Genomic DNA, 45,616 nt, shown 5'->3' on the forward strand with positions numbered 1-45,616 from the left:
ATTTGACGTCAACAGCTGGTATCAAAAAATCACCTTAACTTTCATCAATGAGAGCGGTAATGCGGTCGATATGAACCATGCCGCAATATCATTCACGGCTTCCGGGCACATCGATCCATGGGGAAATAGCGGCGGTACGCTCAAAGGGAACCTGCCGCTTACGCTGAATGAGAGTTCGTATGGCACGCTGGAAACTAACAACATCATCATTAATAACAGCGATGCATTACTTCTTCAGCCGGGCGAACGCGGGACGCTCTCTTTCAGCCTCGCGGCGACGCAGGTGCCGGTAAAAATGTCCGCCATCACCTTGACGCTGGCGTCATCGTCATCCGAAGACGCAGAGTCTGAAATCCCATCCGATCAGGAGACGCCAGCGATACCCGCCGCAGACGAACAACCCGCCGAACCCGATGTGCCGGAAAAGGACAATGACCTTCAGGAACGCGGCCTTACGCTTAACGTTAGCGAGTTGAATACCGCGAGTTGGTATCAACGCGTCACCTTTACGCTGACCAACCTCTACGCCCAGGCGGTAGATCTCAATCAGCTTCAACTGAATTTTACGGCCAGCGCGCACCCCGATCCCTACAGTCCGTTTCAGGGAACAATGCTGGGGAATCAGGCCGTGACGCTGGCCAGCGATGGGGGATGGCCCATCGAGAAGAATACCATCACCATTAATCATGACGGCGCGCTGATGCTGGCGGCAGGGGATATCGCCGAATTACAGTGCTATCTGGCCGCCACGCAGACGCCAGTTGCCATCAGCGATTTGAACGCGACGTTGGCCCATGACCCTGCCCGCCAGGGAAAAATTTGCGTTCATTTTCCTGCCATGACGCAGACCGTGGCGCTCAAACCGGTGATTGAGCTGCTGTTTCCTGCCGGCGAAACCCGGCGCTTTGTCGGTGAGTGGGGCGAGGTTCTGACAATAGGCGATCTTAGCGCAGGAACGTATCGGCTTACCGTACCGGTACTGGCGAATGATGAGATGCAAATCGCGCCAGTCGAGTCCTCTTTTACCGTTACGCTGCAATCCGGCGATGCCGCCGCGCAGGTCCAGGTATCCTGTCTGCCGATTGTCCGTTATGCCAGCGCGCGTCTGATGATTGACGCCCCTGCGCTTGGTAATGCGAAATTGACCGTTGAAATCGCTGATACTACGCAAGCGGATGAGCGTACTATCACGCTTATCGCCAACCAACCGCAGTTAATCACCCGGCTACTGGCGGGGCATCATTATACGGTCAATCTGCAGCCTGCGATGATTAATAACCGCTTTATATCGGCACCCATACAGCTTACGGGGTTTATCCCTGCTGCGGCGCAGATTGCCGAGGTTGCTGTCGCTTACCAACAGTCGGCGCTCGACACGGCGAGTTTCGTGACGGTGGATGCCACTATACTGGGCCTGCCCGATGGCGTCGCGCCGCAGCGTTATCTGTTCAGCAGCGGTAAATATCAGTACTCATTAATGCTGGAGAGCGGCAGCGATCGGCAGACGTTGGCATTACGCTTTGCACCCGGGCTGTATGATGTTCAGACGGACGACATTTTCATCGACAGCGTGCCGTGGCGTTGTGAACAGGCCGGGCCGCTACGGTTGTTGCAAAAGGTTAACCATGTGGCGCTGGAGTTTCTGCCCGGCGTGACGCTACAGGTAAAAGGTTGGCCTGATTACCTTGCTCATGGCGGCGTGACGGTTAACGCGCCAGAGACGGTTTCTCTTTATCGCGATATACCGTTTAGCGCGTTGTTTAAATACGATGGTTTTGACGGCGGCGGCGATCCGGTTCCGGCCGCGGAGGTTGACGTGAACGGGGATGGTTTTCTGGATTACGCGACGTTACCGATCCATAAAACCGTTGCGCTGGTGCGCCAGATAGAAAAAGAAGCCGGGCGTAGCGTCATGCCGGTAATGGTCATTTATACCGCGAATGCCAGCGGCGGTAGCGCGCTGGCGGATTTACAGGATGCGCAAAAGCTACGTAACCATTTTGGTAACTTTATTACCCAGTGTCTGGCGGCGCAGTCATACAAAGATGAGACGCATCCTGTCCCGGCCACCTTTGTGCTTAACCCGGATTTTCTCGGGGCACTACAGCAAGGACCGTATGGCTATACCGTAGTACGGCAAAAAAACAGTGTGCCGGTGAATGCCCAACTGGCGGCGGCGATACAAGCATTACCGGCGATGGCTGGCTTTATCGCGCCTTCGTTGCCGACGTTTAGCGACGATCTCTACGGCTATATTCAGGCGGTGAACTATCTTGTTCGTCAGTTTGCCCCGGATGTGGCTTTTGGCTGGCAGACGAATGTCTGGGCGACAGGAACGGCGGACTGGGTGCTGCGCGATACCGCTGATCCGGTAGCTGAAGGGCAGGCGATCGCCGGATTTATTCATGAACTGGGCGTTTATAGTGGAGAATATGCGCCGGACTTTATTGCGTTTGATAAATTTGAGCGTGACTGTTTCAGTCCTGATGCGCTTGCCCACTATGGCTGGAATGCGACATGCTGGCTTAATTACCTGGCGATGGTCAAACAGGTGACGAAAGCGCTGCTGACGCCCGCCATGCTGTGGCAAATCCCAGGCGGCCATATGCCTTCAGTAGAAGAGGGCGTCAGTAAAATCAGCGCTGCGCACTTTGCATCCGGCGGAACCTTTTTTATGGGTGACGCCCGCATTGGCAGCGATCCTGACACGCTCTCTTTGCAGCTACTCAATACGGCCTTAAATAGCGCGACTTACGGCGTCCCGACCGTCGGCGACTTTTTACGTAAAGATAAAGGGTATGACTGGGGCCAAATGCAGGCGCTGAACCTACCGGACTTTAACGTCTTTTCGATCTTATGGGGCGGTGGTTCTACTATCAGTATTACGACAATCCATTCTAACGGTGAAGACGGCGGCTGGCTGGCGGATAAAATGGTAGAGTATTATGCTGCCCCTCGCTATTTCAGATAATATCACTGCTTATTTGCATTAATCTGGACTATTAGTTTGAGATTCGAAGGCGCGTTCTTTCGAATCTCTTTTCCTGCGCCCCCTGACCTCTCATTCTTTATGCGTAATTTGTTATTAATTTTCTGTAATCATTTTGTATTAAGAATTGTCTTAATCTTAAAAATATTGCGTATTAGTGCGTTGTGAATACAGAAATACTGCATAGCGATGTTATTTATTATTAATTTAAGTACTTTTTGAGAGGTTATACTGTGACGCTACATTGAGTAGACAACCGTTAATGAAAAAAATGATGAACGACGCTTTTGCTAAAGATAATAATGAGAATTCATTACACTCTTTTCTTTTTTCTCAGCAGGCTAAACCTCACGCGGCAATTGATGCCTTATTTTCGGCCTTGTTGCCATTTGGTCAACCGTTTACGCTGGGTATCGGCGATGAGTTTTATTTACAGGCAAACGATGAACACTACATTGTATTACTGGAGTCAGGCGTTGTTTCTTTCTGTCATGATGACAAACGACTCCATATATCTTCATCGTTTGCGCCATCGGTCGTGGGTATGGTTGACAGCTATGGCGCTACCTATAACGTCCCCGCGCGACCGGAACACTTTTTGCTCGCAGAAACGGTTTGTACCGGTAGATTTGTTCGCCTGCCGGATTTTATAAAAATCGCCGATGAATGCGATTTGTGGCACGACGTGGCCCGTTGTCTGGCTTACCGTCTGATGGTGATGAGCGCGCGCGATCGTGAATTAGTCGGCGTCGATTCTTATCTGAAAGTTCGGGCGCTGCTGACTGAAATCTGGGCTTATCCACAGGCCTACCGGGAAAGCATTATCGTGTTGAATTTTATTCAACGGCGTACCGGGATATCGCGCAGTCGGACCATGAAGATTCTGTCTGAACTAAAAAAAGGCGGGTATATCCATATTGATAATGGGCGGCTGACGGCGCTCGGAAAACTGCCAGTGGCGTATTAATGCACTATCCGCAACGATATATTTACATATCTCGACTGAATTTGCCTGGTATCGTTAATAGAATGTTTTACTGAAGGTTGTTATGAAAGCTATTTTTAAAAAGTCAATATGGCTAAAGGAGATAGGCCGAACGACTGGTGTAAAGTTAATATAAAACAAGAAGTTATGCCTGGTCCTATAAAACCAAATGTCGATGATTGCAACTTGCCGTTGGCTTGCTAATAATTAATAACATCGTTATCTCATTATAACGTAAAGATTAACTCACGACGTTGAGTGGCTGTTTTATTGCCTCTGACATTTATATCAGAACAAGAAGACACTTTTTTTCGCATAAGAAAAAGTCGTGATATTGCTGTGAAGAAATATCAGCAGCCGTTTCGTTAAAAAATCTGATTACCCTCATTTTTATATTTAAAAGGAGCTTGAATGAAAAAGCCTGTACTAGCATTAATGGTCTCTGCCATTGCCTTTGGCGGAATGTTGTCCACCGCGCAAGCGGATACTACAACCGTCACTGGCGGTACGGTAAATTTTGTCGGACAGGTCGTTGACGCCGCCTGTTCTGTTTCCGCTGACTCTGTCGATCAGACCGTGACATTAGGCCAGGTTCGCGCCAGTAAATTAACCGAGGCCGGTATGGTGGCGAATCAAAAAGAAGATTTCACCATCAAACTGGAAGACTGCGATACTCAGACCAGCCAGAATGCGGCGGTGATTTTTAATGGCCAACAGGACGCAAACCAGCCGGGGTCGCTGGCGAATACCGCTGGGGCAGGTTCGGCGACGAATGTGGCATTACAACTTTATGGACCAGATGGCCAGGCGCTGAATATCGGTGAATCGTCCAGTACTGTTACCTTGAACGATGGCGAAAACGTTATTCCGCTTAGCGTGGATTATATCGCTACCGGTACGGCGACTGCCGGTAATGTTACCGCGACGGCGACATTTAGCATGGTTTATTCCTGATTCCTTATCGGGATTTTTTTCTCGTCTGTTGGGAGGCGAGAAAGGGGCGTTACGCGCGTCACTGCGCGTAACAAACCGACGGCATCAGGATATTACGCAGATGAAAAAAAACGTACCGATTTTCCTTCGATTATTGCTACTGCTGTCGGCGGCCGGCCTGTCGTTTGCCGCGCAGGCGGGAGGCATTGCGCTGGGCGCGACCAGAGTGATTTATCCGCAGGGAAGTAAGCAAACCTCCTTGCCGATTATTAATTCTTCTGCCAGCAATGTTTTTTTAATTCAGTCATGGGTCGCCAATGCCGATGGTTCACGCTCGACGGATTTTATCATTACGCCGCCTCTCTTTGTGATCCAGCCTAAAAAAGAAAATATATTACGTATTATGTATGTCGGGCCGTCATTACCGACCGATCGCGAAAGCGTATTTTATTTAAACAGTAAAGCGATACCCTCTGTCGATAAAAATAAATTGACCGGCAACTCCCTGCAAATTGCGACGCAAAGCGTGATTAAGCTATTTATTCGGCCGAAAAATCTGGCGGAGGCGCCAGCTCATGCCCCGTCGACGCTTCGCTGCCGTAACGAGCGCGGCCAGCTAACGATTACTAACCCTTCGCCGTACTACGTTTCGATGGTTGAACTGTACAGCGCGGGGAAAAAACTGCCGAATACTATGGTACCGCCGAAAGGCGCGATCACTCTCCCGGCGACGCCCGGCCAGGTATCTTTGCGCACGGTAAACGATTTTGGCGCAACGACGCCAGCACGCGTTTGTCCAGCTTCATGATGTTATGCGTAATCAGCTTTTCATGACGCGATATTACTCCAGCGTAACTAAACCCGTATTAACCCCGCTGGCGTTGGCTATCGCACTGGCACCTGCGCCGGGGTGGGCGGAAAACTATTTCAACCCGGCATTTCTGTCTGACGACCCGTCTGCGGTGGCCGACCTATCGACCTTTTCCCGTAATGCCCAGGCGGCGGGGATGTATCGCGTTGACGTTTACCTGAACAATACGTTTCTCGCGACCAGAGACATTGCCTTCCAGGCGGTGAAAACGACGGGAAAAAGCGCGCCCACCGATGACAGCGGATTACGCGCCTGCCTGACGCCTGAAATGCTTAAAAATATGGGGGTAAACACCGGGGCGTTTCCACTGTTGGCGAAGGCGGCGGCGGGAAGTTGCCCGGATCTCGCCAGTGCGATACCGGCCGCCCGGACCCGCTTTGATTTTGCGCAGCAACGTCTCGACATTAGCATCCCGCAGGCGGCGATGGTTGCCAGCGCCAGAGGCTATATCCCACCGCAATACTGGGATGAAGGTATTAACGCGTTGCTATTGAATTACACCTTTACCGGCGCGAATAGTCAGGATCGGAGCCCAGGCGGCAGTGCGGAGAACAGCTATTTTCTTGGATTGAATAGCGGCCTTAATCTGGGGGCCTGGCGGTTACGCGACTACTCCACATGGAACGCGAATAGCGGCGATCAGAATAGCGACAGCGACTGGCAGCACATCAGTACTTATCTGGAACGTGATGTGGTCTTTTTGCAGGGAGAACTGACGGCAGGCGATAGTTATACCCCCTCCGCATTATTCGACAGCCTTCCTTTTCGCGGGCTACAACTGGCGTCTGACGACAATATGTTGCCAGACAGCATGAAGGGCTTCGCGCCGACCATTCACGGCATTGCCAGAAGCAACGCGCAAGTGACCATTCGGCAAAACGGCTACATCATTAATCAGCGCTATGTGCCGCCCGGGGCATTTACTATTAATGATCTCTATCCTACCGCCGCCAGCGGCGATTTGACTGTGGAAGTCAAAGAGTCCGACGGTTCTATTAATCGTTATAACGTGCCCTATTCCGCCGTGCCGATTCTACAACGAGAAGGGCGGCTGAAGTATGCGGCGACGGTGGCGGAGTATCGCAGCGAGAGTAGTCAAAAAGAGAAGGTGAAATTCAGTCAGGCGACCTTGATATGGGGGTTACCGCATGGTTTTACGCTGTATGGCGGAACACAACTTTCCAGTCATTATCACGCGCTGGCGATCGGCAGCGGCGCAAATCTGGGCGACTGGGGCGCGGTGTCGCTGGATGTCACCCAGGCTACCAGTACGCTGGCGGATAATAACACCTACCAGGGGCAATCGCTGCGTTTCCTGTATGCCAAATCGCTTGCACAGTCAGGAACCAATTTACAGCTTATGGGCTATCGCTATTCAACCTCGGGCTTTTACACGTTGGATGATACCACGTGGAAACGGATGAGCGGCTATGACGATGACAGTCGGACTGACAGCGATAAAAGCAGGCCGGAATGGGCGGATTATTACAATCTTTATTATACCAGGAGGGGCAAAGTACAACTCGATATTAACCAACAGCTAGGCGGGTTGGGATCGCTTTTTATTACCGGCAGTCAGCAAAGTTATTGGCACACTGATGAAAAGGATTCTTTGTTGCAGGTGGGATACAGCGATACGCTGGCGGGTATTGCATGGAGCGTTTCTTACAACAATAACAAATCCGCAGGCGATGCGGAGCGCGATCAAATTTTCGCGCTGAATATCTCGGTGCCGCTAAGTCAATGGCTGCAACACGATGATGAGGTCACGCGCCATCACAATGTTTACGCTACCTTTAGCACCAGTACGGACAAACAGCATAACGTTACGCAGAATGCGGGCCTTAGCGGCACACTGCTGGACGAAAACAATCTTAGTTACAACATACAGCAAGGTTATCAGAATCACGGTATTGGCGAAAGCGGCGCCGCCAGTCTGGAATACGATGGCGCGAAAGGCAACGCCAACATTGGCTATAACGTTAGCGATAACGGCGATTACCAGCAGGTGAATTATGGCCTGAGCGGCGGCCTGGTGGCGCACGCGCATGGAGTGACACTAAGCCAGCCGCTGGGCAATACCAATATTTTGATTGCCGCGCCGGGCGCAGCCAACGTCGGCGTTGTCGACCAGCCGGGTATTCATACGGACGCGCGTGGCTATGCGGTGGTGCCGTATGCGACAACATATCGCCAAAACCGTATGGCGCTGGACGTTAACGCCATGGCTGATGATGTCGATATTGATGACACGGTGACTCGCGTTGTGCCGACCGAAGGCGCGCTGGTTCTGGCCCGCTTTAAAGCGCGAGTCGGCGCGCGTGCCCTGGTAACGCTGAATCATAACGGTAAGCCTGTACCCTTTGGCGCAACGGTGACGGTGAATGATCGCCATGCGGAGGCGATTGTTGACGAAGCCGGGGAGGTCTATCTTTCCAGGTTGTCAGCGCAAGGCGTTCTGCACGTTCGCTGGGGGAACCTGCCGGATCAACAGTGCGTCGCGTCCTATCATCTCTCTTCCTCCCGTCAGATTCTGAGTCGACAACATGCGGAGTGTCATTAAATGAAAATACCTCTTTTATTTGCTCTGCTGGCGGGAAGTGTCGTATCGCAGTACGCCTTCGCAGACGTGTGTAAAAACGTTAACGGTGTACCTTCCAGTATTAATTACGATTTAACGACCACTCTGACGGCAGAACAAAACCAGGTGGGAAAGACGGTTCAACTGGAAAAAAGCCAGGAAGTTAATGTACAGGCGGTGTGTCCCGCCGGCGCGTCGACCTATAGCCAGACTTATCGCTCCTATGTGTCGCCATATCCGGTCGTAGAAACGAGCGGTAACTGGAAATATTTAAAGCTGGACCCGGACTACCTTGAAGGCGGAATGCGAATTGAGGATTCTTCGGCGGGCGATATCTATCCGCCAATGAACAATGTCCTGATGGGATATGATGAAAATGTGAAAGCGGGTCAACCGTTTTACGTTCGTGACTCAAATCTGGAGTTTCAGCTCAAAATTGTTAAACCGTTCGTCGGCACGGTGAATATTAGTCCTAAGACTATGTTCAATGTTTATGTCATGACCGCCGCAGGCGATCCGCTGACAGATGTCGTGTACAGCATTCTTTATAGTGGAACGGTGACCGTTCCGCAAAGCTGCGAAATCAACGCCGGACAAACGATTCTGGTGAATTTCGGCGCATTATACAGCGGCAATTTCAACCATGCAGGCCAAAAGCCGGAGGGGGTACGAGCGAAAAAATTCAGCGTACCGGTAAAGTGCAGCGGTCTGGATTCGCAGGTCAATTTAACAATGCGTCTTATCGCTACGCCGGATAGCCACGTTCCCCAGGCTATCGCTTCGGATAATGCCGATGTCGGCGTAGTGGTCGAAACCGATGAAGGAAACGCGCTTATCCCCAATGATGTACAGAGCGTCGCGCCTTTTATCACCGATAGCGCCGGACGCGCTAACATCACATTGCAAGCCTACCCGGTGAGTACAACAGGCGAAACGCCAGCGGAAGGGGCGTTTACCGCGCTGGCCAGTCTGCGAGTGGACTTTGACTAAATGAACAGATCACACTGCGCTCTTTTTGCCATGGGACTAATGCTGTGTCCGCAAATCAATGCCAGCGCTGACGACCTCGCTTATAACCTCGAATTTACCGGCACTATTGTGGCGCAAACCTGCGACATAGATATTTCCAGCCTCAGTCAAAGTATTGATTTAGGCCAGTTTGCGGTTGGCGATTTTCCTTCGACGGGAACAACGACAAAATTTAAGCCCTTTAATATCAACCTCAAAAATTGTTCCCGAGGAATTGCCGGGGCGAAGATCTGGTTTACCGGCGAACCCGATCCGGACAATCCCGCGCTACTGGCGATCACCGATACCGGAATGGGAAGCGGAAACATGTTAGCAAGCGGGGTTGGGGTGGAAATTCTGAATGATGATCAGGATACCATCAGTATCAATAATGCCGACTCGGTGGTCTATCCGTTGAAAGCCGGACGCAACACGCTGTCTTTTTATATTCGCTATAAATCGACCCGGCCGACGGTCACGTCCGGGAACGCGACGGCGGTCATGTATTTCGATATGCAGTATGAATGAGGAGCCATCGTAATTATGCGTAACGATATCCTGTACGGCATCGGGATGCTGCTGGCGGCATCCGGCGTCCAGGCGCACGATGGCCGGGTCTATGTTTCCGGAACCATCACGGACAATACGTGTTCGCTCTCTCCTGGCTCGGAAAATATTAACGTGGCGATGGGCGCGGTTTCTCAACGGCAGTTTTATCGCGCAGGCGACGGTTCCGCATGGCAACCTTTTGCTATCGATTTACAAAACTGCGGCAGCACTGCCAGCGGCGTAACGGTCAGTTTTAGCGGTGCGGCGGACAGCCGTAATACGGATTTATTGGCGCTTACCGCAGGGGAAAGCGACGCTTCAGGCATTGGGATTGCGCTTTATGATCAAAATAAAACTTTAATCCCACTGGGGCAAGAGAGTGATGTGGTGACGCTCAGTCCGGGTCAGGCGTCGGCGCATCTGCAATTTTACGCGCGTTATCTTGCCGATGGCGGCGCGGTAACGCCCGGGGACGCCAATGCCTCCGCAACCTTCATTCTTGCCTATGAATAAGTTCTTTTTACGCTGCGCGATATATTGGTGCTTGCTTCCCATATCATGGGCGCAGGCTGGCGTGGTAATTGGCGGTACTCGCTTTATCTATCATGCGGGCGCCCCGGCATTAAGCGTACCGGTAAGTAACCATTCAGAAGCGTCCTGGTTAATTGATACGCATATTGTACCTGGAGGCCGCTGGCCAGGAACCAAAAACGAAGGGAATATCACGCCCTTCGTGGTCACGCCGCCATTATTTATGCTTTCAGCGCGCCAGGAAAATTCAATGCGGGTGGTTTATACCGGCGGACCGCTACCCGCCGACAGGGAAAGTCTGTTTACCTTGAGTATCGCCGCTATTCCCTCCGGTAAACCGGAAGCGAACCGTGTACAAATGGCGTTTCGTTCGGCTTTAAAATTGCTCTATCGCCCTGAGGGACTCGCCGGCAATCCGCAGCAGGCCTACCGGCATCTGATCTGGTCGCTTACCCCCGATGGCGCGACGGTACGCAATCCTACACCCTATTACGTTACGCTCTTTTTATTACGTGCTAACGAGCGCGCCCAGGACAACGCCGGGGTCGTGGCTCCCTTTGCAACGCGTCAAACGGATTGGTGCCGGCACACGGTTCGCTGCACTGTGCGCTGGCAAAGTATTAATGACTATGGGCGGGTAATGCCAGCGCAAACCGTGGATCTGACGCGTATTCATTAACCTATTTTTCAGGCGTCTCCCGATAGCGGGAGGCTTTCCGATCTTATCGAACGAGACTTTTATTATGTATTATCACGCGTTAAAACTTTCCCGACTGGCGATGTTGGCGTTGGCAGGCGTTGCCGTATCCGCCTCGGCAATCGCCGCCGATTCTGCCCCGACGTCGCAAATTGGTCCGACGGCGGAAGCCTACATCGTCAGTCATCCGGATAAAGTGGGAGAGGTCGTGGCAACGTATTTGGCCGAACATCCGGAATTTTTGGTCGCCGCCAGCGAGACGTTGCATCAGCGTCAGCAGATTGCGCAACAGCAGGCGTATGTTCAACTGGCATTACAGTATCGTGCTGAGTTGCTCAGTAGCAGCAGTCCTTCCGTTGGGCCCAGCGAGGCAAAAGCGGCGGTGGTGATGTTCTTTGATTACCAGTGCTCGTGGTGCAGCAAAATGGCGCCTGTGGTCGAAAACCTGATTAAGGCGAACCCGGATACCCGGTTTATTTTCAAAGAGTTTCCTATTTTTTCCTCCCGCTGGCCGGTATCCGGACTGGCGGCCAGAGTCGGCGAACAGGTATGGCTTACACAGGGCGGGGCGAAATATCTCGACTGGCATAATGCGCTTTATGCCACAGGGAAGGTGGAAGGCGCGTTAACGGAACACGATGTCTACACCCTGGCGCAACATTATCTAACGTCGACGCAGCTGGCCGCCGTAAAAGAAGCGCAAAGCAGCGGTGCAGTACATGATGCGCTCCTCACTAACCAGGCACTGGCGCAGCATATGGACTTTAGCGGCACGCCTGCTTTTGTCGTCATGCCTCAGACGCAAAACGGTGATGTAAAACGGGTGACCGTGATCCCGGGAAGCACGACTCAGGATATGTTGCAAATGGCGATTCAGAAAGCGAAGGGGTGATATTCGCTCAGAGGAGAACGCACAGGAGTGAAAGTAAAATGAAGTCTATGCGTTGCGTCATACCGGTGATTTTACTTTCCTTTATCGTTCATGAAGGGACAGCGAAACCGACCGCTCAGATTCATTTTATGGGATCGGTTGTTGAGGCAGGCTGCTGGAATGACGTGGGAACCTTAGAAATTCAATGCCATAATAAAGAGGGAATTGAACGTTATATTATTGTCGAGAATATTATCACGCCGATATCGTCTCCTCATGCAACGGTAAAACGAGATTATTTGGATGAAGATAAGCAATTAACAGTGCTACGCATTGTCTATGACTGAACCGCGTAGCAGACCGCAGATGGTGTCCCGTCAGTGTCGTGTGAGGATATTATGAAAAATGTTCTCACCTTCCCGGGACACGGTCTACAGACTTTATCTTCAGATAAACGGCGCTAAAAAGAAAAGCACGATCAATAAAAAAAGAGTGGGAATACCAATGGATATAATTTTATTACATCGGTGAGTATGATATTGAATAGCTTGTGGCGGTATGTCAGCAGCGTCAATGATAAATCTTTCATCGATTTTTATCCCCTGCCTGGGGAGCGTAACGAACAGTTCGAAAAGCCCGATTTGTTGTAAATCTCGTCGCAGCAGATAAAGAAGTTGCGTCAAATTAGCATCGCTAACAAATTGACTTCGCTCTCCCCAAACTGCGTGTGAAATCATCTCCCGCGTAATCAGTTTCTTGTAGGCATTTTCAAAAAGATAGCTTAAACAACGCGCACGCATTAGCGTCACCTTTAGCACTTTTTTATCATGTAATGATATTATTTCTCTTAACGACTCATTATAAATAAATTCGTTATTAATAGTATATTGTCTCATGAATTCACTCCGTTTTGATATTCATAAGGTACGTTTCACACTGTCAGTGTGTTCACTGGCGGTAAAGTACTCCTTACATCAGTACGGATAAGCGTAGAGAACCGCAAAGAAATAAGAGAATCATTTATGATTAAACGGGATAATATAATGCTTTTTTACTTTTTTATAAAGTGTGCCAGATATTTTTGATGTTTTTTATAAAATAGCATCATGTGTTTTTATTTTACACAGGCTGAAATGATATCAATAAAATTATAATTTAATAACAAACAGATAGAGGAAATGATTTACTTATTGAAATAAGTGTGGTGCAAGGTTAATCTGCGCCTTAAATGATGGTGCCAGATTATACCAGCCAGGATAACCTATATGCGGCCAATAAAAAATGCTAAAAAAATTGACTACAATCTGATCAAAGTGTTCGATACGGTTATTACTGAAGGAAATGCAACCAGGGCGGCGAGGAAACTGGATGTCACGCCTGCGGCGATCTCTCAGGCTCTTCTTCGTTTACAAAATCTTTATGGCGAAGAGTTATTTATCAGAACCCGCAAAGGATTAGTTCCGTCCAGCAAAGGTAAATCGCTTCACCAGGTATTTCGCCAGGCAATTGAATCTATAGAAAGCACACTGTGCGATAAAACAGATGCTCAGGAGAGTAATGAACTCATTGTTCTGGGAAGTGATATCACTGAAAATTACTATTTTCCAGCATTGCTGGATACTGTGTTGATGAATCGATATATTATTAAACACTATGCGATTAAAAAAACAGGGGAATACTCACCAGCCTCCATGCTGACGCATGGCTATGCGGATGTCATCATGGGAATTCTGGAAATTAAGAATGAGATGATCGAAAGTTATCTTATTGATAATTTATCTGATTTTGTTTGTGTTTGTGGTGAAAAAAGTCCATTGGTTGGGCTTGAAAAAATTTCTTTATATAATTTTTATGCTGCCAGACATGCTGTCTATCATTCAGATATGTTCTCTTCTTTCACCGCTGATAGCATTGATTTATTCAAGAGCAGTACGCCTTATGCGGGGCGCAGGGAAATAGGTTATTATAGTGATTCACTATTTGGAGTTATCGGTGTTGTTGAAAAAAGCGATATGGTTGCGATTTTGCCAGGAAAGATTGCTACTTATTTTAGAGATGTGCGGCGTTATAATATAAAAATACTACGTATGCCTGATGAAATGATTTTTCGTACGTTACCCGTTTATGCTTATCTGGCTACAAACAGCACCCATTATAAAAATGTCAAAAAACTGATATCAACATTTCAGTCGACCTTTCTTTTTAGCCAGGAAAAGCAGCCTGACGCTTTGGTTGAAGGAAGCACATCCTTATGCGATTTGTCGGCTTAATATCAAATTATCGTATTAAATAAATAACCATTATGACCATGGTCAGTAAAGCGAAAAATAATGCCATATATTTATACTCTTCTTTTTTTAAAGAAGAGGGGAGGCAGCTTTTGTTTTCATTGCTGATAATAATGTTAGCATCTACTTTAATACCCGTTCGAGGCACCGTGGAAAAAAACTGGCTCAGGCCAAAGCCTTTAAGGTCGCGCCGCAGTAGATATAATATCTGGGTCAGGTTGGCGTCGCTGATAAATTGACTTCTTTCCCCCCAAAGTTCATTAGTGAGTTGTTTTTTATAAATAATCTCTTGTTGTGCATGATTCAGCATATATTCCAGACATTTTATGCGCATTGCGGCAATTTTTATCATCTTTCCCGTTTTTATGTTTTTTAGCTCATTGGTCTTATCATTGTAAGTGTGCGTGCTGTTAATTAAATAAATAGTCATGATGTTATTTAATGGGTTTAATTGGGGTAGCGATAATAATATGCATATTAAATTTGTGGATCAACTGGTGTGATTGTAATAGCGTCTTTTTTCCAGAGAAAATCGTATCGTGTCACAAAAATGATGGTTTTTTAGAAAAACTAAAATTTTATTTTTAGTCGCTCTAAAAATAAAATGATAGTAGTGTTAATTTTTATCAGTAGATTGATATGCTTTGATTGATTTATTGTTGACATAAAATAATTTGAATTATGGCGCAAGGCCTATGCCAACCATAAAAAAGGTATAGGCTATTGGTCACAATGCATTAATGCTACATAATTGTTATGCTTTTATAGTAGCGCCAGGGAAATAAAATCTTCGGACGATAAAGAATAGTTTTAGTCTGGGGGTTATTTTATGGATGTTTTATTTTAAATTATTAAACCGATTTCTCTTGTTGACGTAGGGTTATTTGCTAAGCAACGGGCTGGCATGTTGTAGCTGCTCGTTGCCTATATCCCAATTAATCAGGAGAAACGTATGAATAAGAAAAGTTCGTCAATGGTTAACATGCCCGCACCGCGTGAGCCGATTAACCAGAAAATCGATACCAATAACGCACTGGTTTTAAACCATAACGCCATATATGAACAACGATTAGCGGAGATCACGCAATCTAATACCTGTGACAAGGCCATTGTCACCGTAAATCCCTACGGGACCGCCCCGTTGAGTCTCTATCTGGGGGTTTGGATGGATGAAGCTGCCGCGCTTGAGATCAATGTTGTTGATAGCGAAGCGACGACAGAGGCAGTGCGTTATCAATATGATGTACATCCGGGCGCTAACCTTATTCCTGTGTGTGGGATGGTATCCGCGGTGAATAATCAGATTACCCTACGCCTTGCCTCGCAAATTGTCGGGCAATATACAGTAATGACAGACGCATTACCGCCCACGGATTCGGCTAACGTGAGCCTCGGCTTCCCCATTATTAGCGTCTCCTGTCCTGCGCAGCAGGCCTCGCTGATGGAGGAAGGGCTTTATTTCTCTACTTATTTTGATCGGTATAATCTGGCTTTTGATCATAACGGGATTGTCCGGTGGTATGTCAGCCAGGATATCCCATCTTATAATTTTGTCAGAATGGATAACGGCCATTTCCTGGCGACGTCACAGGGAATAAACCATTGTCTGAATATGTATGAATTTGACATTATGGGACGGGTTTATACGGTTTATCTTCTCGACAATGAGTTCCATCACTCCATTCTTCCCATTGAGAACAATCTGGCAGTTGCGCCTTCAGAATATAGCAATGGACGGCCAGATGGTTACTCAACCGGGAAAGATGGCGTTTCTATTATTAACTTATCTACCGGACTTGAAGTCGCCTATTACGATATGCTGTATGTGATGGATTATTCCAGATCGCCGCGTCCTTCCGGAAGCGCGCCAGGTCAGGACGTATCAATGGATGACTGGCTGCATATCAACCAAAGCTATATTAATGAACCCAACAATTTGCTGATCTGTTCCGGTCGACATCAGAGCGCGATTTTTGGCGTAAATGTGGATTCCGGCGAACTGCGCTTTATTATGGCGAACCATGAGAATTGGTCTGACGAATTCAAGCAATACTTATTAACCCCTGTCGATGATGATGGTGTCCCGCTGTACGATCTTACCTCGCCGGGAGGGATTGATGCGGCAGATAAGAATTTCTGGACCTGGGGGCAGCATAACATTGTTGAAATTCCAAACGATGAGCCTGGTATCCTGGAGTTTATGGTCTTTGATAATGGTAACTATCGTTCACGCGAAGATGCGAAAAGTCTGTTGCCGCTCGATAACTTCAGCCGGGTGGTGCAGTTTAAAATAAACCTAAATACGATGACCGTAACGCGTCCGTATGAGTATGGTAAAACGGAAGTCGGGAACCGGGGCTATAGCAGTTTTGTGAGCGCTAAGCATTTATTGACTAATGGTCACCTGGTTATTCACTTCGGCGCGACGACGGTTGATGAGTTTGAACATACCATTACCGCGCAACCAGGTTCCAGCGATCTTGTCGATCCGGATGAAGGGCAACAGGCGTTAGGTCGACTGGTATTACAAGAAATCAATAAAGAGACGAAAGAGGTCTTATTCGAAGCGATGGTGACGTCGGGCTATTTCAAGAACGAAGAGACGAATGGCACGAATTATCGTTATGATATTTCTGCATTTCGGGTATACAAAATGCCGCTGTTTGCATAACTAAGTATGTTATGCGGCCGGTTATCGACCGCATAACATTATGGCTTATTTGCTAATATCATCCACGCGCATGGTGTGGTCAGGTTGAATATTGTTAACCTGCTTCATATAGTTAACCAACGCCGGTGCGGTTTGTATCCCTATATATTTGATATTTTTACCTTTAGTGAAGGTAAATCCGCCACCACCTTTACCGATAAAGGAGTCCAGCGCGACGGTATAGAGTTTATTGTCTTCTACCGGTTTGCCTTTGATATCAAATTCAACAATACGCTGGCCCAGCGGTTTGGTGCTGTCATATTTAAACTGGACGGTTTTAGATACGTGCAGCATACCGTTTTTCAGATCGGCAGCGTGTGACATGATGGATTTCAGGTCCTTACCGCTGATTTCCATGCTCATGACATCGTTGGTGAACGGATACATACTCAGCACATCACCATAGGTGATATTACCTTTAGGCAATTCGGTACGGATGCCGCCAGCATTATAGAAGGAAGCGTCGGCGCCAGGAACGGTAGCCATCAGGGCATCGGTGATTAAGTTGCCGGTTGGCGCGGATTCACCGTAAGAACGGGTCAGCACTTCCGGAGAGTGCGCGACCACCTCATCGGTAATTTTCTTAACCTTGTTATCCCATTCGTCAATTTTGGCCTGCGTGACCGGATCTGGCTTATAAGTATCCGCATACATGGTGATCAACTTACCATTGTAGCTGTCCACTTTTTTGGTTTCCGGGTTCCAGTCAAGCACCAGTTTACCTAATTCGATGGTGTACGCATCCGTGGAAACGACAAGGGTATCGCCCACTTTAATCGGTTCTGGCGTACCTTTATGCGCATGGCCGGTAATCAGGACGTTAAGTCCATAGCCTTCCAGCGATTTCGCCATATCAACGTCGGTTTTCAGCGCGCGCGCGACATCAGCCTCGCCTGCGCTGGACTGCATACCCGGTACGCCTTCGTGGGCGAGCAGCACGGTCAGGTCAACTTTCCCTTTTAACTCTTCCAGCTGTTTTTTCACATAAGGAATCGGATCGCGGCAGTCAACGCCTTCACGCACGCCTGCGGCAATCGCTTCATAGAATGCGGAAACGCCGTGCATACCGATGACGCCGATCTTGAATCCATCTTTTTCCACGATGGTATACGGTTCTTTAATTAATGGCGTATCTGTGCCGCTGTAAAAAACATTATCCAACAATACCGGGAATTGCAATTTGCTGAGTTGTTTAACCAGATTCTCATGGCCATGGTCAAATTCATGGTTACCGACAGAGACGGCGTCGTAAGGCATGGTATTTAAAATATCAATAATAGCCTCGCCTTTGGTCAGCGTACTGATAAAAGGTCCGGTGAAATAGTCGCCAGCATCAAAGAAAAAGACATCTTTCTCTTTCGCTTTTGCATCTTTGACAATTTTCGAGATGGGCGCAAAGCCGCCTACCGGACGTGTCTTGGATACATAGGGGATAATTTCTGGGGTTACATGGGCATGTAAATCGTTTGTATAATAAATTGTGATGTCACGCGCATCGGCTGAAAAGGAAATGGCTGAAGACAAACCAATGCACAGCGACAGTAGGGATATCGAAAACTTTTTGTTCATATAAACCATCCATTTACGCTACATTAAAGAAAAACAATGCCTGTAGTCGTGTCATTCACGACTACAAACCGGGGAAATTAAGTAATATTCATCAAGTTTATTAATTATTAAAACTCGAAGCCGATCAGGTAATTCATACGGTCGCCGTAGCCGTCATACCCCAATTTATTATTGAAGTAACGGTAAGAGACGGAGGCGGTCCATCGCGGCATAAATTTCCATGTAAACGTTACCGCGCCGTTCAGGCCGGTCGTCCCACCCTGTTGTTCGGCGTAGGCATCATTACGATCCATTTCAACTTCGTTCCAGTTTGAAATGACGAACTTTTCATTAAACATATCGAAGTTATAAGCCGCGACCCAACCGAGAACATAACCGTTAAAGCCTGTCGCCTGTCCATACTTTTTAGAGGTATAATCGTTCGATAAGTTATGAACAGCGAAATAGGGCTTAATAAAGCCTGATGGGCTGGTTAAACCCAGATAACCTACCCCGTACATCATGTTTAATTCATCACCGAATTTATTCTCCATCGACATATAGAGTTTCATCATTGCGGTAAAGTTAGAGCCTTCTACCACCCTATAATGTCCCAGAAATTGGGTAACATGGTTACGGCCTTCTACCGGATGGTTGAGCACGTTCATTTCATAAAATGATGCAAATTCGCCCCTGTCAAACACGGCGCCGAAATCGGCTACCGCTTTCCACACTTCGCCGCGATCGACATTGACAAAGCCTTTATTCCAGTCGCCATATCCGAAGCTAAGTTTACCGTATACGCGTTTCAACTCCGCTGCCTGGCCATTAAAGCAAGAGAAAAGAACACATGCGGCGAGTAGACTATTAATATATTTCTTATTTTTCATGCTCAACTCCATGAGGTAAAAACACAGTGAAATGTTGTGTAAAGAAGCGAATTCTAAGGAGTGTCTTTTTATACGTAGGTGATAGATGTCTCAAAAATATCAGCGACATATAATCGTCAAATATTCGTGTCAGATAATGTTGTTTATTACGTGATAACTATTTGATTTATAGTTTATGTCTCTGTTGTAAAAGTCACACCGGATAGCATGAAATTAATGAAACTTCGAATGGGAATAATCTCTCGCAAAGACAACTTACTGCCATTAAATGAGGGTGTTACCGTTCAAACAGCAACATATATTGACATCACAATAGCGGTTCTGACATATGGGCCATATTTGAGATCTGCATCACTCGTTCGCGATTTCTTTTTTTATAGACTGCTTCAGGCGTGTTTTCTTTAGCACGAAATATATTTATGGTATTAATATTATAATGAGTGTGAATAATTTTCTACGATAAAACGATGTTAATGGAAGAAATATAAGACAAATCGAATATATATAGTGCAATTAATTTAGGCTGTATTCCGCAGCCGGGTCTATCGGCAAATATATCGTAATCAGACCGTGCGATAACTCAAAGGAGTTGAAATGAAAAGAACAGTCGTTGCCAGTATGATAGGGTTGGCGCTATGCGCTGGATGCGTATTATCAACCGCGCAAGCGGCAACCGCAAAGCGTCCTAACTTAGTCATTATTCTGGCGGATGATTTAGGGTATGGCGATCTCGCCACCTACGGGCACCGCATCGTTAAAACACCTAACATAGACAAATTGGCGCAGGAGGGGGTGAAGTTTACCGACTATTATGCGCCAGCGCCTCTGTGTTCTCCTTCCCGCGCGGGCCTGTTAACCGGTCGTATGCCGTTCCGTACCGGAATCCGTTCCTGGATACCGGAAGGCAAAGATGTTGCGCTGGGGCGTAATGAACTGACTATCGCCAATCTGCTAAAACAGCAGGGCTACGATACGGCGATGATGGGGAAATTACACCTGAATGCGGGCGGCGATCGCACCGATCAGCCGCAGGCGAAAGACATGGGCTTTGACTATACGTTGGTTAATCCGGCGGGATTTGTCACCGATGCTACGCTGGATAACGCCAAGGAGCGCCCGCGCTATGGCGTGGTGCATCCTACGGGGTGGATTCGTAATGGCCAACATATTGGCCGCGCAGATAAGATGAGCGGCGAGTTTGTGAGCTCTGAAGTGGTGAACTGGCTGGATAATAAAAAAGACGATAATCCGTTCTTCTTATATGTCGCCTTTACCGAAGTCCATAGCCCGCTGGCGTCGCCGAAAAAATACCTTGATATGTATTCGCAGTACATGACCGACTACCAGAAGCAGCATCCGGATCTGTTCTACGGTGACTGGGCAGACAAACCGTGGCGCGGTACCGGCGAATATTACGCCAATATCAGCTATATGGATGAGCAGGTCGGTAAAGTGCTGGATAAAATTAAGGCGATGGGCGAGGAAGATAACACTATCGTCATCTTTACCAGCGACAACGGCCCTGTCACGCGTGAAGCGCGTAAGGTATACGAGCTGAACCTGGCCGGGGAAACCGACGGTCTGCGCGGGCGTAAAGACAACCTGTGGGAAGGTGGCATTCGCGTACCGGCAATCATCAAATACGGCAAGCACATTCCACAGGGGATGGTAACGGACACGCCGGTATATGGTCTTGACTGGTTGCCGACGCTGGCCAACATGATGGACTTTAAACTTCCGACCGATCGTACCTACGACGGTCAGTCTTTAGTTCCGCTCCTGAAGGACAAGACGTTAAAACGCCAGAAACCGCTGATCTTCGGTATCGATATGCCGTTCCAGGACGATCCAACGGATGAGTGGGCGATCCGCGACGGCGACTGGAAGATGATCATCGATCGCCAGAATAAACCTAAATATCTCTATAACCTGAAAACCGATCGTTTCGAGACGCTCAATCAAATTGGTAAACAGCCGCAGATTGAGAAACAGCTTTACGGTAAGTTCCTGAAGTATAAAAAGGATATTGATAACGATTCGCTGATGAAAGCCCGTGGCGATAAGCCGACGCCTGTCACTTGGGGCTAATGGAATAATTATAAAAAATTAAGTATGCCACTTAGGGCGATGCCCACCTGATCCGGTCACTCTGTGCCGGATCAGGTTCTTTTATTTCAGGGAAGGTAATGATGTTTGGGAAAAGTTGTCAGGTCATGGTTAAACCGACCGGATCGGTGTGTAACCTTGACTGTAAGTACTGTTTTTATCTGGAGAAAGAAAAGCTCTATCCGGATCGAAAAAACCATTACAAAATGTCGGAAGAGACCCTCGAACTCTTCATCAGGCAGCAGATTGCCGCACAAGATATTGATGAGGTCATTTTTGCGTGGCAGGGCGGGGAACCCACATTAATGGGCATCCCGTTTTATCGTAAAGCCGTTGAGTTTCAGCAGCGCTATTGTGGCGGCAAAACCATCGTCAATACCTTCCAGACCAACGGCATCCTGATCAACGATGACTGGGCGACCTTCTTCCGGGAGCATGATTTTCTGGTTGGCGTCTCTATTGATGGCGATGCCGCGTTACACGATGAATGGCGAGTGACGCGCTCCGGAAAGCCGACGCATGAAAAAGTAGAAAATGCGGTGCGTTGTCTGGCGCAGCACGACGTAGAATTTAATACCCTCACGGTGGTTAACCGTACCAATATGCATCATCCTGTTCAGGTCTATCGCTACCTGAAAAGCATTGGTAGCCGCTATATGCAATTTATCCCTTTAGTTGAACGCTGTGGGGAAAATGGGCTGGCGCAGCCGCAGGATAAACATATCGCGATGACGCCGTGGTCGGTCGATAGCCTGCAATTTGGTCAGTTTCTGAATGCGGTATTTGATATCTGGATCCGTGAGGATATCGGCGATATCGGCATCCAGCTATTTGAACAGACGCTGGCGGCCTGGTGCGGCCTGCCGCCGCAGGTTTGCGTTTTTGCTCCCACCTGCGGCAGCGCGTTTGCGATGGAAATGAACGGCGATGTTTATAACTGCGATCACTTCGTATATCCGCAATTTAAACTGGGGAATATCCACCAGAAGACGCTGCGTCAAATGAATCAGGGCGAACAAAATCGCCAGTTCGGCAGCGATAAACAGCGTTCAATGGCGCAGGAGTGTCATCGCTGTCAATGGAAGTTCGCCTGCTATGGCGGCTGTCCGAAACATCGTTTTTTACCCTCTGCGTCAGGCGCAACCAATCATAACTATCTGTGTGCAGGTTATCAGGCTTTTTTCTCGCATACCGCGACGGCGATGAGTGCCATGCGAACCCTGTATGAAAAAGGCATCTCACCTGCAGAAATAAAGTCAATATTTGTTTGAAGGTAGTATTCGCAGGGAGTGAATATGTTTTCTCACATTAATGTCGATGCTTGCAAAACGCCAGGCTGCAAAAATCTGGGGATTCTGGGGAGCCCAGACTATCTACCGCAAGGGAAAAATGTTCTCTGTCGAGCGTGCGGTTTTTTGTTCCCTATTATCTCAGCCAGATCGCTTAATCTTTTTCGCCAGGCGGCGAATCAACCCTGGAAAGGTCTGGTGAAGTCCTGTCCGCATTGTGGCGGGACGTCGCTGAAAAAATATGGATTTTCCACTAAAGGTGAACGGCGTATGTATTGCCGCCAGTGTAATAAAACGTTCATCTCCTATACCGCTATCAGGAGCGACGCCAGACAAGAGAACCTTGCCACGTTGATTGGCGAAGGAGCGTCGCTAGTTGAAATACGCGCGGCGCTGGCGATAGACAGCACGGGTTTTAGCCGCGAATTACAAAAACTGTCCCGTCGCGCTAATCAAGCGGAACGCGATTTTGTGTTTCCCGCGTTTGATATCGCTATGAGCACGCGGGCGTTTCGTGTGAAATTTAACGGCGGCGACAGCAGCTTATACGTGCTGGTGACGGCGGAAGAGGAGAGCGGTAAGGTCGTCGCGATCTCAACGAATTACTCCGCCCAACCGGTGGAAGCGGATTATCAATATCATTCTGATTACGAAGAACGACTTCCGTCCGGCACGCTGGCGCATCTGGTGCAGCGAAAAGAGGCGCTGACCATGCGCCGCAATGTATTATTTGATGTGGATTACGGCCCCGCCGTTTTATATAAAAACGATCCGGGGATGTTAGTAAAACCCGTATTACCTGCTTATCGACATTTTGAGTTGGTTCAGGCGTTGACGGATGAGCGTTCCCTGAATGTCCAACATTATCTCGATCACGAATGCTTCATTCTGGGCGGCTGTATGATGGCGAATTTTAGCTATCTTCGTCAGGGGCGCTGCCATATTTCGTTTGTGCGTGAAAGAGGCGTTACGCCGCCCAAACGCGATCTCCCTCCGCGGTTGTTTTTGAGCGGCGGAATTCGCAACAACGTCTGGCGTACATTTTCCACACGGGATTATGCGATGGCGGTATGCAATCTCACAGGAAATAAAAAGGTGAGTTTGTTACGCCATGCGACGTTAAATAGCGCGACGGCGTTTATTCGCTATGTTCACAACCATCCCTTCCTGCCGCATCTTAACCGGATGTCTCCTGGCAATGTTGTTGCCGTACTGGATTACCTAAAATTTGAATATAACGCTTCACGTAACTGAATTGCTAAAATAAAAAGTGTGATGAGGTGTTGTTGCGGTATTTTATTCGGACGGCTTAAAAATCCAGAGTATTAATTTTCGTGGTCCCCATGAGGGGCGATGAGATTAATACACTGGAGATTTATCATGAATACGTTAACTACAACGTCTGTTGTCCTTCCTGCGCCGCGTCCGGCGATTAATCAGGGTATCGATATCAATAATGAAATGGTGCTTAACCATACCGCTATTTATGAAAATTGCCTTGCGCAGGTCACGCAAGAGAATACGGTAGAAAATGCGCTCATGTTGTTAGACCCTTACGGCACGGCGCCTTTAAGCGCCTATGCCGGCGTCTGGAGTCTGGAACCGGCTGAGATCATGGTCACGGTCCAGGATGCGGCAAAAACGGCGATGCCGATAGAACATCTTTACACCCTTACGCCAGGCGCAAATCTGTTACCGGTTCTGGGGCTGGTAGCGGATACTGAAAACCGTATTGTCTTTTCTCAGGCAGATACGCCGCTTGCCGTCTATACGCTCATCACACAGCCATTACCGCCGGTAGATTCCGCGGAGGTCGTATTAGGTTTTCCGATTATCAACGTGACGCAACCTGCTACCGATGCGGACAAGATGGCGCCAGGGTTTTATTTTATTACGCATTTCGATCGCTATAATTACGCATTAGATCAGAATGGTCTGGTGCGCTGGTACGTTACTCAGGATTACCCGTCTTATAATTTTGTTCGAATTGATAATGGCCATTTCCTCACTACTTCAGAAGCGAAAAATACCTATCTGGATATGTATGAGTTCGACATGATGGGGCGTCTTCACACATTCTATAATCTCGATAATCAATTTCACCATTCTATCTGGCCGTGGGACAGCAATACCATTGTTGCGCCCTCTGAATATACCTCGGGTCGGCCCGACGATTTGAAAACCAATGAAGACGGCGTATCGGTTGTCGATCTGACTACCGGACTGGAGACGGCTTACTACGATATGGCGAAGGTGCTGGATACGACGCGGGTTTCCCGTCCTTCAGGTACGGCGCCGGGAGAAGACCCGACGGTTAAAGACTGGCTGCATATAAACCAGAGCTACGTGAATGAGACGAATCAGTTGTTAATTGCGTCCGGGCGTCATCAGAGCGCGGTGTTTGGCGTCGATCTGCAAACGCAAGCGCTACGCTTTATTTTGTCAACGCATGAAGACTGGGACGACGCTTATCAGCCTTATCTTTTAACCCCGGTCGACAGTGAAGGTGTGGCGCTTTATGACTTTAGCAAACAGGAGGATATTGACGCGGCCGACCGTGACTTTTGGACGTGGGGCCAGCATAACGTCGTTGAAATCGCCAATAATACGCCGGGTATAGTGGAGTTTATGGTATTTGATAACGGTAACTACCGTTCGCGTGATGACAGCAAAAGCCTGTTACCGCCGGATAACTACAGCCGCATTGTCCATTTCGTGGTGAATATGAATGAGATGACCGTTATGCGGCCATTTGAATACGGCAAGGAGCTGGGCGCGCGTGGCTACAGTAGCTGCGTTAGCGCGAAAGCGATCCAGCAGAATGGCAATATTGTGGTGCATTTTGCCGACTGCACGTTTGATGAAAATGGCCGCGCCATCTCTTGCCAGCCTGGCGAGAGCGATATTATCGATCCGCAGGCGGGCAGTGAGGCTATGGGGCTGCTAATTTTACAGGAGATTGCGCCTACGGAGAAAACCGTGCTTTTTGAAGCGACCATGACGTCAGGTTACTACAAAAACGCGGAAACGAACGGGGAAGGCTATCGCTACGATATTACCAGTTTCCGGGTGTATAAAATGGATCTGTACGCGTAGCGGTCTATCATCAATGACTGACTGCACTAAAAAAGTCCGGCGTAAGTCGGACTTCATTTCGTAAAAAACGAGCTATTCATCATATATAATCTAATTTTAACGATGAGTCAGGCGAGGTAAGATAGTAGATCCGAAGAATTCACCTGATTGAGAGAATAAAAAGTGAAACATCTGCACCGATTTTTTAGCAGCGATGCCTCTGGGGGCATCATTCTCATCATCGCCGCTGCGCTGGCTATGCTGATGGCCAATATGGGCGCGACCAGTGGATGGTATCATGATTTTCTGGAGACGCCGGTTCAGCTACGGGTTGGGGCGCTTGAAATCAACAAAAACATGCTGTTGTGGATCAACGATGCGCTGATGGCCGTGTTTTTCCTGTTGATTGGCCTGGAAGTTAAGCGCGAACTGATGCAAGGCTCGTTAGCCAGTCTGCGCCAGGCCGCTTTTCCGGTGATTGCCGCCATCGGCGGGATGATTGTACCGGCATTGCTCTATCTGGCCTTTAACTACTCCGATCCGGTCACTCGCGAGGGCTGGGCTATTCCTGCCGCGACGGATATCGCCTTTGCGCTGGGCGTGTTGGCGCTGTTGGGCAGCCGGGTTCCGCTGGCGCTGAAAATTTTCCTGATGGCGCTGGCGATCATCGATGATCTCGGCGCCATCGTTATTATCGCACTGTTTTATACCAGCGATCTTTCTATCGTCTCGCTGGGCGTGGCGGCGTTCGCGATTGCCGTGCTGGCGCTGCTGAACCTGTGCGGCGTCAGACGGACTGGGGTATATATTCTGGTCGGGGCAGTGCTGTGGACGGCGGTACTGAAGTCCGGCGTTCACGCGACGCTGGCAGGCGTCATTGTCGGCTTCTTTATTCCGCTGAAAGAAAAACACGGTCGCTCGCCGGCCAAGCGTCTGGAGCATGTTCTGCACCCGTGGGTCGCGTACCTGATCCTGCCGCTCTTCGCTTTTGCGAATGCCGGCGTTTCTCTTCAGGGCGTCACGATTGACGGTCTGACCTCCATGCTGCCGTTGGGAATTATTGCCGGTCTGCTGATTGGTAAGCCGCTGGGGATTAGCCTGTTTTGCTGGCTGGCGCTGCGTTTCAAGCTGGCGCATCTGCCGCAGGGGACCACTTATCAGCAAATCATGGCGGTCGGCATTTTGTGTGGCATTGGCTTTACGATGTCCATCTTTATCGCCAGCCTGGCATTTGGCAATGTCGATCCGGAACTTATTAACTGGGCGAAATTGGGCATTTTGATTGGTTCATTGCTCTCCGCAGTGGTGGGGTATAGCTGGTTGCGCGCGCGTTTGAACGCGCCGGCATAACCAGTACGAAGGAAAGGGGGAGCGATGTATCGCTCCCTTGCGACATTGAACAGGGAGAGGAATGAGCATGTCTCATATTAACTACAACCATCTTTATTACTTCTGGCATGTCTATAAAGAAGGTTCTGTCGTGGGTGCCGCAGAGGCGCTTTTTCTGACGCCGCAAACCATTACTGGTCAAATTAAAGCCCTGGAAGAGCGTTTACAGGGGAAGCTATTTAAACGTAAGGGACGCGGTCTTGAGCCCAGCGAACTGGGCGAGCTGGTTTTTCGCTATGCGGATAAAATGTTTACGCTAAGCCAGGAGATGCTGGATATCGTCAATTACCGCAAAGAATCAAACCTGTTGTTTGATGTCGGCGTCGCCGATGCTTTATCCAAGCGTCTGGTCAGCAGCGTTCTGGATGCGGCGGTGGTGGTAGACGAACCCATACATCTGCGTTGCTTCGAGTCCACGCACGAAATGTTGCTCGAACAGCTCAGCCAGCACAAGCTGGATATGATTATCTCCGACTGCCCGATAGATTCCACGCAGCAGGAGGGGCTATTCTCAGTCAAAATCGGCGAATGCAGCGTCAGTTTCTGGTGTACGAATCCGCTTCCTGAAAAAGCGTTCCCTGCCTGCCTGGAAGAGCGACGGTTGCTGGTGCCGGGACGGCGCTCAATGCTGGGGCGTAAGTTGTTGAACTGGTTTAATTCACAGGGGTTGCAGGTTGAGATCCTCGGTGAATTTGATGATGCGGCCTTAATGAAGGCGTTTGGCGCGACGCACGATGCGATTTTTGTGGCACCGAGCCTTTATTCGCTGGATTTTTATGCCGATGAGTCGGTAATAGAGATTGGGCGCGTGGAGAATGTCATGGAAGAATATCATGCGATTTTTGCCGAGAGAATGATCCAGCATCCGGCGGTGCAGCGTATTTGCAATGCGGACTACTCGGCATTGTTTAAACTACAGTAGACGTACCTACCGTAATACTTCCGGCTGCGGTATTAACCCGCAGCCGGAATCATTCTACAAGTTCAGCAGGCTACGGTACTGCCCACCTTCGCGGATAAACACCGGAATTCTGTTCAGTGGCGTAGCGTAATGCAGCGTCTGCCCTCCTGAATAGCTTTCACCAGTCGCAAGATCCGTCCATGTTTCCCCTTCTGGTAGCCAGACATCACGTTCGCGCATACCTTCATGCATGACGGGGGCGATCAGCAGGTCAGGACCAAAACAATACTGGTCGGTGATTGTCCAACTTGTTTCCTGTTCGGGGAATTCAAAGAACAGGGGGCGCATCACTGGCGTATTGTGCTTATGGGTTTCCTCCATCAGCGCTTTGATATAGGGCTTGAGTTTTTCTCGCAACGCCAGGCAACCTGTCAGTACATCGCATACTTCCTCACCGTAGCTCCAGACCTCGTTCGGCGCACCTGTAGGGCATTGAGCAATGCCATCCCGGTACGGTTGCGCGGGTAAAATCTGCGGATCGCGGTTGCCGTGCAGACGCATCACCGGACTAAAGACGCCCCACTGGAACCAGCGAATTAGCAATTCATGGAATTTCGGGTCGTGAATATTACCGCCATGGAAACCGCCGATATCCGTCGTCCACCACGGTATCCCTGCTATTCCCATATTGAGTCCGGCGGCAAACTGGTTGCGCAGCGATCTAAACGAGGAGTGAATATCCCCTGACCAGACCAGAGCGCCGTACTTCTGACTGCCGGCCCAGGCGCAGCGTAGCAGGTTGATAACCTGGTCTTCGCCATCGGCTTTCATGCCATCAAAAAAGGTTTTGGCGTACATGCGTGGGTAGATATTGCCCACTTCCAGTACCGGCCCGGCATGGTAGCGATAGTTGTCGTAGTCGTAAACGCTGAACTCAGGTTCGGCTTCATCTAACCAGAATAACTTCACGCCTTTATCGTAATAGTTGCGTTTGGCTTTGCCCCAGACGTAGTCGCGCGCGCCCGGATGAGTCGCATCAAAGTAAGTGGTATTGCCGAGGAAATCCATATTGATCGGCAAGCCACGTTCCGTTTGTACCAGCCAGCCGTTTTCGCGCATCTCCCGATAGCTTTCGGTACGGTTATCCACCGTCGGCCAGACGGAGACCATCAGCTCAATTCCCAGCGATTTCAGCTCGGCAATCATGGCATCAGGATCGGGCCAGTCGCGCGCATCGAACATCCAGTCACCCTGATTCGGCCAGTGAAAGAAGTCGATAACGATCACTGAGATAGGCAGATTGCGGCGCTTATATTCGCGGGCGACCTCCAGCAGCTCTTCCTGCGTACGATAACGGAGTTTGCACTGCCAGAAGCCCATGGCGTAGTCCGGCATCATCGGCGGCGTGCCGGTAGCCAGCGCGTAAGCCCGGCTAATTTCTGCCGGGCTATCGCCAGCCGTGATCCAGTAGTCCAGCTGTTCGCTGACCTGCGCTTCCCATTCGGTAACGTTTTGGGCAAAGGTTACGCGTCCGACTGCCGGGTTGTTCCATAAAAATCCGTAGCCCAGACTGGAGAGCATAAACGGTACTGAGGCCTGGGAGTTACGTTGCGCCAGCTCAAGCACGCATCCTTTGAGATCCAGGTTGGCCTGTTGATACTGCCCCATGCCATAAATTTTTTCCCCTTCGGTGGCTTCGAAGCGGGCTTTCAGTGAATATTTCCCACCCTGAATAGGGCGGAACTCGCGTCCCTCAAGGTTGAGTGCGCTGACGTACTGGCCGTGAGATGATTCATCCTCGCCAATTTCGCCCCGCAGGCGCCAGAACTCCTGCAACAGGGGTTTGTGTGGATGGCGGTAAAAGGTAACCTGTCCTTTTTGATTGACGATAGCGATAATTTTGCCGTTGGTCAGCGTTGCCTGGTGGTGCTCATAATCAATGTGGCACTGGCTTTCTGCGACTGGCTCAGTCAATGCCCAGTCTTCATTTCTCATTACCGGCAGATGACGGCCGCTGCGTACGCGCAGGCTGTTCTCGCCCCAGGGTTCAATCCATAAATAGCGATCGTTTTGCTGCCAGACCAGACGACGCGGGTCTTGTTGCATAAATGGCATGGTGGTGCCTCCCATATTCGAGGGTGAAGGTAAAGAACGTTATGAGTTGACGGTTTCCAGATCGTGGCGAATCTTCTCTTCCATCGCTTCGTATTTGCGAAAGAAAAGTAGTGGGATCGCTGCGAGCGCGAAGAGTAGGGCGGGTGCCCAGATAAAGGCCCAGATAATGCCCTCCAGACCCGCAGCACTCTGGGCATGGTTGGGGACATAGCCAAAACTGTTCATGATCCAGGCGGCGAAAGCGGTGCCGAGGCCACTACCCATCTTGATGCAGAAGGTACTGCCGAAGGCGATAAGAATGCCGGTAGCCTTAATACCGGTCTTCCAGGCGCCGAAATCGACGGCGAAGCCCAGCATGGCAAACGGCATTGAGCAGGCGATACCGCTGCCGATATTGCCGAGTATCCAGGCGGCGATGAGGAAAGTAATGTTGTCCGCTGCCAGCCACATCATGACGCCGCCAAACGTGGCGACCAGCAGACCGCCTACCCATATCCAGGTTTTAGCCAGGTATTTGCTAAAGAAGGGGATAGCGATGATAAACAGGATCTGAATCGTCGCCAGGCTGTTAATCAGCGGTACCAGATCTTTACGGTCGAGGTTGTAGGTCAGATAATAGACAATGGTCGTGTTGCGCTGCTGTAGGGCAATCCAGAAGATCAGATTAGCCAGCACCATCAGGATCCACGGCCAGTTACCTTTCATCGCCGCGAAACTTTTTTTCATCGGCAACTTAGGTTCATGCTGTATTTTATCCGTATCCATTTCACGAATGTTTTTAAACGCAAAGAGCGTTAGCGCACAGGATATAATGGCAAACGTAATTGCCGTATAAATAAAACCAGCGTGATCATCGCCGTTACCTAAAAAAGCGACTAACGGCAAGGCGGTCGCGTTCATTAATAAAACCCCAATTTGTCCACCGGTCATTCGCCAGGAATTTAAAACCAGTCTTTCCTTGGGAGATAAGGTCATCAGGGGTAATATTGCACTGAGTGGTGTATTAAGTCCGGTAAATAGAATGCTGGCAATCATATAAGATATTGCTGCATAGATGGCTTTTCCTGTCATACTGATATCAGGAGACCAAAATGACAGCGCGCTGAATACCGCAAAAGGCAGCGGTAACCATAAAAACCAGGGACGACATTTACCGTAGCGTGAACGTGTTTTATCGATGATGATCCCCCATATGGGGGCGTCTATGCCATCGATAATACGCGCCAGCAGCAGGATAACGCCTGCTACGGCAAGGCTAATGCCCGCAACGTCTGTGTAGAAATATAAAATGTACGTTGAACCGAAGCAGTACAGCAGATTACCCGCCACATCCAAAGAGCCGTAGCTAATACGCTGTAGTAAAGACAATGATGCTGACCCGGAAGGCTGGGTATCCTCAATGACAGAACTCATAATGATAACTCCGATATTGGTACGATACGCCCAGAAAAACAACCTCTACTTTCTAAGCAAGTTTTGAATATTATTTTTATGTCGTTTCTGAATTTAACCTCAGATTAAAATGAGTAAGTAAGGTGTACATGAAAAGTAGTTAACCCGACGGCATCAATCAATTATTAAATCTTACATCAGGATTGCGTTTATTAGTTTTTGAATGAGCGATGTTTTTATTTGCTAAGGTGGTCACAGTTTTTTCAGTAATGAAATAAGAAAAGGAAAACAGTGAAAGAAAATAACTTTCAAGTATTACGTGACTAAGGGAGGGGTAGCTGAAAAAATAGGCTGGTCAGGAAGAGCGTGAACGAGTGAGGTCAGAGCCAGCGGTTGTCGAGCAAAACGGCAGATAGCAGGCATAAAAAAACCCGCTTTACGCGGGTTTTTCTACAAAGCTGATAACAAGCAGGAGATTAAGCCAGTTTGTTGATCTGTGCAGTCAGGTTAGCTTTATGACGTGCAGCTTTGTTTTTGTGGATCAGACCTTTAGCAGCCTGACGGTCCACGATCGGTTGCATTTCGTTAAATGCTTTCAGTGCAGCAGCTTTGTCGCCAGCTTCGATAGCTGCGTATACTTTCTTGATGAAAGTACGCATCATAGAGCGACGGCTTGCGTTGTGCTTACGAGCCTTTTCAGACTGAACGGCGCGCTTCTTAGCTGATTTGATATTAGCCAAGGTCCAACTCCCAAATGTGTTCTATATGGACAATTCAAAGGCCGAGGAATATGCCCTTTTAGCCTTCTTTTGTCAATGGATTTGTGCAAATAAGCGCCGTTTAAATTGCAGCACTCGTTGCGTAGTGATGGCGCAGGATTCTACCAGCTTGCGTGCTGTGAATACAGCCTTTCCATGAGAAAAATTGCATTAAGCGGCGGGTTTTGGGGCGGAGTTTGCCGCATGGCGATGAAAAGCATCTTCTTTATGTTTCATCAGGGCAATCGCCGGTTAACCTTAACCGCTGTACAAGGTATACTCTTGCGATTTTCACTGTTTTGAGTCAGACATGAAGCTGATACGCGGCATACATAATCTCAGTCAGGCCCCTCATGGGTGTGTGCTGACCATTGGTAATTTCGACGGCGTACATCGGGGGCATCGCGCTCTACTGCAGGGTTTGCAGGAAGAAGGACGCAGACGCGGTCTGCCGGTGGTGGTCATGATTTTCGAACCGCAGCCGCTGGAGCTGTTCGCGACGGATAAAGCGCCCGCTCGCCTGACGCGCCTGCGTGAAAAACTGCATTACCTTGCGCAGTGCGGCGTGGACTATGTGCTGTGCGTGAAATTCGATCGCCGCTTTGCCGCTTTGACGGCGCAAACGTTTATCAGCGAACTGCTGGTGGAGCGACTTGGCGTGCAATTTCTTGCCGTCGGCGATGATTTCCGCTTTGGTGCTAGCCGCGCGGGCGATTTCTTGTTATTACAGAAGGCGGGGGCGGAGTATGGTTTTGCGGTTTCCAGCACCCAAACCTTTTGTGAAGGCGGCGTGCGTATCAGTAGTACCGCAGTGAGACAGGCGCTGGCGGAAGATAACCTGGCGCTTGCCGAAAGTCTGCTGGGACATCCCTTTACTATTTCCGGGCGTGTCGTTCATGGCGACGAGCTGGGACGTACCATTGGCTTCCCGACGGCGAACTTACCGCTGCGCCGTCAGGTCTCCCCGGTCAAAGGGGTCTATGCGGTGGAAGTCACCGGGCTTGGCGATAAGCCGTTACCCGGCGTAGCGAACATTGGCACTCGTCCAACGGTGGCTGGCGTGCGTCAACAACTGGAAGTGCATCTGCTGGACGTTGTAATGGACCTCTACGGTCGCCATATAGATGTAATACTGCGTAAAAAGATACGTAATGAGCAGCGATTTGCGTCGCTTGATGAGCTAAAAGCGCAAATCGCACGCGATGAGTTAACGGCCCGCAAGTTTTTTGGGCTAGCCGGGCAGGTGTAACCCTGACGGTGTTTATCAAACCGAAATACGGAACCGAGAATCTGATGAGTGACTATAAATCGACCCTGAATTTGCCGGAAACAGGGTTCCCGATGCGCGGCGACCTCGCCAAGCGTGAACCGGGAATGCTGGCGCGTTGGACCGATGATGATCTGTACGGCATCATTCGTGCGGCCAAAAAAGGCAAAAAAACCTTCATTCTGCATGATGGCCCTCCATATGCGAATGGCAGCATTCATATTGGTCACTCAGTTAACAAGATTCTGAAAGACATTATCGTGAAGTCCAAAGGACTGTCGGGATTTGACTCGCCTTACGTGCCGGGCTGGGACTGTCACGGTCTGCCTATCGAGTTGAAAGTCGAGCAGGAGTTCGGTAAGCCGGGCGAGAAATTCACTGCCGCTGAATTCCGCGCCAAGTGCCGCGAATATGCCGCTACGCAGGTTGACGGCCAGCGTAAAGACTTCATTCGTCTGGGCGTGTTGGGCGACTGGTCGCATCCGTACCTGACCATGGACTTCAAAACCGAAGCCAACATCATCCGCGCGCTGGGCAGAATTATCAAAAACGGTCATCTGCACAAAGGCGCTAAGCCGGTGCACTGGTGCGTTGACTGCCGTTCCGCGCTGGCGGAAGCGGAAGTTGAATATTACGACAAAACGTCACCGTCTATCGACGTGGCGTTCCGCGCCGTCGATCAGGATGCGGTGAAAGCGAAGTTCGGTCTGCCGGGCGTGAGCGGCCCTGTGTCGCTGGTTATCTGGACCACCACGCCGTGGACACTACCGGCTAACCGCGCCATCTCCCTGGCGCCGGACTTTGATTATGCGCTGGTGCAGATTGACGGCCAGGCGGTGATTCTGGCGAAAGATCTGGTTGAAAGCGTCATGCAGCGTATTGGCGCGGCTGAATACACCATTCTCGGCACCGTTAAAGGCGCGGAGCTGGAACTGCTGCGCTTTACCCATCCGTTTATGGGCTTTGACGTGCCGGCGATCCTCGGCGATCACGTCACCCTGGACGCCGGTACCGGCGCGGTACATACCGCCCCTGGCCACGGCCCGGATGACTATGTGATTGGTCAGAAATACGGTCTGGAAACCGCTAACCCGGTTGGCCCGGACGGCACTTACCTGCCAGGCACATATCCAACGCTTGACGGTGTTAACGTCTTCAAGGCGAACGATATCGTTATTGAACTGCTGAAAGAAAAAGGCGCGCTACTGCATGTCGAAAAAATGCAGCACAGCTATCCGTGCTGTTGGCGTCACAAAACGCCGATCATTTTCCGCGCGACCCCGCAGTGGTTCGTCAGCATGGATAAAGAAGGGCTTCGTCAACAGTCCCTGAAAGAGATCAAAGGCGTTCAGTGGATCCCGGACTGGGGTCAGGCGCGTATTGAATCAATGGTCGCTAACCGTCCTGACTGGTGTATCTCACGTCAGCGTACCTGGGGCGTACCGATGTCGCTGTTCGTGCATAAAGAAACGCAGGAGCTGCTGCCGATTGAGCGTACTCTGGCGGCGATGGAAGAGGTGGCGAAACGCGTCGAAGTTGACGGTATCCAGGCGTGGTGGGATCTCGACCCGAAAGAGATCCTCGGCGAAGATGCCGATCAATACGAGAAAGTTCCGGATACGTTGGACGTTTGGTTTGATTCCGGTTCCACCAGTTACTCCGTGGTTGATGCACGTCCGGAATTCGCCGGTCATGCGGCCGATATGTATCTGGAAGGCTCTGACCAGCATCGCGGCTGGTTTATGTCCTCCCTGATGATTAGCGTGGCGATGAAAGGCAAAGCGCCATACCGCCAGGTACTGACTCACGGCTTCACCGTCGATGGTCAGGGGCGCAAGATGTCCAAATCCATCGGTAACACCGTGTCGCCGCAGGATGTGATGAATAAACTGGGCGCGGATATCCTGCGTCTGTGGGTGGCGTCTACTGACTATACCGGCGAAATGGCGGTCTCTGACGAAATCCTGAAACGCGCTGCCGACAGCTATCGTCGTATCCGTAATACCGCGCGCTTCCTGCTGGCGAACCTCAATGGCTTCAATCCGGCCACCGATATGGTCAAACCGGAAGAGATGGTGGTGCTGGACAGGTGGGCGGTGGGCTGCGCGAAAACGGCGCAGCAAGAGATTCTGAAGGCATACGAAGCTTACGACTTCCATGAAGTGGTACAGCGCCTGATGCGCTTCTGCTCCGTTGAAATGGGGTCGTTCTACCTCGACATCATTAAAGACCGCCAGTACACCGCGAAGGCCGATAGCGTCGCGCGTCGTAGCTGCCAGACTGCGCTGTATCATATCGCAGAGGCGCTGGTTCGCTGGATGGCGCCGATCATGTCCTTCACGGCTGATGAAATCTGGGGCTACCTGCCGGGCGAGCGTGAAAAATATGTCTTCACCGGCGAATGGTACGACGGGTTGTTTGGCCTGGAAGAGAATGAAGAATTTAATGACGCATTCTGGGACGATGTCCGCTATATCAAGGACCAGGTCAACAAAGAGCTGGAAAATCAGAAAGCCAATGGCATCAAATCGAACCTGGAAGCAAAAGTGACGCTGAAATATGCTGACGATGCTAACGGTACGATCAAGAAGCTGAAACTGTTGGGTGAAGAGGTCAGATTTATCTTCATTACTTCCCAGTTCGTGATTTCTGAGCAAGCGGGGGGTATTGATGATGAAAATATTCAGTACAATGCTGGTAATACGACAGTTCAGGCAGTGGTAACGCGTGCCGAGGGTGATAAGTGTCCGCGCTGCTGGCACTACACTACTGATGTCGGCAAGGTGGCGGAACATGCAGATATCTGCGGACGCTGTGTCAGCAACATCGCCGGTAATGGCGAACAACGTAAATTTGCCTGATGAGTAAACCACTCTGTTCAACAGGACTACGCTGGCTATGGCTGGTAGTAGTCGTGCTGATTATCGATTTGGGCAGCAAATACCTGATCCTCCAGAATTTCGCTCTGGGGGATACGGTAGGGCTGTTCCCGTCGCTTAATCTGCATTATGCGCGTAACTACGGCGCGGCTTTTAGCTTCCTGGCGGATAGCGGCGGCTGGCAGCGCTGGTTCTTTGCCGGGATTGCGATAGGGATCTGCGTAATTCTTTTGGTGATGATGTATCGCTCGAAAGCGACGCAGAAGCTGAATAACATCGCTTATGCGTTAATCATCGGCGGCGCGCTGGGTAACCTGTTCGACCGCCTGTGGCACGGCTTTGTTGTCGATATGATCGATTTTTACGTCGGCAACTGGCATTTCGCGACGTTCAACCTTGCCGATAGCGCGATCTGTATCGGCGCGGCGCTGATAGTACTGGAAGGCTTTTTGCCGAAGCCGACAGCGAAAGAACAGGCATAAGCGTAAATACCGGGTGGCGCTTATCCGGTTTTGTAGGTCTGATAAGCGCAGCGCCATCAGGCAAACGTGGTGCCGGATGGCGGTGAAAACGCCTTATCCGGCCTACGGTTTTATCGTCCTTTGTGCCTCCGGGCAAAACACGTGAGCAATTTGCATGTCTAAATCCGTACAGAGCAACAGCGCGATCCTCGTTCACTTCACCCTGAAACTGGATGATGGCTCAACGGCGGAATCTACCCGCAATAACGGCAAGCCAGCCCTGTTCCGTCTTGGCGATACCTCGCTTTCCGAAGGTCTGGAGCAGCAGCTTCTGGGGTTGAAAGAAGGGGAAAAGAAAGCGTTTTCGCTGGAGCCTGACGCCGCGTTTGGCGTCCCCAGTCCGGACTTGATCCAGTATTTCTCGCGCCGTGAGTTTATGGCGGCGGGCGAACCGGAAGTCGGGGCGATTATGCTTTTTACCGCAATGGATGGCAGCGAAATGCCTGGCGTGATTCGCGAAATCAACGGCGACTCGATTACCGTTGATTTTAACCATCCGCTGGCCGGGCATACCGTTCACTTTGATATTGAAGTGCTGGAAATCGATCCGGCGCTGGAGGCATAAACATGCAGATCCTGTTGGCCAACCCACGCGGTTTTTGCGCCGGGGTAGACCGCGCTATCAGCATTGTTGAAAATGCGCTCGCTATTTACGGCGCGCCAATTTACGTTCGGCACGAAGTCGTGCATAACCGCTATGTAGTGGACAGCCTGCGCAAGCGCGGGGCGATCTTTATAGAGCAAATTAGCGAAGTGCCGGATGGCGCCATTCTGATCTTCTCCGCTCATGGGGTTTCCCAGGCGGTGCGTAACGAGGCGAAAAGCCGCGATCTTACCGTTTTTGACGCCACCTGCCCGCTGGTGACGAAAGTCCATATGGAAGTGGCGCGCGCCAGCCGTCGCGGTGAAGAATCTATTCTCATCGGCCACGCCGGGCACCCGGAAGTGGAAGGCACCATGGGTCAGTACAGCAACCCGGAAGGGGGGATGTACCTGGTGGAGTCGCCAGAGGACGTCTGGACGCTGAATGTCAAAAATGAAGGCAAGCTCTCCTTCATGACGCAAACCACGCTTTCCGTGGACGATACGTCCGATGTGATTGATGCGCTGCGTAAACGCTTTCCGAAAATCGTCGGCCCGCGCAAAGACGATATTTGCTATGCCACTACTAATCGTCAGGAAGCGGTGCGGGCGCTGGCGGAGCAGGCTGACGTGGTGCTGGTGGTTGGCTCGAAAAACTCTTCTAACTCTAACCGATTGGCGGAACTGGCCCAACGGATGGGAAGAACCGCGTTTCTTATCGACGATGCGGCGGATATCCAGGAGGCGTGGGTGAAAGAAGCCGCCTGCGTCGGCGTCACTGCTGGCGCTTCCGCGCCGGATATTCTGGTGCAGAATGTTATTGCGCGTCTGCGCGAGTTTGGCGGCGGCGAAGCCGTCACGCTTGAGGGGCGCGAAGAAAATATTGTTTTCGAAGTGCCGAAAGAGCTGCGTGTGGATGTTCGTGAGGTCGAATAAGATTTCATAATTCAGAAATCTGCCTGATGACGCTACGTTGACCAGATCTTAAGAATTTCTTTTGATATTCAATGTGCGACAGGAAAAATAAGGCGTAGTCGTCATCCGTTGCTAATGCCCCACCTTTTTGCTATTCATCTGAAAAACCAGCACAATCGTTGCTGGTTTTTTGGTTGTAATGCCTACAGGGATAAGGGAAATGGGCAAAATAAAATATGGATTGCCAACGTTACTCGCCATCGGCTTTTGGATGGACGCAACAAGCGCCACGGTGCTGGAGCTACCTGCCTGGGAGCGAAACTATACCGGGACTATCGCGGGGAAACCGGTAAACGTTAATATCACGCGATTTGGTAACTCTCTTAATGGGTATTACTGCTATGAACCTTGCAATCAGCACAAGGCAGTGATTGTTCTACGCGGCTCACTCCAGGATAAAGAGGTGCATCTTGAAGAACGCGTAAAGGCGCTTTCGGGTTACTGGAATGCGGAAATCTCCAGCAGTGAGATTAAAGGCGAATGGACGTCCGCAGATAAAAAACGACATTTTCCTGTTGCCCTTATCTATTACAAACCTAAAAACTCCCCTGATATTGTGCTGGTCACGAACACGAATGATGCAGGGGGTTACGACCCTTCCAAAGAGATTGATTGCGGCAATACGCCGGCCATTTCGGCGATAAAATTATACCGTGATGGTAAACTCATACAGACCTTAGATACCGCCTCGGTGGGCACTTGTAGCCCGTTTATGCCTCAATGGGGGGATGTCAATTTTGATGGCTACCCGGATCTATCGATTGTAACAGAGTTACTTGCTGGGCCGGATGCTCCAGTACAAACATGGCTCTATGACCCCGCCAAACAGCGTTATGTTGATGCGCCAGCGTCTTATCAGGAAATCACTTCACCAGAGATCGATGCTGAACATAAACAGATTGTCAGCTATTGGCGCGGCGGTTGCTGCAGCCATGGCGTCAATGTGTATCGCTGGAAAGGAAAAACGATTGAACTGATCGAGCGCGGTGAAAGCTACTTTCAGCCTGTGATAAGTAAAGGCAAAATGTATAACTGCTACATGACACCTTCCTACGCTGATGGGCGTATTATTTATCCGCTAGTACGTAAAAATGGTCATTTGACGCCGCCTCTTAGCCTTGATGGGACGTGTCAATCTTTTTGGCTAACCGGTAATGTTCGTACCGTGATCCAGGCAGAAAAACCCGGCGCTGAGCCCGAATCGCTTGAGATTCAGTGGCAGGAAAACAAAGCATCGCCAGGGCGTTTTTGCCCATTAGTTCCGTTTGTCGAAGGTGATAAGCTAAGTCCGCGTCTGGTGACGGATGACGATGTGCCTGATGCCTGTATCAGTCGCGCTGAGTATGAAGATATAAAACAATAGGTCAGGAGAGCATTAATGACAGCATCCCTACACATTATTCTTGATACCGATCCGGGCATTGATGACGCGGCTGCGATTGCCGCTGCGCTGTTCGCCCCCCAGCTTGATCTGCAACTAATAACCACCGTCGCAGGTAATGTTTCCGTTGAAAAAACGACCCGTAATGCGTTGCAGCTTCTGCATTTCTGGAACAGCGATATCCCACTTGCCCAGGGGGCCGCGACACCGCTGCTGCGTCCGTTACGCGATGCGGCATACGTCCACGGCGAATCCGGTATGGAAGGCTATGATTTTGTCGACCATCAGCGCCAACCGTTGGCGAAGCCAGCGTTTATCGCTATCCGGGATGTGCTGATGAACGCCCCGGAGCCCATGACATTAGTGGCGATTGGGCCATTGACCAATATTGCGTTGCTACTGATGCACTATCCGGAGTGTGCGTGTAACATTCGCCGTCTGGTGTTGATGGGCGGTTCCGCAGGGCGCGGCAATTTTACGCCTAATGCTGAATTTAACATTGCTGTCGATCCGGAGGCCGCGGCGCTGGTGTTCCGCAGCGGTCTGGAGATTGTGATGTGTGGGCTTGATGTCACGAATCAGGCAATGCTCTCGCCAGATTTTCTGAATAAACTGCCTGCGCTGAATCGCACCGGTAAGATGTTGCACAGCCTGTTCAACCATTATCGCAGCGGTAGTATGCGCACTGGCGTCCGGATGCACGATCTCTGCGCTATCGCCTGGCTGGTGCGTCCGGAGCTTTTTACCCTGCAATCCTGTTTTGTGGCCGTAGAAACGCAGGGGCAATATACCGCCGGTACCACGGTGGTGGATATTGAAGGGCGTCTGGGGCAGCCCGCCAACGCGCAGGTGGCGCTGGCGCTGGATGTGGACGGTTTTCGTCAGTGGGTGGCTGAGGTGTTTGCCTATGCGCCGTAATTACATGTTGGCGCCATAATCTCATACTTTGCCGCGATAGAGTCTCTCCGGCCTGCCCACTTTCCCGTAGCTGATCTCCGCTTCGAGAAAGTTATTTTTCACGCCTTGTTCCAGATAGCGTCGGGCAGTGGTTTTACTGCTGCCCAGAATTTGCGCCAGAGTGTCTGCTGTATGTATTGCCTGCGGGTCGGTGAATATTTGTCGTACCCGGTTGAAGGTGTTTTCATCAATTCCCCGCAGTCCGCTATTCGGTTCTGCGGTTTGTTCTTTGGCCTGGATATTAAATAAGGCATCAACGTGCGTCTGGTTTGCCTGCTCACTGGAACGTAACGAACTGCGGTAACGGGTGAACCGCTCCAGGGTATGCTGCAGGCGCTGATAATGTACCGGCTTAATCAGATAATCGAATACGCCCATGCGTAAGGCATCGCTGATGGTATCCATATGATTGTCGGCGGTAATGAAAATAATTCGCCCTGTGTAGTTGGTGCTGATGGTATGACGAATTAAATCGATCCCTTTGCCATCGGGTAAAAAATTATCCAATAGAATTAACTGTGGTTGATAGAGGCGTATTTGCTTCTTCGCACTTTCCAGTTTGTCTGCGATGCCGACGATTGAAAACTGGGGAAAAATCTTGATGGTGTCCACCAGGATTTCCGCTAGCATCGGTTCGTCTTCAACGATGAGTGTCGTAATGCTATCCATGTTATTCTTCTCTGGTAAAAGGGATATAGAGGGTAAAAATGGTGCCAAAAGGATTATTGTTATCGACGATAATGTCACCATTGGCCTGCTTGACGTAGCTGTGCACCAACCATAATCCAATTCCGTGATCGCCGTTGTTGTGGGTGGTCACTCCACGCTCGAAAATATGCTGGCGGATATTTTCGTCAATACCACATCCCTGATCGGCAACTTCAATAATGACTTCATTACCTTCGCTGTTGATCAGGCACTCAATCTGTCGCGAGCCTTCGCGATTGAGCAGGGTGGCGTTATAGGCGTTGTCCAATAAATTGCCAACAATCGAAATCCATTCATTATGCGAGAGCGATGACGGCAGGTGTTCAACAAAGCTTGAAGGATCGAAAATCAGCTCCAGCCCCAGCTCTTTTGCCCGATAATATTTACCGATTAATAGCCCCGCAAGGTGGTGGTCGCGGAAATTATGGGAAATAAAATCGAGTACTTTCTGGTGGCTTTCCGACTGCTGCTGAATCAGCGCCAGCGCATTATCGTAGCGCTTCAGGAACAGCAGTCCGGCAATGGTGGAAATAAGGTTGCGATGCTCATGCTGCACGGCGCGCAGGTTATCGGCGTATTGCCGCACCTGACTTAACTGCAGGCTGAGTGTATTGATATCGTCTTTGTTGCGAAAGCTAATAACCCAGCCCTGAGGCTGGTTGTCAATAATGACCGCCATGCGACTGGCGATGACTTTCATTTGGTTAAAGGTGACGATCTCATCTTTTTTGTTTTTTTGCGGCGCATCGTAAAAGAAGGCCTCCGGCAACACGACATGGTGGATTGCATAGCCAATGAGTTCAGACTCCGGTTGGCTCAGATTCAGTAAGCGGCGAGCCGTTTGGTTAATGGCGGTAATACGGTGATGGGAGTCAATGGCGATCAACCCTTCAAATACCGACTCAAATAACACGCTTTGCTGAATTAATAGTTGTGAAAGCTGCTGCGGCTCCATGTTAAGCATCTGCTTTTTAATATGCAGCGAGAAGCGGCGGGCACAGTACAACAGTACCAGCAGCAGTAACGCCATCGGGAACAGCAACGAGCTGATTTGTAAGTTAAGCCAGCTCTCCAACTGTTCCAGAGTATAGCCGACGGAAACAATACCGATGACTTTACCGGTACTGTCCTGAATCGGGGATTTACCACGTAGGGAAGAGCCTAATGAACCTTTGCGCACCGATACGTAGCTTTTAGCGTTATACAGCGCGTCGTCGCTATCGCCGCCCTCCATATATTTGCCGATCTCATCCGGGTTGACGTGATACAGTCGCTGACCTTTTTCGTTGCCAACGGTAATGTAAGTCGCATCCGAAAACGAGCGCATTGGGTCAATCAACGCTTTGATGCGTGACAAATCATGCGCTTCTACGGCTTCAACTAATTCTGGCATAGCGGATATTTGCATTGCCTGAATAAGCGCACGTTGGCCCACCTGATAATGCAGGCGTTCTTTCGTGATATCGGTCAGATACCAGGTGATTGCCAGCATCACGATGGTGGATGTAAACAGGATCAGTAGAAATATCCGGTTTTGAAACGAGTGTCTGGCAAACCAGCGTGTAATTTCCCGTATAAACATATTGGTATTTAAATATTTAATTACGGTATTTTCTTGCATTCGGCATCACCGGAACCTGAACCAGTTCATACTTACTTTTCTTTCAGAAAAAATTTGGATGAAAATGGGATACGACATGCGTATCCCATCCACTATTACATCGCCAGCACGTATTTCAGCATCACGCCCGCGGCAATGGCCGAGCCAATCACCCCCGCCACGTTCGGGCCCATCGCGTGCATCAGCAGGAAGTTCTGCGGGTCTGATTCCAGCCCCACTTTGTTCGATACGCGGGCCGCCATCGGCACCGCCGAGACCCCCGCCGAACCGATAAGCGGGTTGATTTTGTTCTTACTGCACAGGTTCAGCAGCTTCGCCATCAGCACCCCGGCCGCCGTCCCGATACCAAACGCAATCACCCCCAGCAGCAGAATGCCCAGCGTCTGCGGTTGCAGGAACTTATCCGCCACCAGCTTCGCGCCCACCGACAGCCCGAGGAAAATGGTGACGATATTAATCAGCCCGTTCTGTACCGTGTCGCTCAGACGCTCCACCACGCCGCTTTCGCGCATCAGGTTGCCAAAACAGAACATCCCCAGCAGCGGCGCCGCGTCCGGCAGCAGCAGGGCCACCAGCATGAGCAGCACCACCGGGAAGAGGATTTTTTCCCGCTTACTCACCGTGCGCAGCTGCACCATGCGGATTTTCCGCTCCGTCTCGCTGGTCAGCGCCTTCATAATCGGCGGCTGGATTAACGGCACCAGCGCCATATACGAGTACGCCGCCACCGCGATGGCCCCCAGCAGCTCCGGCGCCAGCTTGCCCGACAGGTAAATCGCCGTCGGGCCGTCCGCGCCGCCGATAATGCCGATGGCCGCCGCCTGCGGCAGGGTGAAGCTGATAAGGCCGAAGTAGTTCAGCGTCAGCGCCCCGAGCACCGTGGCGAAGATACCGAACTGCGCCGCCGCCCCCAGCAGCAGGGTGCGCGGGTTGGCCAGCAGCGGGCCGAAGTCGGTCATCGCGCCGACGCCCATGAAGATGACCAGCGGCGCGACACCGGAACCAATCGCCACTTTGTAGAACAGCGCCAGTACGCCAGGCGTGTAGCCCATGTCCACCGCCAGATTTTCCATCTGGTTCTGGACGGAGGGCAGCGCCAGCGCTAACGCCTCTTTAATGGCATGCACGTCCGGCGCGCAGTTCAGCTTCGCGGCAATCACCGCCAGTTGCCCGGCGTCGTGGTGCGCCAGCAGGCTTTCCAGCGCGGTCAGCGCCATACCCGCTTCCGGGATGTTGGAGAGCAGCCCGCCGAAGCCAATTGGCAGCAGCAGTAACGGCTCGAACTTCTTCGCAATCGCCAGCCACAGCAGCAGCAGGCTCACCAGCAGCATGATGGCCTGGCCTGCGCCAAGGTGCATCAGCCCCATGCCCTGAAGCAGGGCGTTCAGACTTTCCATTTCAGTTCTCCGTTACGCCAGCGTCATCAGGGTGTCGCCGACGGAGACCGCGTCCCCGGACTTCACCGCGATACCGCGTACCGTCCCGGCCTGCGCGGCGCGGATTTCGGTTTCCATCTTCATGGCTTCCAGAATCAGCAGCACGTCGCCTTCGGCCACCGTCTGGCCCTCGGTGGCAATCACCTTCCAGATATTCCCCGCCAGCGGCGCGGTGACCGGGGTGCCGGCGCCTGCCGGGGCGGCAGCCTGAACCGGTGCGGAAGAGGCCGCCGGAACAGCCGCAGTGAGCTGGCTGATATCGCCGCCGTCGCTGACCTTCACCACAAAGGCTTTGCCTTCCACTTCCACGGTGTAGATACCGGAGGCGGCAGGCTTCTCTGCTTTTGCCACCGGCTGCGCGGCTTCCGCCTGCGGCAGTGGCTCAAACGCCGCCGGGTTATTGCGGTTCTCAAGGAATTTGAGGCCGATTTGCGGGAACAGCGCCACGGTGAGCACGTCGTCGATGGCGTTTCCCGCCAGAGTAATCCCCTTCTCCTGCGCCTGGCGCCTGACGTCCGCTTCCAGTTCAGCCAGTTCCGGTTTGAGTAAATCCGCCGGACGGCAGGTCACCGGGGCGCCCCCTTCCAGCACGCGGGCCTGTAACGCGGCGTTCACCGGCACCGGGGTGTGGCCGTATTCGCCTTTCAGAATGCCCGCCGTTTCTTTGGCAATGGTTTTGTAGCGCTCGCCGGTCAGGACGTTGAGCACCGCCTGGGTGCCGACAATCTGCGAGGTTGGGGTCACCAGCGGGATAAAGCCGAGGTCCTCGCGCACGCGGGGGATTTCCGCCAGCACCTGGTCGAGTTTGTCCGC

At 50.4% G+C, this 45,616-nt stretch carries 38 protein-coding genes (1 of these 38 only partly in view); 27 read left to right on the forward strand and 11 right to left on the reverse strand.

Annotated elements, in window-relative coordinates:
- The 11 genes from ACLJRS_RS16125 to ACLJRS_RS16175 form a co-directional block, all read left to right on the forward strand.
- A protein-coding gene (locus ACLJRS_RS16125) for a chitinase (RefSeq protein ID WP_410957860.1) crosses the window boundary here: on the forward strand, nucleotides 1–2,971 show its 3' portion. It extends 26 nt beyond the left edge of the window; 2,971 of the gene's 2,997 nt are visible here — the last part of the coding sequence; the start codon falls outside the window, past its left edge; the stop codon is at nucleotides 2,969–2,971.
- 280 nt (nucleotides 2,972–3,251) lie between these two features.
- Entirely contained in the window at nucleotides 3,252–3,956 is a 705-nt protein-coding gene (locus ACLJRS_RS16130) for a winged helix-turn-helix transcriptional regulator (RefSeq protein ID WP_000738617.1), read from the forward strand.
- Between the two features lie 429 nt (nucleotides 3,957–4,385).
- Nucleotides 4,386–4,928 carry a fimbrial protein BcfA gene (locus ACLJRS_RS16135; RefSeq protein ID WP_000743357.1) on the forward strand — a complete coding sequence of 181 codons (543 nt, stop codon included), beginning with the start codon at nucleotides 4,386–4,388 and terminating at the stop codon, nucleotides 4,926–4,928.
- 100 nt (nucleotides 4,929–5,028) lie between these two features.
- Entirely contained in the window at nucleotides 5,029–5,715 is a 687-nt protein-coding gene (bcfB, locus tag ACLJRS_RS16140) for a fimbrial biogenesis chaperone BcfB (RefSeq protein ID WP_000742551.1), read from the forward strand.
- Between the two features lie 4 nt (nucleotides 5,716–5,719).
- Complete coding sequence (gene bcfC / locus ACLJRS_RS16145) at nucleotides 5,720–8,341, forward strand: fimbrial usher BcfC (protein WP_410957861.1); 2,622 nt, start codon at nucleotides 5,720–5,722, stop codon at nucleotides 8,339–8,341.
- Nucleotides 8,342–9,349, forward strand: coding sequence for a fimbrial protein BcfD (locus tag ACLJRS_RS16150; RefSeq protein ID WP_000701247.1), 1,008 nt, complete (start codon nucleotides 8,342–8,344; stop codon nucleotides 9,347–9,349).
- The gene (locus ACLJRS_RS16155; RefSeq protein ID WP_001082038.1) at nucleotides 9,350–9,895 is read left to right on the forward strand and encodes a fimbrial protein BcfE; all 546 of its coding nucleotides are present in this window, start codon (nucleotides 9,350–9,352) and stop codon (nucleotides 9,893–9,895) included. It abuts the gene before it with no gap.
- A 15-nt stretch (nucleotides 9,896–9,910) separates the two neighbouring features.
- Nucleotides 9,911–10,429, forward strand: coding sequence for a fimbrial protein BcfF (locus ACLJRS_RS16160; protein WP_001243232.1), 519 nt, complete (start codon nucleotides 9,911–9,913; stop codon nucleotides 10,427–10,429).
- On the forward strand, nucleotides 10,395–11,126 hold the full coding sequence (gene bcfG / locus ACLJRS_RS16165) for a fimbrial chaperone BcfG (protein WP_001135038.1): 732 nt from the start codon (nucleotides 10,395–10,397) through the stop codon (nucleotides 11,124–11,126). Before ACLJRS_RS16160 ends, bcfG begins: the two co-directional genes overlap by 35 nt.
- A 64-nt stretch (nucleotides 11,127–11,190) precedes the next feature.
- The gene (locus tag ACLJRS_RS16170; RefSeq protein WP_000291384.1) at nucleotides 11,191–12,036 is read left to right on the forward strand and encodes a DsbA family protein; all 846 of its coding nucleotides are present in this window, start codon (nucleotides 11,191–11,193) and stop codon (nucleotides 12,034–12,036) included.
- A 38-nt stretch (nucleotides 12,037–12,074) separates the two neighbouring features.
- Nucleotides 12,075–12,362, forward strand: a complete 288-nt coding sequence (locus tag ACLJRS_RS16175; protein WP_000839831.1) for a hypothetical protein — start codon at nucleotides 12,075–12,077, stop codon at nucleotides 12,360–12,362.
- A 99-nt stretch (nucleotides 12,363–12,461) separates the two neighbouring features.
- Here ACLJRS_RS16175 and ACLJRS_RS16180 read toward each other — a convergent pair whose 3' ends face one another.
- Nucleotides 12,462–12,911 (reverse strand): transcriptional regulator, encoded by a 450-nt coding sequence (locus ACLJRS_RS16180; protein ID WP_001250363.1) that lies wholly within the window; start codon nucleotides 12,909–12,911, stop codon nucleotides 12,462–12,464.
- Between the two features lie 369 nt (nucleotides 12,912–13,280).
- On the opposite strand from ACLJRS_RS16180, the gene ACLJRS_RS16185 reads away from it, so the two are divergent.
- Nucleotides 13,281–14,285, forward strand: a complete 1,005-nt coding sequence (locus ACLJRS_RS16185) for a LysR family transcriptional regulator (RefSeq protein ID WP_001247399.1) — start codon at nucleotides 13,281–13,283, stop codon at nucleotides 14,283–14,285.
- A 7-nt stretch (nucleotides 14,286–14,292) separates the two neighbouring features.
- Here ACLJRS_RS16185 and ACLJRS_RS16190 read toward each other — a convergent pair whose 3' ends face one another.
- A complete protein-coding gene (locus ACLJRS_RS16190; RefSeq protein ID WP_000158347.1) occupies nucleotides 14,293–14,733 on the reverse strand; it encodes a transcriptional regulator in 441 nt (146 codons plus the stop codon).
- A gap of 522 nt (nucleotides 14,734–15,255) precedes the next feature.
- Here ACLJRS_RS16190 and ACLJRS_RS16195 point away from each other — a divergent pair.
- Nucleotides 15,256–16,974 carry an aryl-sulfate sulfotransferase gene (locus ACLJRS_RS16195; protein WP_001036510.1) on the forward strand — a complete coding sequence of 573 codons (1,719 nt, stop codon included), beginning with the start codon at nucleotides 15,256–15,258 and terminating at the stop codon, nucleotides 16,972–16,974.
- 45 nt (nucleotides 16,975–17,019) lie between these two features.
- On the opposite strand, the gene ACLJRS_RS16200 is transcribed toward ACLJRS_RS16195, so the two are convergent.
- Together ACLJRS_RS16200 and ACLJRS_RS16205 are read right to left on the reverse strand one after the other, a co-directional pair.
- Nucleotides 17,020–18,591: a bifunctional metallophosphatase/5'-nucleotidase gene (locus ACLJRS_RS16200; RefSeq protein ID WP_000262866.1), complete on the reverse strand. Its 1,572-nt coding sequence runs from the start codon at nucleotides 18,589–18,591 to the stop codon at nucleotides 17,020–17,022.
- Between the two features lie 98 nt (nucleotides 18,592–18,689).
- Nucleotides 18,690–19,451 carry an outer membrane protein OmpK gene (locus ACLJRS_RS16205; protein ID WP_000791534.1) on the reverse strand — a complete coding sequence of 254 codons (762 nt, stop codon included), beginning with the start codon at nucleotides 19,449–19,451 and terminating at the stop codon, nucleotides 18,690–18,692.
- Between the two features lie 594 nt (nucleotides 19,452–20,045).
- Between ACLJRS_RS16205 and ACLJRS_RS16210 the strand changes: the two genes are divergently transcribed.
- The 6 genes from ACLJRS_RS16210 (at nucleotide 20,046) to nhaR (ending at nucleotide 28,232) form a co-directional block, all read left to right on the forward strand.
- Nucleotides 20,046–21,539, forward strand: coding sequence for a sulfatase (locus tag ACLJRS_RS16210; RefSeq protein WP_000831880.1), 1,494 nt, complete (start codon nucleotides 20,046–20,048; stop codon nucleotides 21,537–21,539).
- Nucleotides 21,540–21,637: 98 nt separating this feature from the next.
- On the forward strand, nucleotides 21,638–22,828 hold the full coding sequence (locus tag ACLJRS_RS16215) for an anaerobic sulfatase maturase (protein WP_000971148.1): 1,191 nt from the start codon (nucleotides 21,638–21,640) through the stop codon (nucleotides 22,826–22,828).
- A gap of 18 nt (nucleotides 22,829–22,846) precedes the next feature.
- The gene (locus ACLJRS_RS16220; RefSeq protein ID WP_001055831.1) at nucleotides 22,847–24,100 is read left to right on the forward strand and encodes a hypothetical protein; all 1,254 of its coding nucleotides are present in this window, start codon (nucleotides 22,847–22,849) and stop codon (nucleotides 24,098–24,100) included.
- A 126-nt stretch (nucleotides 24,101–24,226) separates the two neighbouring features.
- Nucleotides 24,227–25,942, forward strand: coding sequence for an aryl-sulfate sulfotransferase (locus ACLJRS_RS16225; protein WP_001094894.1), 1,716 nt, complete (start codon nucleotides 24,227–24,229; stop codon nucleotides 25,940–25,942).
- A gap of 162 nt (nucleotides 25,943–26,104) precedes the next feature.
- Complete coding sequence (gene nhaA, locus ACLJRS_RS16230) at nucleotides 26,105–27,271, forward strand: Na+/H+ antiporter NhaA (protein WP_000681340.1); 1,167 nt, start codon at nucleotides 26,105–26,107, stop codon at nucleotides 27,269–27,271.
- A gap of 61 nt (nucleotides 27,272–27,332) precedes the next feature.
- Entirely contained in the window at nucleotides 27,333–28,232 is a 900-nt protein-coding gene (nhaR, locus tag ACLJRS_RS16235; protein ID WP_000062872.1) for a transcriptional activator NhaR, read from the forward strand.
- A gap of 54 nt (nucleotides 28,233–28,286) precedes the next feature.
- Here nhaR and ACLJRS_RS16240 read toward each other — a convergent pair whose 3' ends face one another.
- The 3 genes from ACLJRS_RS16240 to rpsT form a co-directional block, all read right to left on the reverse strand.
- Nucleotides 28,287–30,326: a TIM-barrel domain-containing protein gene (locus ACLJRS_RS16240; protein ID WP_001116441.1), complete on the reverse strand. Its 2,040-nt coding sequence runs from the start codon at nucleotides 30,324–30,326 to the stop codon at nucleotides 28,287–28,289.
- 39 nt (nucleotides 30,327–30,365) lie between these two features.
- Entirely contained in the window at nucleotides 30,366–31,739 is a 1,374-nt protein-coding gene (locus ACLJRS_RS16245; protein WP_000099989.1) for an MFS transporter, read from the reverse strand.
- 455 nt (nucleotides 31,740–32,194) lie between these two features.
- Nucleotides 32,195–32,458: a 30S ribosomal protein S20 gene (rpsT, locus tag ACLJRS_RS16250; RefSeq protein WP_001518655.1), complete on the reverse strand. Its 264-nt coding sequence runs from the start codon at nucleotides 32,456–32,458 to the stop codon at nucleotides 32,195–32,197.
- Nucleotides 32,459–32,563: 105 nt separating this feature from the next.
- On the opposite strand from rpsT, the gene ACLJRS_RS16255 reads away from it, so the two are divergent.
- The 8 genes from ACLJRS_RS16255 (at nucleotide 32,564) to rihC (ending at nucleotide 40,999) form a co-directional block, all read left to right on the forward strand.
- Entirely contained in the window at nucleotides 32,564–32,779 is a 216-nt protein-coding gene (locus ACLJRS_RS16255; protein ID WP_001575565.1) for a YaaY family protein, read from the forward strand.
- A gap of 7 nt (nucleotides 32,780–32,786) precedes the next feature.
- Nucleotides 32,787–33,725, forward strand: a complete 939-nt coding sequence (ribF, locus tag ACLJRS_RS16260) for a bifunctional riboflavin kinase/FAD synthetase (RefSeq protein ID WP_000767311.1) — start codon at nucleotides 32,787–32,789, stop codon at nucleotides 33,723–33,725.
- A 44-nt stretch (nucleotides 33,726–33,769) separates the two neighbouring features.
- A complete protein-coding gene (gene ileS / locus ACLJRS_RS16265; RefSeq protein WP_001670710.1) occupies nucleotides 33,770–36,604 on the forward strand; it encodes an isoleucine--tRNA ligase in 2,835 nt (944 codons plus the stop codon).
- Nucleotides 36,604–37,104, forward strand: coding sequence for a signal peptidase II (gene lspA, locus ACLJRS_RS16270; protein WP_000042739.1), 501 nt, complete (start codon nucleotides 36,604–36,606; stop codon nucleotides 37,102–37,104). Before ileS ends, lspA begins: the two co-directional genes overlap by 1 nt.
- A gap of 154 nt (nucleotides 37,105–37,258) precedes the next feature.
- Nucleotides 37,259–37,708, forward strand: a complete 450-nt coding sequence (gene fkpB, locus ACLJRS_RS16275) for an FKBP-type peptidyl-prolyl cis-trans isomerase (RefSeq protein ID WP_000047269.1) — start codon at nucleotides 37,259–37,261, stop codon at nucleotides 37,706–37,708.
- Nucleotides 37,709–37,710: 2 nt separating this feature from the next.
- On the forward strand, nucleotides 37,711–38,661 hold the full coding sequence (gene ispH, locus ACLJRS_RS16280) for a 4-hydroxy-3-methylbut-2-enyl diphosphate reductase (protein ID WP_001166422.1): 951 nt from the start codon (nucleotides 37,711–37,713) through the stop codon (nucleotides 38,659–38,661).
- Between the two features lie 199 nt (nucleotides 38,662–38,860).
- The gene (locus tag ACLJRS_RS16285) at nucleotides 38,861–40,063 is read left to right on the forward strand and encodes an XAC2610-related protein (protein ID WP_000516324.1); all 1,203 of its coding nucleotides are present in this window, start codon (nucleotides 38,861–38,863) and stop codon (nucleotides 40,061–40,063) included.
- Nucleotides 40,064–40,078: 15 nt separating this feature from the next.
- Nucleotides 40,079–40,999, forward strand: a complete 921-nt coding sequence (rihC, locus tag ACLJRS_RS16290) for a ribonucleoside hydrolase RihC (protein ID WP_000127283.1) — start codon at nucleotides 40,079–40,081, stop codon at nucleotides 40,997–40,999.
- A 21-nt stretch (nucleotides 41,000–41,020) separates the two neighbouring features.
- Here the strand turns inward: rihC and ACLJRS_RS16295 are convergent, their stop codons facing one another.
- The 4 genes from ACLJRS_RS16295 to ACLJRS_RS16310 all read right to left on the reverse strand — a co-directional run.
- Nucleotides 41,021–41,707: a response regulator gene (locus ACLJRS_RS16295; protein WP_000377407.1), complete on the reverse strand. Its 687-nt coding sequence runs from the start codon at nucleotides 41,705–41,707 to the stop codon at nucleotides 41,021–41,023.
- Between the two features lies 1 nt (nucleotide 41,708).
- Nucleotides 41,709–43,328 carry a sensor histidine kinase gene (locus ACLJRS_RS16300; RefSeq protein WP_001670823.1) on the reverse strand — a complete coding sequence of 540 codons (1,620 nt, stop codon included), beginning with the start codon at nucleotides 43,326–43,328 and terminating at the stop codon, nucleotides 41,709–41,711.
- Between the two features lie 134 nt (nucleotides 43,329–43,462).
- Nucleotides 43,463–44,764 carry an oxalacetate decarboxylase subunit beta gene (locus ACLJRS_RS16305; RefSeq protein ID WP_000444845.1) on the reverse strand — a complete coding sequence of 434 codons (1,302 nt, stop codon included), beginning with the start codon at nucleotides 44,762–44,764 and terminating at the stop codon, nucleotides 43,463–43,465.
- A 12-nt stretch (nucleotides 44,765–44,776) separates the two neighbouring features.
- The coding region (locus ACLJRS_RS16310; protein WP_020978976.1) for a biotin/lipoyl-containing protein at nucleotides 44,777–45,616 on the reverse strand (840 nt) is incomplete at its 5' end.

The organism is Salmonella sp. SAL00670, assembly GCF_046552235.1.
Taxonomy (GTDB): domain Bacteria; phylum Pseudomonadota; class Gammaproteobacteria; order Enterobacterales; family Enterobacteriaceae; genus Salmonella; species Salmonella enterica.

Coding starts and splice junctions, on each gene's coding strand:
- ACLJRS_RS16175 (WP_000839831.1), top strand. CDS start 12,075: ATGAAGTCTATGCGTTGCGTCATACCGGTGATTTTACTTTCCTTTATC.
- ACLJRS_RS16135 (WP_000743357.1), top strand. CDS start 4,386: ATGAAAAAGCCTGTACTAGCATTAATGGTCTCTGCCATTGCCTTTGGC.
- ribF (WP_000767311.1), top strand. CDS start 32,787: ATGAAGCTGATACGCGGCATACATAATCTCAGTCAGGCCCCTCATGGG.
- ACLJRS_RS16240 (WP_001116441.1), bottom strand. CDS start 30,326: ATGCCATTTATGCAACAAGACCCGCGTCGTCTGGTCTGGCAGCAAAAC.
- ACLJRS_RS16160 (WP_001243232.1), top strand. CDS start 9,911: ATGCGTAACGATATCCTGTACGGCATCGGGATGCTGCTGGCGGCATCC.
- ACLJRS_RS16185 (WP_001247399.1), top strand. CDS start 13,281: ATGCGGCCAATAAAAAATGCTAAAAAAATTGACTACAATCTGATCAAA.
- ACLJRS_RS16205 (WP_000791534.1), bottom strand. CDS start 19,451: ATGAAAAATAAGAAATATATTAATAGTCTACTCGCCGCATGTGTTCTT.
- fkpB (WP_000047269.1), top strand. CDS start 37,259: ATGTCTAAATCCGTACAGAGCAACAGCGCGATCCTCGTTCACTTCACC.
- ACLJRS_RS16170 (WP_000291384.1), top strand. CDS start 11,191: ATGTATTATCACGCGTTAAAACTTTCCCGACTGGCGATGTTGGCGTTG.
- rihC (WP_000127283.1), top strand. CDS start 40,079: ATGACAGCATCCCTACACATTATTCTTGATACCGATCCGGGCATTGAT.
- bcfB (WP_000742551.1), top strand. CDS start 5,029: ATGAAAAAAAACGTACCGATTTTCCTTCGATTATTGCTACTGCTGTCG.
- ACLJRS_RS16285 (WP_000516324.1), top strand. CDS start 38,861: ATGGGCAAAATAAAATATGGATTGCCAACGTTACTCGCCATCGGCTTT.
- ACLJRS_RS16200 (WP_000262866.1), bottom strand. CDS start 18,591: ATGGTTTATATGAACAAAAAGTTTTCGATATCCCTACTGTCGCTGTGC.
- ACLJRS_RS16245 (WP_000099989.1), bottom strand. CDS start 31,739: ATGAGTTCTGTCATTGAGGATACCCAGCCTTCCGGGTCAGCATCATTG.
- ileS (WP_001670710.1), top strand. CDS start 33,770: ATGAGTGACTATAAATCGACCCTGAATTTGCCGGAAACAGGGTTCCCG.
- ACLJRS_RS16295 (WP_000377407.1), bottom strand. CDS start 41,707: ATGGATAGCATTACGACACTCATCGTTGAAGACGAACCGATGCTAGCG.
- ispH (WP_001166422.1), top strand. CDS start 37,711: ATGCAGATCCTGTTGGCCAACCCACGCGGTTTTTGCGCCGGGGTAGAC.
- nhaR (WP_000062872.1), top strand. CDS start 27,333: ATGAGCATGTCTCATATTAACTACAACCATCTTTATTACTTCTGGCAT.
- lspA (WP_000042739.1), top strand. CDS start 36,604: ATGAGTAAACCACTCTGTTCAACAGGACTACGCTGGCTATGGCTGGTA.
- ACLJRS_RS16155 (WP_001082038.1), top strand. CDS start 9,350: ATGAACAGATCACACTGCGCTCTTTTTGCCATGGGACTAATGCTGTGT.
- ACLJRS_RS16195 (WP_001036510.1), top strand. CDS start 15,256: ATGAATAAGAAAAGTTCGTCAATGGTTAACATGCCCGCACCGCGTGAG.
- ACLJRS_RS16300 (WP_001670823.1), bottom strand. CDS start 43,328: ATGTTTATACGGGAAATTACACGCTGGTTTGCCAGACACTCGTTTCAA.
- ACLJRS_RS16225 (WP_001094894.1), top strand. CDS start 24,227: ATGAATACGTTAACTACAACGTCTGTTGTCCTTCCTGCGCCGCGTCCG.
- ACLJRS_RS16150 (WP_000701247.1), top strand. CDS start 8,342: ATGAAAATACCTCTTTTATTTGCTCTGCTGGCGGGAAGTGTCGTATCG.
- ACLJRS_RS16305 (WP_000444845.1), bottom strand. CDS start 44,764: ATGGAAAGTCTGAACGCCCTGCTTCAGGGCATGGGGCTGATGCACCTT.
- bcfC (WP_410957861.1), top strand. CDS start 5,720: ATGCGTAATCAGCTTTTCATGACGCGATATTACTCCAGCGTAACTAAA.
- ACLJRS_RS16180 (WP_001250363.1), bottom strand. CDS start 12,911: ATGAGACAATATACTATTAATAACGAATTTATTTATAATGAGTCGTTA.
- ACLJRS_RS16210 (WP_000831880.1), top strand. CDS start 20,046: ATGAAAAGAACAGTCGTTGCCAGTATGATAGGGTTGGCGCTATGCGCT.
- ACLJRS_RS16130 (WP_000738617.1), top strand. CDS start 3,252: ATGAAAAAAATGATGAACGACGCTTTTGCTAAAGATAATAATGAGAAT.
- bcfG (WP_001135038.1), top strand. CDS start 10,395: ATGCCTCCGCAACCTTCATTCTTGCCTATGAATAAGTTCTTTTTACGC.
- ACLJRS_RS16190 (WP_000158347.1), bottom strand. CDS start 14,733: ATGACTATTTATTTAATTAACAGCACGCACACTTACAATGATAAGACC.
- ACLJRS_RS16215 (WP_000971148.1), top strand. CDS start 21,638: ATGATGTTTGGGAAAAGTTGTCAGGTCATGGTTAAACCGACCGGATCG.